The sequence below is a fragment of the Archangium sp. Cb G35 genome (genome assembly GCF_001896145.1).
GTDB lineage: Bacteria > Myxococcota > Myxococcia > Myxococcales > Myxococcaceae > Archangium > Archangium violaceum.
The window spans coordinates 1-57,671 of sequence record NZ_MPOI01000014.1 but is presented as its reverse complement, the minus strand read 5'-3'; the positions used below and the strand labels follow the sequence as shown (position 1 = coordinate 57,671).

Annotated in this window: 44 protein-coding genes (1 of these 44 running past the window's edge); 21 read left to right on the top strand and 23 right to left on the bottom strand. The window is 69.2% G+C overall.

Annotation, left to right across the window (positions count from 1 at the left end; all coding sequences use genetic code 11):
* On the top strand, positions 1–834 hold the 3' portion of the coding sequence (locus BO221_RS36985) for a hypothetical protein (protein WP_143195902.1). 588 nt of this gene lie to the left of the window's left edge; 834 of the gene's 1,422 nt are visible here — the last part of the coding sequence; the start codon falls outside the window, past its left edge; it ends in the stop codon at positions 832–834.
* Between the two features lie 51 nt (positions 835–885).
* On the opposite strand, the gene BO221_RS36980 is transcribed toward BO221_RS36985, so the two are convergent.
* The gene (locus tag BO221_RS36980; protein WP_073565587.1) at positions 886–1,848 is read right to left on the bottom strand and encodes a serine/threonine-protein kinase; all 963 of its coding nucleotides are present in this window, start codon (positions 1,846–1,848) and stop codon (positions 886–888) included.
* A 233-nt stretch (positions 1,849–2,081) separates the two neighbouring features.
* Between BO221_RS36980 and BO221_RS36975 the strand changes: the two genes are divergently transcribed.
* The gene (locus BO221_RS36975; protein WP_073565586.1) at positions 2,082–3,446 is read left to right on the top strand and encodes a lipopolysaccharide assembly protein LapB; all 1,365 of its coding nucleotides are present in this window, start codon (positions 2,082–2,084) and stop codon (positions 3,444–3,446) included.
* A 127-nt stretch (positions 3,447–3,573) separates the two neighbouring features.
* On the opposite strand, the gene BO221_RS36970 is transcribed toward BO221_RS36975, so the two are convergent.
* Complete coding sequence (locus BO221_RS36970; RefSeq protein ID WP_073565585.1) at positions 3,574–4,227, bottom strand: glutathione S-transferase family protein; 654 nt, start codon at positions 4,225–4,227, stop codon at positions 3,574–3,576.
* Between the two features lie 89 nt (positions 4,228–4,316).
* Between BO221_RS36970 and BO221_RS36965 the strand changes: the two genes are divergently transcribed.
* The gene (locus BO221_RS36965; protein WP_073565584.1) at positions 4,317–5,132 is read left to right on the top strand and encodes a helix-turn-helix transcriptional regulator; all 816 of its coding nucleotides are present in this window, start codon (positions 4,317–4,319) and stop codon (positions 5,130–5,132) included.
* 147 nt (positions 5,133–5,279) lie between these two features.
* Here the strand turns inward: BO221_RS36965 and BO221_RS55605 are convergent, their stop codons facing one another.
* Both BO221_RS55605 and BO221_RS36955 read right to left on the bottom strand, forming a co-directional pair.
* Entirely contained in the window at positions 5,280–7,247 is a 1,968-nt protein-coding gene (locus BO221_RS55605) for a family 16 glycosylhydrolase (protein WP_198956263.1), read from the bottom strand.
* A 164-nt stretch (positions 7,248–7,411) separates the two neighbouring features.
* Positions 7,412–10,435: a serine/threonine-protein kinase gene (locus BO221_RS36955; protein ID WP_073565583.1), complete on the bottom strand. Its 3,024-nt coding sequence runs from the start codon at positions 10,433–10,435 to the stop codon at positions 7,412–7,414.
* Positions 10,436–10,585: 150 nt separating this feature from the next.
* On the opposite strand from BO221_RS36955, the gene BO221_RS36950 reads away from it, so the two are divergent.
* From BO221_RS36950 to BO221_RS54245, 4 genes are all read left to right on the top strand, one after another.
* Entirely contained in the window at positions 10,586–11,902 is a 1,317-nt protein-coding gene (locus BO221_RS36950; protein WP_233166421.1) for a sigma 54-interacting transcriptional regulator, read from the top strand.
* A 420-nt stretch (positions 11,903–12,322) separates the two neighbouring features.
* Positions 12,323–13,609 carry an ELWxxDGT repeat protein gene (locus tag BO221_RS36945; protein ID WP_073565582.1) on the top strand — a complete coding sequence of 429 codons (1,287 nt, stop codon included), beginning with the start codon at positions 12,323–12,325 and terminating at the stop codon, positions 13,607–13,609.
* 299 nt (positions 13,610–13,908) lie between these two features.
* The gene (locus tag BO221_RS36940) at positions 13,909–15,525 is read left to right on the top strand and encodes a DUF4419 domain-containing protein (RefSeq protein ID WP_073565581.1); all 1,617 of its coding nucleotides are present in this window, start codon (positions 13,909–13,911) and stop codon (positions 15,523–15,525) included.
* A 232-nt stretch (positions 15,526–15,757) separates the two neighbouring features.
* A complete protein-coding gene (locus BO221_RS54245) occupies positions 15,758–16,690 on the top strand; it encodes a hypothetical protein (protein WP_143195901.1) in 933 nt (310 codons plus the stop codon).
* Positions 16,691–17,109: 419 nt separating this feature from the next.
* Here the strand turns inward: BO221_RS54245 and BO221_RS36930 are convergent, their stop codons facing one another.
* The 6 genes from BO221_RS36930 to BO221_RS36905 all read right to left on the bottom strand — a co-directional run bounded on the left by BO221_RS36930 (position 17,110) and on the right by BO221_RS36905 (position 24,669).
* The gene (locus BO221_RS36930) at positions 17,110–17,913 is read right to left on the bottom strand and encodes a hypothetical protein (protein ID WP_073565580.1); all 804 of its coding nucleotides are present in this window, start codon (positions 17,911–17,913) and stop codon (positions 17,110–17,112) included.
* 87 nt (positions 17,914–18,000) lie between these two features.
* Positions 18,001–18,744 (bottom strand): hypothetical protein, encoded by a 744-nt coding sequence (locus BO221_RS36925; RefSeq protein ID WP_233166420.1) that lies wholly within the window; start codon positions 18,742–18,744, stop codon positions 18,001–18,003.
* 168 nt (positions 18,745–18,912) lie between these two features.
* Positions 18,913–20,172 carry an FAD-dependent monooxygenase gene (locus BO221_RS36920; RefSeq protein WP_083681966.1) on the bottom strand — a complete coding sequence of 420 codons (1,260 nt, stop codon included), beginning with the start codon at positions 20,170–20,172 and terminating at the stop codon, positions 18,913–18,915.
* Between the two features lie 114 nt (positions 20,173–20,286).
* Positions 20,287–22,215 (bottom strand): M20/M25/M40 family metallo-hydrolase, encoded by a 1,929-nt coding sequence (locus tag BO221_RS56635; RefSeq protein ID WP_073565906.1) that lies wholly within the window; start codon positions 22,213–22,215, stop codon positions 20,287–20,289.
* Between the two features lie 512 nt (positions 22,216–22,727).
* Positions 22,728–23,678, bottom strand: a complete 951-nt coding sequence (locus tag BO221_RS36910; protein WP_073565578.1) for a hypothetical protein — start codon at positions 23,676–23,678, stop codon at positions 22,728–22,730.
* 88 nt (positions 23,679–23,766) lie between these two features.
* On the bottom strand, positions 23,767–24,669 hold the full coding sequence (locus tag BO221_RS36905) for an AraC family transcriptional regulator (RefSeq protein WP_143195900.1): 903 nt from the start codon (positions 24,667–24,669) through the stop codon (positions 23,767–23,769).
* Positions 24,670–24,845: 176 nt separating this feature from the next.
* Here BO221_RS36905 and BO221_RS36900 point away from each other — a divergent pair, with 176 nt between their 5' ends.
* From BO221_RS36900 to BO221_RS36890, 3 genes are read left to right on the top strand one after another with little or no spacing between them, the layout of a single operon-like run.
* Entirely contained in the window at positions 24,846–26,549 is a 1,704-nt protein-coding gene (locus BO221_RS36900; protein ID WP_158079978.1) for a PEP-utilizing enzyme, read from the top strand.
* On the top strand, positions 26,546–27,358 hold the full coding sequence (locus tag BO221_RS36895; RefSeq protein ID WP_073565575.1) for a PEP/pyruvate-binding domain-containing protein: 813 nt from the start codon (positions 26,546–26,548) through the stop codon (positions 27,356–27,358). The genes BO221_RS36900 and BO221_RS36895 overlap by 4 nt, the downstream gene beginning before the upstream one ends.
* Entirely contained in the window at positions 27,348–28,745 is a 1,398-nt protein-coding gene (locus BO221_RS36890) for an MFS transporter (RefSeq protein WP_083681960.1), read from the top strand. The genes BO221_RS36895 and BO221_RS36890 overlap by 11 nt, the downstream gene beginning before the upstream one ends.
* Positions 28,746–28,760: 15 nt before the next feature.
* Here BO221_RS36890 and BO221_RS36885 read toward each other — a convergent pair whose 3' ends face one another.
* The 3 genes from BO221_RS36885 to BO221_RS55085 all read right to left on the bottom strand — a co-directional run bounded on the left by BO221_RS36885 (position 28,761) and on the right by BO221_RS55085 (position 31,103).
* A complete protein-coding gene (locus BO221_RS36885; protein WP_073565574.1) occupies positions 28,761–29,819 on the bottom strand; it encodes a TIGR04500 family putative peptide maturation system protein in 1,059 nt (352 codons plus the stop codon).
* Positions 29,816–30,817 carry an MvdC/MvdD family ATP grasp protein gene (locus BO221_RS36880; RefSeq protein WP_073565573.1) on the bottom strand — a complete coding sequence of 334 codons (1,002 nt, stop codon included), beginning with the start codon at positions 30,815–30,817 and terminating at the stop codon, positions 29,816–29,818. Before BO221_RS36880 ends, BO221_RS36885 begins: the two co-directional genes overlap by 4 nt.
* Positions 30,818–30,929: 112 nt before the next feature.
* Positions 30,930–31,103, bottom strand: coding sequence for a hypothetical protein (locus BO221_RS55085; RefSeq protein WP_158079977.1), 174 nt, complete (start codon positions 31,101–31,103; stop codon positions 30,930–30,932).
* A 411-nt stretch (positions 31,104–31,514) separates the two neighbouring features.
* Between BO221_RS55085 and rtcA the strand changes: the two genes are divergently transcribed.
* Positions 31,515–32,540: an RNA 3'-terminal phosphate cyclase gene (gene rtcA, locus BO221_RS36875; protein ID WP_073565572.1), complete on the top strand. Its 1,026-nt coding sequence runs from the start codon at positions 31,515–31,517 to the stop codon at positions 32,538–32,540.
* A gap of 207 nt (positions 32,541–32,747) precedes the next feature.
* Here rtcA and BO221_RS36870 read toward each other — a convergent pair whose 3' ends face one another.
* The 3 genes from BO221_RS36870 to BO221_RS36860 form a co-directional block, all read right to left on the bottom strand.
* Positions 32,748–33,332, bottom strand: a complete 585-nt coding sequence (locus BO221_RS36870) for a superoxide dismutase (protein ID WP_073565571.1) — start codon at positions 33,330–33,332, stop codon at positions 32,748–32,750.
* A gap of 42 nt (positions 33,333–33,374) precedes the next feature.
* A complete protein-coding gene (locus BO221_RS36865) occupies positions 33,375–33,845 on the bottom strand; it encodes a flavin reductase family protein (RefSeq protein WP_073565570.1) in 471 nt (156 codons plus the stop codon).
* Positions 33,846–33,910: 65 nt separating this feature from the next.
* A complete protein-coding gene (locus BO221_RS36860; protein ID WP_073565569.1) occupies positions 33,911–34,903 on the bottom strand; it encodes an AraC family transcriptional regulator in 993 nt (330 codons plus the stop codon).
* A 34-nt stretch (positions 34,904–34,937) separates the two neighbouring features.
* Here BO221_RS36860 and BO221_RS36855 point away from each other — a divergent pair, with 34 nt between their 5' ends.
* Complete coding sequence (locus BO221_RS36855) at positions 34,938–36,029, top strand: alkene reductase (RefSeq protein WP_073565568.1); 1,092 nt, start codon at positions 34,938–34,940, stop codon at positions 36,027–36,029.
* 48 nt (positions 36,030–36,077) lie between these two features.
* Here BO221_RS36855 and BO221_RS36850 read toward each other — a convergent pair whose 3' ends face one another.
* On the bottom strand, positions 36,078–37,307 hold the full coding sequence (locus tag BO221_RS36850) for a GON domain-containing protein (RefSeq protein WP_073565567.1): 1,230 nt from the start codon (positions 37,305–37,307) through the stop codon (positions 36,078–36,080).
* 180 nt (positions 37,308–37,487) lie between these two features.
* On the opposite strand from BO221_RS36850, the gene BO221_RS36845 reads away from it, so the two are divergent.
* Both BO221_RS36845 and BO221_RS36840 read left to right on the top strand, forming a co-directional pair.
* Positions 37,488–38,057 carry a sigma-70 family RNA polymerase sigma factor gene (locus BO221_RS36845; RefSeq protein ID WP_073565566.1) on the top strand — a complete coding sequence of 190 codons (570 nt, stop codon included), beginning with the start codon at positions 37,488–37,490 and terminating at the stop codon, positions 38,055–38,057.
* Complete coding sequence (locus tag BO221_RS36840; RefSeq protein WP_073565565.1) at positions 38,029–39,657, top strand: serine/threonine-protein kinase; 1,629 nt, start codon at positions 38,029–38,031, stop codon at positions 39,655–39,657. The genes BO221_RS36845 and BO221_RS36840 overlap by 29 nt, the downstream gene beginning before the upstream one ends.
* 247 nt (positions 39,658–39,904) lie before the next feature.
* Here the strand turns inward: BO221_RS36840 and BO221_RS36835 are convergent, their stop codons facing one another.
* The gene (locus BO221_RS36835) at positions 39,905–41,632 is read right to left on the bottom strand and encodes a lamin tail domain-containing protein (protein WP_073565564.1); all 1,728 of its coding nucleotides are present in this window, start codon (positions 41,630–41,632) and stop codon (positions 39,905–39,907) included.
* Positions 41,633–41,786: 154 nt separating this feature from the next.
* Between BO221_RS36835 and dgt the strand changes: the two genes are divergently transcribed.
* The gene (dgt, locus tag BO221_RS36830; protein WP_073565563.1) at positions 41,787–43,202 is read left to right on the top strand and encodes a dGTP triphosphohydrolase; all 1,416 of its coding nucleotides are present in this window, start codon (positions 41,787–41,789) and stop codon (positions 43,200–43,202) included.
* 260 nt (positions 43,203–43,462) lie between these two features.
* Positions 43,463–45,304 (top strand): hypothetical protein, encoded by a 1,842-nt coding sequence (locus tag BO221_RS36825; RefSeq protein WP_073565562.1) that lies wholly within the window; start codon positions 43,463–43,465, stop codon positions 45,302–45,304.
* A 65-nt stretch (positions 45,305–45,369) separates the two neighbouring features.
* Here BO221_RS36825 and BO221_RS36820 read toward each other — a convergent pair whose 3' ends face one another.
* The gene (locus BO221_RS36820) at positions 45,370–46,317 is read right to left on the bottom strand and encodes a hypothetical protein (protein ID WP_073565561.1); all 948 of its coding nucleotides are present in this window, start codon (positions 46,315–46,317) and stop codon (positions 45,370–45,372) included.
* 192 nt (positions 46,318–46,509) lie between these two features.
* Between BO221_RS36820 and BO221_RS36815 the strand changes: the two genes are divergently transcribed.
* A complete protein-coding gene (locus BO221_RS36815; RefSeq protein ID WP_143195899.1) occupies positions 46,510–47,850 on the top strand; it encodes a hypothetical protein in 1,341 nt (446 codons plus the stop codon).
* A gap of 114 nt (positions 47,851–47,964) precedes the next feature.
* Here BO221_RS36815 and BO221_RS36810 read toward each other — a convergent pair whose 3' ends face one another.
* Positions 47,965–48,870 carry a hypothetical protein gene (locus tag BO221_RS36810; RefSeq protein WP_073565560.1) on the bottom strand — a complete coding sequence of 302 codons (906 nt, stop codon included), beginning with the start codon at positions 48,868–48,870 and terminating at the stop codon, positions 47,965–47,967.
* 189 nt (positions 48,871–49,059) lie between these two features.
* Here BO221_RS36810 and BO221_RS36805 point away from each other — a divergent pair, with 189 nt between their 5' ends.
* The 3 genes from BO221_RS36805 to BO221_RS36795 all read left to right on the top strand — a co-directional run bounded on the left by BO221_RS36805 (position 49,060) and on the right by BO221_RS36795 (position 50,904).
* Positions 49,060–49,680, top strand: coding sequence for an RNA polymerase sigma factor (locus BO221_RS36805; RefSeq protein ID WP_073565903.1), 621 nt, complete (start codon positions 49,060–49,062; stop codon positions 49,678–49,680).
* Entirely contained in the window at positions 49,677–50,180 is a 504-nt protein-coding gene (locus BO221_RS36800) for an anti-sigma factor (RefSeq protein WP_073565559.1), read from the top strand. Before BO221_RS36805 ends, BO221_RS36800 begins: the two co-directional genes overlap by 4 nt.
* A 91-nt stretch (positions 50,181–50,271) precedes the next feature.
* Positions 50,272–50,904 carry a thioredoxin domain-containing protein gene (locus tag BO221_RS36795; RefSeq protein ID WP_143195898.1) on the top strand — a complete coding sequence of 211 codons (633 nt, stop codon included), beginning with the start codon at positions 50,272–50,274 and terminating at the stop codon, positions 50,902–50,904.
* A 75-nt stretch (positions 50,905–50,979) separates the two neighbouring features.
* Here the strand turns inward: BO221_RS36795 and BO221_RS57450 are convergent, their stop codons facing one another.
* Positions 50,980–52,818 (bottom strand): S8 family serine peptidase, encoded by a 1,839-nt coding sequence (locus BO221_RS57450; protein WP_073565558.1) that lies wholly within the window; start codon positions 52,816–52,818, stop codon positions 50,980–50,982.
* 184 nt (positions 52,819–53,002) lie between these two features.
* Entirely contained in the window at positions 53,003–54,727 is a 1,725-nt protein-coding gene (glpD, locus tag BO221_RS36785; protein WP_073565901.1) for a glycerol-3-phosphate dehydrogenase, read from the bottom strand.
* Between the two features lie 332 nt (positions 54,728–55,059).
* On the opposite strand from glpD, the gene BO221_RS36780 reads away from it, so the two are divergent.
* The gene (locus BO221_RS36780; protein ID WP_073565557.1) at positions 55,060–55,485 is read left to right on the top strand and encodes a hypothetical protein; all 426 of its coding nucleotides are present in this window, start codon (positions 55,060–55,062) and stop codon (positions 55,483–55,485) included.
* A gap of 29 nt (positions 55,486–55,514) precedes the next feature.
* On the opposite strand, the gene BO221_RS36775 is transcribed toward BO221_RS36780, so the two are convergent.
* Positions 55,515–57,485, bottom strand: a complete 1,971-nt coding sequence (locus BO221_RS36775; RefSeq protein WP_073565556.1) for an ATP-binding protein — start codon at positions 57,483–57,485, stop codon at positions 55,515–55,517.
* Positions 57,486–57,671: the final 186 nt, after the last annotated feature.

Genomic DNA, 57,671 nt, shown 5'->3' with positions numbered 1-57,671 from the left:
GCCACTCCCCACGGCGTGCTCCTCCTGCTCGTCTCCAACCACCGGGAGACGGCGCTCGTCCACTTCTCGCTCGACGGCACCCTGCTCGGCGCCATCGACGGGAGCGAAGAGGATGAGGATGAACCGCTCTGGGGCGGCACCGGGGTGTGCGTCCTCGACGCGGCCCGGGCGCTCCTCTTCTTGCAGGACAAGACCCTCCTGGTGTCCCTGCCCGGGCTCCAGGTGCTCGAGACGCTCGTAGGGGAGTGGAACACCTCCGTGTCCGTGACGCCCGCGGGGCCTGACCGGTGGTGGGTGGGCCCCGAGGACAGTGACGCGCTCTTCCTGCTCACCGCCAGGCCCGGACACCCCTTGCGCCTCCACGCCGAGAAGCGTCCGGTGAGCCCGGGCGCGCCGCTCATGCACATGGGCTACAAGACGCCCGCAATCCACTGGACCGAGCACACCTCGGCGCCGGTGACCGTGTCCGCGCCCGTGGCCGAGACGTGGCGGGCGGTGGTGCGCAATGACGGGACCGCGTGTGATGCCGTGCGGGTGCGGGTATCCGGGCCGCTCGTCGGCGCTCGCGTGGTGGACGTGAGCGTGCGGTATCGCGGCCAGCCGCTCCCGATGGTGAGTGAAAACCGCGTGAACGTCGTGGGGGATACCGCCGGACTGGAGGCCGGGGCCACCGCGGAGCTGGAGGTCACCTTCAAGCCCCGGAGCGAGGGCTCGGGACAGCTGGACATCACCGTCGAGCCGCGCTCCTGGCGGTACCTGGGCGACGGGGAGCCTCGCTTCCTCGCCGTGGAGGGCCATCCGGCATCCGCCCAGTTCCTGCTCACGGTGGAGTAGCGCGAACCGCGCCCCCTCCCCGTCCTCCATGGCCCTTCTCGGGCGGAGCGCTCATCTTCCAGAGTTGGGCGCCGCCGGGGCGATGACGGCCGGGTCATCGCTCGCGGTGACTTGCTGGATGAGCCAGGCCACCTGCCGCGGGGTCACCGGCTCACCCTCCGAGAGGATGAACGCCTCCAGATCGGCCTGGAACGCGTGGCAGTCCGGGTAGCGCTGTTCCCGCTCCTTGGCGAGCGCCCGGACGAGGATGGCGCGCAGGGCGCCGGGCAGGTCCGGCCGGTGCCGCTCGGCGGGCACCATGGGCTCGGAGAGGATGGCCTGCGCCACGCCAGAGTCGGACGTGGACTCGAAGGGCTTGCGCGCGGTGAGCAGCTCGTAGAGCACCACCCCGAGCGCGTATACGTCCACCCGCCGGTCCACCTTCCAGCCCCTCAGCTCCTCCAGCGGCATGTACGCGAACTGGCCCTCGATGGGGAGATGGTAGCGGGGGCTCCACTGGGACCGGAGCTTGTCGATGCCGAAGTCCACCACCTTGGCTGTCCCCTGGCGCGACAGGAGGATGTTGTACGGCCTGATGCAGCGGTGGATGAGCTCCAGCGGCTGGTTCGTCTTGGGATGGGTCAGGCCGTGGGCGAAGGCGAGCCCCTCGCAGGCCTGCGAGATGATGCGCGCGCACAGTGTCACTGGCAGGAGCATCCGCTGGGCCGCCGCGCGCTTGATCAACCTGCTCAGGCTGGGCCCATCGATGTACTCCCTGGCGAGGAAGTACGTGCCGTCCGCCTCACCGAAGTCGAAGACCTGTGCGATGTGCGGGTGCGTGAGCCGGGCGGCGCTCCTCACCTCGTCGAGGAACATCTCCACGAACGCCACGTCCTCGGCCATGTCCGGCCGGAGGCACTCGAGCACCAGCGTCTTCTCGAAGCCCCGCGGGCCGGCGGCCTTGGCCAGATAGTCCTCGACGATGCCTCCGGCGAGCTGGCGGATGAGCTGGTATTTGCCGACGTGGGATGTCACGAGACGTATGAATAGCAGGCACCGACAGCATTGTCGTTTTGCACCCGGCCGATCGCACGGGTGGACCGCACCTCCTTCCTCGTCGAGTAGCGCTCTGGAGCCATCTCAGGAGCCCCCCTGTACGCACTGTGAGTCCCATCCGGGTCGTGCTCCGGGTTGGCGTGGCGTGCTGGCCAACAGGTCTTTTCTCCAGCGGAACGCTGTTCCCCTTAAACTGTTGGAGAGGGGGAATCATGGGTCTCGATCTGAAGATGGACATCACGGAGTCCGGCGGAAAGACCGGACCCGACGGCGCGCAGCCGGTCCCTGAACGGACCTACGGGCTGCAGGTGCGGTTGCGGCGTGACTGGGTTGGTTTTCGTGAAGCAACGGGGTCCGAGACCGTCCTGGATTTCGCGCGTCGCCGCCGTCTCACCATCGACGAGGGCGCGCGGACCTACGTGGACGAGTCACTGTACTCGGAGGCGTGCTTCCGTCACTTCGAGTTGCCCAACCGCGAATACATCCGGTCCGTGGTCGCGGCGGGAGGCGGCGACACCTCGCAGTTCGAGCCCATCCTGGTGGAGCACCAGCTCGCGGTGCTCGACAAGGCGCGGGGAAGGACCATCGCCGAGCCGAAGGCCTCTCGGAGCAACAAGCTCAGCGGATTCCTGCGGTCCGTCTTCGCGTCGAAGCCCAGCGATATCTCCGTCGAATCCGAGCAGGGACACACCGTGTACGCCACCGCCTCCGGGCGCCGCCTGTTCTCGCACGCGGACGATGGACCTGAATCAGCGCCCGAGATGAGCCGGCGGTTCACGCAGTTCTTGCGGTACCTCTACATGGGCCACCCGCTCATCCTCGAGCGGCTCGCCTCGGCCTGCCTCATCCCGCGCGAGCTCCGATACCAGGTTCGGGAGCCGTTCGGACTCCCCCGGAGCGATGTCACGCTGCGGCTCGGGGCTGTCGCCGACGTGCCCGATAACGGGATTGCACTCGATGGCTATCGCCGAGTGGTGGACTCCGGTGAGACCCTGCCGAGCGGTTTCATCGAACGCGTGATGTCTGGAGCCGTGCCTGACAGCCAGGAGGTGATGGCTCGGCGGATAAAGGAGGCGGGGCACTCCGTGGACGACGGCCGCATCCTCGAGAGCGTGCTCACGCTCCTGGAGCTGCATTTGGAAGCCGGAGTGTCGCTCCCAGGGATGGGCGAGAGCCTGCAGCGCGAAACCGATCCGCACGTGCGCCAGCTGCGGGACGCGTTGGGGCGCCGGCCCGGCAGCAAGGAGGAGGCCCGTATCGTGCTCGCCTCGCTCCTGGGGTTGCGGAAGGCAGCGGGACAGCGGGCTCATGTCCTCATGACTTTCGAGGCGGCGCACCATCGCGCGCTCGGCGAGCCAGAGCAGGCGCGCGAGCTGCTGCTCCAGGCGCTCGAGGTCAACCCGTTCCTCACCGGAGCCTACAAGGACCTGGGGGACCTCTACGTGCGTGACTACAAGCCGCGGGAGGCGTGGCTGTGTTGGGAGGCGGCGCGGAGGATTGCTCCAGCCCACAAGCTGCTGGAGGACGTCCGCGCCATGGAAGAAATGCTGGCTGCCGAGCACCCGGAGTACTTCTGACGGCGAGACGCTGCTGGTGGAGGACAACGGGCCGGGCTTCCCGGTTGTGCGTGAGTCATTGTTCCTCCTCGCCCTGATGCGGAGCGGCGAGACAGGATGGCCTGCTGACGGCCTGATGCGCTCCGTGTCATGCCGGAACGGCCCCCAGGACCGGCGTCAAATCCGGCTCGGCCTTCTGCATCGCCCGGCGGTACGCCGGCCGCGCGCCGATGCGTTGCAGATAGGCCAGGATGTTCGGCCAGGGCGAGAGGTCGTACGGATTGAACAGCCGCATCGTGGTCAACGAGAACACGGTCATGATGTCCGCCGCCGTCAACTCCTGGCCGGCCAGGTAGGGCACCTCCCCCAGCCGCTGGTCCAAGGTCGAGAAGACCATGTTGAACCGGCCCCTGGCCATCCGCAGCGGCGCGTTCTGGTCCGAAGGATCGACACGCTCCAGGCTCCACACCTGCAGGACGGCCGGTTGCAGCGTCCCGTTGGCGAAGTGGAACCAGTAGAGGTAGTCGGCGAAGCCGGGTTCGCCGCGCTTCACGGCGAGCCGGCCACCGCCATGGGTCTGGATGAGATACTCGCAGATCGCCGCGGATTCCCCGAGGACGAGGTCGCCGTCGGTGAGGATCGGCGCCGTGCCCATCGGATGAAGCGCCTTGTACTCCGGCGAGGCCATCCGGTTGTCGGCCCGGCGCGAATAGCGCTTCAGCTCATAGTCGAGCCCGAGCTCCTCGAAGAGCCAGACGATCCGCTCCGATTGCGAGCGTCCGAGATGATGTAGCGTCAGCATGTGAACTCCCTTGCCCGAAGCAGCGCCCGGGCCAGGCGCGAACCGTAAGCCGCGCGAGTCAGCGAGAAAAGGCGTGCCCGCATACCGGTATGGCGACTACCACCCTCCCTGAATTCCTCCGCGCTCGCCGCGAGCGGCTTCACCCCGAATCGACCGAGCGGCGTCGCACTCCCGGACTGCGTCGCGAGGAGGTCGCGGCACGCGCCGGCGTGAGCGTCACCTGGTACACGTGGCTCGAACAAGGCCGCGGCGGCGTGCCGTCAGACGACGTGCTCGAACGCCTCGCTCGCGCACTCGAGCTCGACGACACGAACCGCGAGATGCTGTTCCTGCTCGCTCACGCGCGTCCGCCCCCGCGCCGCCACACGCCGCCCGCCGAGGTCACCCCGGCGCTGCAACGCGTGCTCGACAATCTGCACGTGCCCGCGTTCGTGAAGACGCCGACGTTTCAGATCGTCGCGTGGAATCGCGCCGCCGTGGCGGTGATCGGCGATTACGCCGCGCTTCCCGAGCGCGACCGCAACATGCTGCGCCGGGTCTTCCATCCCGACGCCGCCGCGTTCCTGCCGCATGGCGAGGACATGCGCCGCACGTGCCTCGCCGCGTTCCGTGTCGACGTCGCGCGTGCGGGAGCCTCGGAAGAAGCCGCCGCGCTCGTCGACGAGTTGATGGAGACGAGTGAGGACTTTCGCCGGCTGTGGGCCGAGAACGAGCTGCACACGCATGGTGTGAGGTACAGGCGGCTCGTCCGGCCGAATGTCGGCGAGCTCGTGTTCGAGACGTCGGTGTTTTCCGTCGACGGCAGCGACGGTCTCAGCATGTTTGTCTTTTCACCGGCGGACGACGCTTCCGCGCGTGGGGTCGAACAGCTGCTCCGCGATACAGCCACCCCGACCGGCGTATAGGCAGCTCGCTCTCACCCCTCACGCGCGGCTTCACGTACTCCAGCACCCCTCGCCTGCCTCCACGGCCGCGCTGGACATGCGGCTCCGCAGCATCCGAGGTGCCGGACCGGCCGGGGCAGTCGATGGCCGCGCCCCCCTCGAGTCCTGTTACCTGAACTGCCAGGCGCGGACGTAGTTGACCTCGAAGGAGTTGCCCTCACCGGTGGGAGTGGTGCTGTCCGGCGTGCCGCTCGCGCTGCCGAACCACAGGTCCAGCATGATGTACATCGGGTCACCCATGCTCACGTTCACCGTCCAGAACGGCTGGCCGTCGAAGTAGAACGTCTGCCTCCCCGGCTCCCACTTCACCGCGTACGTGTGGAAGCCCGCCGACAGGTCCACCGTCTGCAGCGTCTTGTGCCCGGCGTTGGGATTGCTCGCTCCGTTGGGCCACACCGTCGCGGCGAAGGCGACCGGGTGCAGGTTGGCGTCACCCCAGCCGGAGTTGGGGCCCCCACCCGGGTAGGCTTCCATGATGTCGATTTCGGGGCGGCGGTCTCCCGGGTGATTGAACAGCCAGAACGCCGGCCACACTCCACGGCCGATGGGCAGCTTCGCTTCCATCTCGAAGTAGCCATACGTCTGGTAGTACTTCCCGTCCGTGTCGATGGTGCGGTTGAAGAAGCTCCCGCTCGCGTCGCGCTGCGGCCAGATCTTCAGCACGCCGTTCCTCACCGCGTAGTTGATGGTGGGGTTCGGGGTCTCGTACCAGATGTGGTCGTTCCACTTGCCGGTGTCGAAGCCGCTGTTGAACTCCTCGGAGAACGTCAGCACGTACTGGCTCGCGTCCTGGCCCACCGGACCGCCCGAGCTCGTCGTGCCGCCGGTGACGTCGAGCGTGCCGGCGATGTAGCGCGTCTCGCTGTCCGCGGTGACGCCCGGCCCCGCCGCCAGCGTGACGCGGTTGTTGGGGGCGGACAGGGGGTAGAGACCCACGCGAATCGTGTACTTCCCCGCCGGGAAGTTCGTGGGCACCGTCACCGTGCGGTTGTAGGAGATGGCCCCGCTCCAGACGGAGGTGTCCACCGGCGGCAGGTGGTCACCACTGAGGGGCATCTGCACGCCGCTCGCGTTCACGAAGTGGACGAAGGCGGAGTAGTTCTGGGACATGGGCACCGCGTTCCACCTCATGCCCAGCGTCACCGTCTGGCCCGCCTGCGCGGACAGGGCCGGGTTGGACAGCTGCAGGACCTGGGTGGTGGTGGGCTGCGTCTGGCCCACGGTGAGCGTGCCGGCGGTGTAGCGCGTCTCACCGTCCACCGTGACACCGGGCCCGGCCCGCAGGGCGATGCGGGTGTCCGGCGCGGCCATGGAGTAGAGCCCCACGCGGATGGTGTACTGGCCGGCGGGGAAGCTGGACGGCACCATCACCGTGCGGTTGTAGGAGACGGCCCCATTCCACGTCGCCGTGCTCACCGGCGGCAGGTGGTCCCCACTGAGCGGCATCTGCGTGCCGCTGGCATTCACGAAGTGGACGAAGACGTAATAGTCCTGGCCCTGCGGCACGGCGTTCCACCGCATCCCCAGCGTCACGCTCTGCCCGGGCTGCGCGGAGAGGCTCGGGGTGGCGAGCTGGAGGATTTCGGAGGTGGCCGCCCCCACGGTGAGCGTGCCGACGGTGTAGCGGAACTGGTCGTCGACGGTGACGCCCGTGCCCATGCCCAGCGAGACGCGGCCCCAGGGCGAGCGCTGCTGGTAGAGGCCGACGCGGATGGAGTAGGTGCCGCGCGGCAGCGTGGACGGCAGCGCCACCGTGTGGTTGTAGGCGACGGTGCCGCTCCACCGGGAAGTGGCGACGGGCGGCGAGTGGTCCGCGCCAGCCGGGGCGTGGTTGACACCGCTGGCGTCGACGAAGTGCACGAAGACGCCGTAGTCCTCGGCCATGGGCACGGCGTTGAAGCGCATGGCCAGCGTCACGGACTGGCCCGGCGCGGCCGTCAGACCCGGTGTGCCCAGCCGTTGCACCGTGGTGCCCTGGGCCCACGCCTCCGGGCTCAGCGCGAGGAGCAGGATCGCGAGCAGGACGCCGTACGAGAACTCAGACAGTTTCTGGAGCGATTTCAGGATTTCTTTCACGGGCAATCCGTTGCAGGGGGAAAGGGGGACTTCGCCCCACGCACTGGCAACCGCCGTGCCAGCGGCCCCTACATTCCAGGAAAGCCCGAAGGCATGGAATTCCGCCTACTTGCGGGGATGGAGCATTCCCGACGGCTGACACGTGACGACACGCCTGTGTCAGCTCACCGCCGATCGTGCCGGGCCAGCCACGCGCGCACCTGGGCGAGCGAGTGCTGGCCAGACTCGCCCACGGACTCGAGCTCCGCGCGGGCCTGGTGGGCTCCGGCGAGCGCCTCCGCGCGGCGGCCCGTGGCATACCTCCCCCGGGCCAGGGCGAAGCGAGCCTCGGCGATGTCCTGGGCCGTGGCGGGAATGGACTCCAGCAGCTTCAGGGCCTCCTCGAAGAGGGCCACGGCCTCGGCGCCGTGCCCGCGCGCCAGGTGCACCTCGGCCATGCCTCGCAGGGGCGCGGCCATGGTGGAGACCTTCTCCCGCCCCAGTGCCCGGTAGATGCGCAGGGCGCGCGCATAGTCGTCCCACGCCTCCGGGAGCCGGCCCAGCGCGCGGTACACCTCCCCCCGCTCCGCGAGCGAGTACGCGACGTCGTCGTGCCGCTCGCCAAAGGCCTTCAGGCGCGAGTCCAGCGCACGCTGGTGCCAGGCCAGGGCCTCCTGTTCGCGGCCGAGGCGGTGCAGCACGATGGCGATGTTGCAGACGGCCAGGGCGACGCTCAGGTGCTCCTTGCCCAGCGACTTCTCCTTGATGGCCAGGGAGCGCTGGAAGTAGCGGAGCGCCTCCTGGTTGTCGTGCTGGAGAAAGGCGAGCACGCCCAGGCCGTTGAGCGCGGTGCCCGTCTCCGGGTGCTCCGGCCCCTGGACGCGCTCGCGGATGGAGACGGTACGCAAGAGCAGCGGACGGGACTCCTCCAGGCGGCCCAGCTCCGTGAGGATGATGGCGGCGTTGTTGGCGGAGGCGGCGACCTCCGGGTGGTCCGGCCCCAGGGCCCGCTCGCGCAGGCCGAGGGCCCGCTGGGTGAGGTCGAGCGCCGTGGGCAGCTCGTCCATCTGCCGGACGGTGGCGCCCAGCACGTGCAGCGAGGCCCCCACGTCCGGGTGCTCCGGGCCGAGCAGCCGCTCGCGCAGCGCCAGGGCGCGCTCGGACGTCTTGCGCGCCTCGGCCAGCCGCGTCTGTCCGAGTTGGACAACGGCCATCGTGTTCATCGTGAGGGCCAGGTCCACATGCTCGGAGCCGAGCTCCTTCTCCTGCAGGGCCAGCGTGTGCTCCAGGAACCGCAGCGCCTCCACGGGCTTTCCCGCGCGCCAGGAGAGCTGGCCCAGGAACATGGACAGCGCCATCTCCAGCCGGGCCGGCCTTCCGAGCGACTCGAGCACCGCGTCCGCGTGGCGCGCGTAGCGCTGTCCGTCCTCGACGCGCCCCTGCTGCACGCCCACCGCGTTGATGAGGTGGATCCACGCCCACGCCTCGAGCTCCCGCTGCCGCGAGCGCGCGGCCGCGAGCAGGGCCTCGTCGAGGCTCTTCTCCGCCGCCCGGGCATCGCCTCCCGCGCTCCACAGCACGCCGAGCCACAGCAGGGCCTCCGCCTGGAGCGGGGAGCCCGGCGCGGCCCGCTCCGCGGCGTCCTTCGCCAGGGCGATGCCCTGGGTGTAGCGGCCCGCGGCGCGCAGCACCCGCGCCCGCGCCACCTGGGCCCACAACGTGTGAGCGGACTCCCCGGGCTCCTGCACCGCTGCGGGGGCCCCCGCAGCGCCGGGGCCGCACTGCGTGACGGGGCTCAGCGACTGCACGGCCTGCATCACCTTGCCCGCCACCTCATCGTCCGCCTGGGCGAGCAGCTCCCCCAGCGCGCGCAACTCGTCACGCCGCCGCTGCAGGCAGGTGTCGCGCAGGTGGTAGTCCTCCTCCGGCTGCGTGGCGCGCACGCGCGTGGCCTCGCAGTTGTCCCGGGTCTGCGCGGCCCAGTCCCGGGCATAGGTGTCCAGCAGGGGCCCGGCGCGCTTCCAGGCCTCCAGCGCGAAGGGGCGCCCGAGGGCCGTGAAGGCCCGGGCCGCCGCGTCCCTGCGCGCGTCGTCCCACAGGCCCGCGAGGCTCGCGGACTCGGCGCACAGGCGCTCCTCGCGCCAGCGCTTGTAGGAGAAGAGGCCCACGCCGGTGAGCACCGCCAGCGCGAGGGCCCCGAGGCCCAGCCGGCGCGCGTGCGTGGCGCTCGCGTCCCGCGTCAACTCCTGCAGCAGCGCGTCCAGGGAGGGGTAGCGCTCGCGCGGCTCCAGGGACAGGCCGCGCCGCAGCACCCGCCGCACGCGGGCGGGGATGCGGCGCGCGCTGGAGGGGGCGGGCGGCGGTGCGTCGAAGCCGTCATCGAAGGGCCTGCGCCCGTGGAGCGCCTCGTACAGCGCGACGCAGAAGGAGAACTGGTCGGCGCGAGCGTCCGCGGGGCGGCCCGCCAGCACCTCCGGCGCCTGGTAGCCACGCGTGCCCACCACGGGTGTGCCGCCCGCGCCTTCGCGCTCCACCTCGGAGGGGAGGAGCGCGAGCCCGAAGTCGGTGACGCGCGCGCGGCCGTCCCCGCCGAGCAGGACGTTGTCGGGCTTGAAGTCGCGGTGGACGATCCCCGCGGCGTGCGCGGCCGCCAGCCCCCTCCCCGCCTGGAGGAAGACCTGCACCGTGTCGCGCCAGGCGCGGGGGCCGTCCCTCAGCCAGTCGCGCAGCGTGCCGCCGTCGACGAACTCCATGGCCAGGAACACCTGGTCCCGGAGGTAGCTGCCGGCGTCGTGCACGGAGACGACATTCGGGTGGGAGAGTCGCGCGAGCGCCTGCGCCTCCTGGAGCAGCCGCTGCTGCCGGGCCGCCCCGGGCACGTCCGCGTCCATGCGCACGAGCTTGAGAGCCACCTTGCGGTCGAGCTTCGGGTCATACGCCGCGTACACCACGCCCATACCGCCGGAGCCCACCGGCTCCAGCACGACGTAGCGCCCCAGGCTCGTGCCCCGCATCAGCGGGCGCGACACGGGCCGGAGTCCCTCCCCCGTGGCCACCGAGACGTCATCCGCCGTCGCGGCGCCCGGGCCCGGGCCGAGGTGCCGGCACCGCGCGCAGCCCTCGCGATGCGACGCGAGCTCGCGCAGCGTCCGGGCCGGCAGCGTGCCAAGGCTCCAGGCCCGCCATGTCTCCAGGTCCGGGCAGTCCATGCGTCCCCTCCTCAGGGAGTTCCCTCCCCTGGAGGCTGACACGGAAGTCTCGTCCCGCGACAGCCCGCCCGGCACCCGCTCCGGGAGTGTGGCCGGTCGGGTGGCCTCCATGTGACTGGCGGGGCCCGAGCCGCCTGTGCCAGCCTCCACATGATGCGAACGGGTCTGGAGACGCAGGAGGACAGCCAGCGGGAGCCGGCCGCGCCGGAGCCTCCCCGGCCCGGGCTCGTCTTCGTCTTCTCCGGCGGCGCGCCACTGTTCCGCCCCGTCCCCCTCACCCGCGGCCGCCTGGTGCTGGGGCGCGAGGGCGCGGGCGAGCTGCCGCTGCCGGACGAGCGCCTGTCCCGCCAGCACGCGGAGGTGAGCCGCGAGGGCGCGCACTGGCACGTCGAGGACCTGGGCAGCCGCAACGGGACGTTCGTGGACGGCGAGCAGGTGACGGGCCGCCGCACCTTCACCCATCCCCGCGTGCTGCGGCTGGGCAACACGCTGGCCCTCTTCCGGGACGACGTGCGCCCCCTGGCCGGCGCGGACGTCTTCCGCGGTCCGGACGTGGTGCGGGGCCCCACGTTCCACGCGGTGCTGGAGCAGGTGGCCCCGGCCGCCCTGGCCGGAGAGACACTGCTCATCACCGGAGAGAGCGGCACGGGCAAGGAGCTGGCCGCGCGCGCCTACCACCAGTCCGGCCCCAACGCGCGGGGGCGCTTCGTCGCCATCAACTGCGCCGCCGTCCCCGCCAGCGTCGCCGAGCGGCTGCTCTTCGGCTCGCGGCGCGGCGCGTACTCGGGCGCGGAGGCGGACGCGGAGGGCTACGTGCAGGCCGCGGACCGGGGCGTCCTCTTCCTCGACGAGGTGGCGGAGCTGTCAGCCGAGGTCCAGGCCAAGCTGCTGCGCGTGCTGGAGACGCGCGAGGTGCTGGCGCTGGGGGCTTCGCGGGCGCAGCCGGTGGACGTTCGGGTGTGCTCGGCCACGCACCGGGACTTGCGCGCTGCCGTGGCCGCCGGCCAGTTCCGCGCGGACCTCTACCACCGGCTGGCCCAGGCCCGCGTGCGCCTGCCGCCCCTGCGCGAGCGGCTGGAGGAGGTGCCGTGGCTGCTCGCGCATGCGCTCCGGGACGTCTCCGCACCCGCCCTCCACGCCACCTTCGTCGAGGCCTGCCTGTTCCGCCCCTGGCCCGGCAACGTGCGCGAGCTGCTCGGCGAGGCCCGGCGCGCGGCACGCGAGGCCACCGCCTCCGGCACCCGCTCCCTGCGCGCGGAGCACCTGGACGCGGAGGCGGGCCTGCCGCTGGAAGGCCCCACCGAGGCTGGGGCCGCCTCCCCTACCGCGGCGGCTCCGGACCGCGCCACGCTGGAGGCCACGCTGGCCGCGCACGGCGGCAACGTCAGCGCGGCGGCGCGCGCGCTGGGGCTGCACCGGACGCAAGTGTACCGGCTGATGCAGCGCTGGGGCCTGGTCACTCCGTAGACAGCGAGCCCCGGAGCCGAGTGCATCACCAGCACTTCGCCGGGTGACACCTGTCGCATCTCCCCAGGTTCAGGATTGGCAGCCGAGCCTCCGCCAGTCAGGTCGGTGGCATGGACGGGAGGGGTCTTGTCGCACCGTCCACACCCGCCCTCCTCCAGACTGACTTCGAGGGCCGCCCAGTGTGCTTCCCGCGCCGTACTGTTCGCGCCCCGGCAGAGGATGCCGTAGCGGTCCGGCACTCCCCTACTTGGAGACGCCGTGGGCCATGCGCCCCGGCGCATCAGGAGGGGGAAAATCATGGTGTCAGTCTGGTCTCGAAGACTCGTACCACTCGTGTTGGCACTGGGCCTCACGCACTGCGGAGGCACGGATCCGGATTCGCAACCACCCGCGCCCGAGACAGCATCCAGCGAAGCCGGGATGCGAAGCTCCTGCCCACGCGCGAGGCTCGTCGAGGACATCAACGAGGGACTGGAGCCCTCGAGCATCGCGAACCTCACGGACGTGAACGGGAAACTCTTCTTCACGGCCGACGATGGCGAGCACGGCGTGGAGCTGTGGAAGAGTGACGGCACGCGAGGAGGGACGCGGCTGGTCAAGGACATCACGCCCGGCGCCGCGAGCTCGGCCATCCGCGAGCTCACCGAGGTGAATGGCAAGGTCCTCTTCGCCGTGGGCTCCGAGCTGTGGAAGAGCGACGGCACGGAGCGTGGCACGGTGCGCCTGGCCACCTTCGCGGACGAGTTCGCTGACTTCTTCCCGCGGAACCTGTTCGAGTACCGGGGCAAGCTCGTCTTCGAGGGATTCGATGAAGAGCACGGCACTGAGCTGTGGGTCAGCGATGGGACGTCTCGTGGGACCCGGCTCCTGCTCGACTTCAACCCCGGCCCCGAGGGCAGCGGTCCCAGCGACTTCGCCGAGCTGGATGGAGACCTCGTCTTCGAGGTGTTCGACGAAGCCGCTCTGACGGTCAAGCTGGTGAAGCTCGAGGACTGGAGGCGCGTGGTCGAGCTGGCGGACCTGGGAGACGAATCCAGCATCCGGAGGACGCTCGTGGTCGGGCACCGGCTGTTCATCTACTACTCGGACGAGGGAGATCCGGCCATTGCCGTGACCACGGGAAGGCCGGGGACGTTCCGGGAGCTCTTCAGCACCCGCCGCTTCGGCGTCACCGGTGTCCGCGATCTGGTGGCCCTCGAGGGCAAGGTGTACTTCCAGGTGGGCTCGGCGCTCTGGGTGACCGATGGCACCGAAGCGGGCACGCGGCTCGTCAAGGACGTCCTGCCCGGCTCCGGGGTGGACAAGGTACTGCTGTTCCTCACGGTGTTGAGCAACCGGCTCTACTTCAGCGCGGATGATGGCGTGGCCGGACGCGAGCTGTGGATCAGCAACGGCACCGAGAGCGGCACGCGGCTGTTCGCGGACCTCAACCCGGGTCCCGCCAGCTCCTCGCCAACAGACCTGCGCAACGTGCACAACAGCAAGCTGTTCTTCGCCGCGGATGACGGAGTGCATGGCCGGGAGCCCTGGAAGATGCACCGCGGCGGGACTCCGGAGCTCCTGATGGACATCGCGCCTGGAATGGCGTCGTCCTCGCCTCGTGGCTTCATCCGCTCCGACGAGGACGTCTTCTTCGCCGCCGATGACGGCCGCGGGGGCGAGGAGCTGTGGGCCACGCCCAAGGAGCACAACGACTGCCACCGGTAGGCTGTTGAACCTCTGGGGCCGGCGTCAGGCGTCCGCTGCGCCAGCCTCCAGACTCTCGGGATGGTGGGTGAAGACCCCCCCAACATGGGCCGCGACTCGTGCGCGATCTCATTCGCGTGCATCTGCCTCAACCCGGGCACCGATCTCAGCGGGCCGGTGCCAATGATGAACGGCAACGTCGGCATCGCCGTGGCGGCGCCCAGCAGCCCGCTGCGAGGTGCTCGACACTCTCCGCATACGCGGTACTCGACGCGCTCTGGTGGAAGTACATTCCCCGGCTCCGTGGGGGGAATACGCCAATGGTGACCTTCGAGGTGGATGAGGTCGAGGAAGCCCGTGAGCCGCCGCCGATGAAGCTCTTGGGTGAGCTGGTGCCGGATTCGTCATGGATGGCTCCGGACGCGGGGACTCGCGTGCTGGACCCCGAAGGGGCCCATCCCTTGCTCGCGGCGGTGCACCGCGCATTCGCCGAGCACCGCCCGTTGGTGCTCTCGCCGGACATCATCTGGCTCACCCTGATGCAAGGGGTCGCGCAGCACGTCCGGTTGAACGCGGAAGCACTCCGCTCCCGGCTTGTCCGGCACGAAGGACAGCGCCGGCTGAGCGTCCGGATGGACGACGGGATGAGCATCCAGGACGTCCTCTCCGCCTTTCGGGAGCAACTGCGCGAGGAGGTCGGCCCTGGTCTCCCCCGGCTGCTCTCATGCGACTTCTCCACCAGCACCGACATCGAGCGCATGGCCGGAGACGTGGTGCTGATGGACACGTTCTCCCCCTACTTCGACTACTTCGTGTCCTGCATCTGCGGCATTCCACGCGTCACGCTGCTCGGGTCGCCCGAGGACTGGCGCTCCATCCGCCGCCGGATCGATGTCATCGCGGAGCTTGACCTTTCGTGGTGGACGGCGTCGCTCGTCCCCATCGCCGATGAGCTGGTCCGGGCCTCGGAGGGACGGCCGGACGTCGGCTTCTGGCGGGAGATCTACAAGCCCCAGCAGGCCTATGGGTGGGATCGGTTCCTGGGGTGGATCGCCCGGCTCTTTCCCTATGTCGGGAGCGAGGGCCGCTTCGAGCGGCGCAACCCCATGCTCGCCGTACCCCACGCCGAGCTCCTGGCGGCCGAGGCGAAGCGGGAGGGCTACGCACGCTTCCATCATAGCTCCGGCTTGAAGCTGAAAGACGTGCCCGCGCTGCTCTCGCGGGTCCCCCTCGAGGCCGTCATGGAACGAGAGGGAACGCGCGAGCTCTGGTCCCTCGAAGCCGGAGTGATGGCGGTGGAAGTCGATGGTGGCGGTGCGCTCGTGCCACGGGCGGGAGTCCTCGTGCGGTGTGGCGGCGTCTCGGTGGAGCAGCTCGTCGAGCGCATCCTCGCGGAGCACGAGGCCACTCGCGCGACCAGCAGAGGGGATGCGCAGGGGTTCGCGGAGCTGCTCGCCCTCCAGGATAGGCTCCACCAGGCCACCCTGTTCCCGAAGACGCGTCCGTGGCGCCTCCTGCCACTCCAGCAGCAAGAGGAGATCGAAATCCTCCTGACGTGGAGCACCACCGACGTGCGTCGGCTGGTGGATCTGCCCGATGGGACGGTGCTCGCGCTGCGCACGAGTTCGGGACGCAACCCACAGGTGATCGTGAGATTGCACGCCGACCAACTGGAGCCGCGGCCGCCGCTCACGGACAAGGAGCTCGAGGACTACGGCGGGCCCGACGCCTTCCTGCCCTCCCTCCCTCCACTCCGTTCCCGCGAGCGGGTGGAAGAGATTCCCGTGGTGGGCTACTCCCTCGTGGCGTTGCTCGCCCGGGCCCTCGATACGCAAGGATCCACGGAGCTTCCGGTGCTCGGGATGCTCGCGCAAGAGATGGCACCCTGGGAGGACATGCCTCCCCCTTCGCGTCCCGAGCCCCGGAAGAAGAAGTAACAGCCATTCCCAGAAAGGGTGTCCAGAAAGGGTGTCAGAGAATTCGAGTGGCCCCCCTGGTAGCCGTGTCCCTGGCCTACAAGGTGCCGCTACGTGAGTTGTTCCCCGAGGAAGAGAAGGAGTCCTGACCCAGTCTCAGCGAGCGGGAAAGCGCAGTGACCCTCATACCGAAACCGGCTCTTAACAGGGCCCATCCATCCCACAAGTCTTCGAAATGAGCGTTTGGCATCCCTTGACAGACACGCGAGCGGGCTATTTGTTTAACCTGAGTGACTCGCTTCATATCGTGGAAGAAAAATATGGGAACTTGCTGGTCCCTGTCACAGACGGGGCCATGATCGTCGCCAGTGATTACTCCGGCCAACATAAAGAGGCGAGCCACGAAGCCTATTCGTTTCTGGTCACGACCGATCAGGCCTTGGATGCGTGGCTGCCCTCGCTGCGAGCCTTCCGCCAACGCTGGCTCCCCGATAGCCGCCGCATTTCATTTAAAAAGCTCAACGAACCCGTCCGCTGGCGGGCATTGCCAGCCTTTCTCGAAACGGTAGGCAACCTAAGCGGAAATCTCATCACCATCCTAATTGACCGGCGGGTGGGAAGTTTTATGGCCGGTGGCCCGGACGCAACGGTCGACGCCTTTCCGGATTGCTTCTCCGCTCATGCTAATCGTGGCACGGTGGAGAAGATGTTTCGGCTCGCAAGCTTCGTTGCTCTGATCTTGTCCGGATTGCGCCGAGAGGATCAGGTGTCGAACTGGATAAGTGATCACGACGAAGCACTGGACACCCACGACAAGCGGGAGCAGTTCGCGCGCTTGGCGACGTATCTTACATTTGGCCTGACAGGTTGGAGAAAGCCTGCCGACCATTGGTTTGGTACGACGGAATCACCGATGGCACCTTACTGGTCAGAGGATGTCGCAGCAGTGCCAGACCTCGTCGCAGGCGCCTATTGCCAGATGAGCGGATTCCTTCCTGCCTTTTTGGGCATGAAGACTTGGCAGGTGAGGATGGCTCCAAGCAGTGTCGAGGACCGGCGCGCCCACGCGATTGGTGATTGGCTGGCCAACGGGCGAGCTACCCTAAGGCACGTGCTGCTTCGGTTGGAGCAGGACGGCAATGGCGAAGTTCGGTCCTCCGCTCAAGCCTTTATGGGCTCCACTTGACATGCAAGTGCTTGAAGTGCGGATAGGCGCGACGGCGGATGCACCGGCACTGCCGCATGCGCCAACAACTCGGGCCGGGTGAGCAGCACCAGCGGAGCGGCAGCCACGGCGCGAGTCAAGGGTCCTGGAGGGCTCCAGGAACGCAGCGGCGGCACTCCTCTCCACCAGGCCCTCCTTCACTCCATGGGCCAGCACGTAGCGCAACCACCCCACCAGCGCCGTGTCGTCCAGCTCCGGCTCCGCTGAGTAGCGTCGCTCCCAGAAGCCCCTCTCCAGTCCACCAGCCGTCCCACCTTCTTGGAGAGGTTGGCCCGCAGGTATTCCATCTCGAGAGGCTGGTGCTCCATACCCGGGGGACGAGGTGGATGTCCCCCTCATGGGCCTTGAGCGGCGCCGCTCCGAGCCGCGCCCTCTCCTGTCTAATGCCGCCCCAACTCCCTGTCCCAGTCCGACAACTGCGTAGACACCGCATATTTGTAGGCGCTGGAGATCTCCTCGAACTTCTTCAGGGGAAGCACGGAGAGGCGCTCACGCAAGAAGCCCGGGTCGCCGAGCACCTCGCGGTGTTTGAGATCGGTGTCCACCTCGACCATTCCAGGAATCACCCGGAGCACGGCCTCCAGGCAATCCTCCCGGGTGGCGCGAGACATGCGCTCCACCGTCAGGGCCAGGTGCTCGCGCACAGGGGCAGGGCCTCCGGGGCACCAGGCCTCCAGGGTCCTGCGGTAGATGTCATCCATGAGCTCTTCCAGCGTGTACTTCTGATCGAACGACCAGAACGCGTAGCGAAGGCCCTGGAGAACCTCCCAGAAGCGGAGCAAGGCGGCGAGCCGGTTCGCCATGCGTTCAGCGCTCTGCGGCGAGGGCGGAGACACTGCATGATCGAGAGCCCCCCAAGGGGTGCTCAGGCAGAAGGACTCAAAGGCGTCACTCATGCGCGGGCGCTCCTCCTTCGGGACGCACTCATCCAAGCCCATGAAGACCTCGATGAACATGTGCATCCGCCAGCGGGGGTCGCCCGTGTCGAAGTCGGCCACCGAGTGCATCACCAGTACTTCGCCGGGTGACACCTGGCGCATCTGCCGGGGCTGGGGAAAGGCGCCGGTCTCGAGATACTCCCGAGCCCACCAGTGGCCCTCTGCCCTCACCTTGCGGAGGATGGCGGCTTTGGTGCCGTAGAGCCACGCCGGAAACTCAAGCACCTGGGAGTGTTCAGTGTTCATGGCCTTGCGGCCCTACCACAGCGGTCAGATGCGCCACAAGCGACAGGCACTTCGCGCGCGCCAGGAGCGCAGAGGCCTCCCGCCCGCTCAGTGGCAGTCCACGGGCAGGTAGACCTGGCCCTGGAAGCCCTTGGGGCGTTCGCCTCCTTCATAGGCAGCCCGGAGTGCCTGCTCGGCCAATTCACCGCGCTGCTCTGCCTCTTCCCTGGGCAACTCCTCTTCCCTCTGCGCCGCCCGCTCCTTCCAGGAGGCACCGGGCTTCTTGCGCCGGTAGCTCCAGCGGTACAGCGTCACGCCCGGCTCTGGCGTGCGCCAGGACAACTTCCAGAGTGCTCCCCCGTTCTCGAATTCGAGGAAGAGTGTCCCCTCGAAGCCGGTGCCTCCCACGAGTTGCTTGCCAGGGTCGACAGCCTCATTCAGGGCCGCCAGGTAGCGCCCCACCTGCTCTCTCCCTTCGCTGCGCGACTCCTCATCGTCCGGCTTGAGCTCGAACAGCACGAGGAGACGGGTATCGGTGATGTCCGGACGCAAGAGCCTCACGAACTCCGAAAGGCGCTCCGGGTCCCCCAATTTGCCCCTCTTCACAATGCTGTAGAGGTTGACGTTGTCGAGGAAGACGACGCTGGAGGGGTGCTGCACGCTGTATTCCCTGCCAATGGCGTAATGTGCGGCCTTGCCAAGGAAAGCGTCCCAGGGTTCCTTGGAGTCCGGCTTACGGCCAGGGAGCTTGGAGGAGGGCGGCTGCGCCTGGGCACCAAGGGCCGCCACGAGCACCAGGAGAAAACCCGCCAGCCCCCAGGTGCTCCTCGTCCTGCTTCCGCTGCTTTTCATTGCCGACATGCTCCTCCCAGTGCGGAGTGAGGCCAGGGAGGCAACCATGAGGGGCTGACACATCGATGAGGGCCGTGGACCTCTCCTGGTGGCGCACAAGAGGTCCATCGCCGCCTCGATCCAATTCACCCATCAGGCCTGTCCCCTGCGGCTCCAGCCGCGCGCGCGTCACGACTGCGCGACGATATCGACCATCTTCGCTTTGAGGTCCCTGTCGCGCATCACCTTCTTCACGATAGGGCCTGTCAGGCGATTGCCCATGAGGCGGATGGTCGCCCCACGAATGATTCGCTGCGCCTCGTTGGCCGGAGTGAAGAGCGCTCTCGCTTTCAGCGAGTCGCGCTGCGTGTCCTCGATGAAGGGGCGCAGCTTCTCCTCCCACCGGGTCAGCGCACGTTCCATGTCGTCTGGATACGTCTCCAGCATGTTGCCCAGGAGCTCACCTCCGGCCAGACCGGTCGACGCCCCCATCCCTGAATACAGGGTCAAGCACCACGCGGAATCGCCCACCAGCACCACCCGCCCCTTGTGCCAGCTCGGCATGCGGACATGGTTGGTCGAGTCGAACAGGTATTCGTCCGCGGTCTCGAACTCATCGAGCAGATGGCTCAGCACCGGCCCCGCCTCTTCCGGTCCGTACGCCTCGCGCAGTGATTCGATGGGACGGCCGCGGAACTGCGCGGCCACGTCCTCGACGCGGTAGGAGAGGAGCAAGGTGGGGTTGTGATTCGCGAAGGGAAAGACCCACGCCGACCTTCCCGCCTCGGCCAGGACCAGGCCTTCGTGCGTGGCGTAGCCCGGCACGGGGTCGCGCAGGACGCAGGCGGCAATCATGTAGTTCAGCGGGTGCAGGAAGTCCTCGTGCGGACCAAAGACGAGCCGGCGGACCGTCGAGCGCATGCCATCCGCGCCCACCACGAGGTCGAAGCGTTCGGTCGTGGCCATGCCGCTCTTCGTGTGGGTCATCGTGACGTCGACCCCACGCTCGTCCTGCTCTATCCGGGTGGGGACCGTCGCGAAGCGGACCTCCACATCCCGCGGCAACGCGGAGAACAAGCAATGCTCCATGTCGCCGCGCAGCATCGGGCGAGGCGCGCCGGGAGCGTCCACGAAGTTCATGCCCTTGTGCCGGCGGCCGGCCCGGTCGATTTCGTAGGTCTCCATCCTCGGGGAACTTCGATCGACCAGGGTCTCCATCACGCCGAACCGCTCGGCGGAGGCCTTGCCGGTACCGAACAGCGCGATGAAGTAACCGCCCTTGCGGCGCTCGGGTGCCCGTTCGATGAGCACGGGCTCCCAGCCGAGCTTGTGAAGCCGGATGGCCGTGGCGATACCGCTGATGCCGAGTCCCACCACCAGAACGCGGCGACGAAGTGCCGTTGAGTTCGTCATGATGCCCAGACGGTAAAGAGCGGTGGTGTCTGTCACCAGAGCGCGGTCTGGGGCGGAAATCGGCTTGGATTGGGGTTGGCGGCGGCAAACCGGCGGCGGCCTCGAGCGCTCGGCTCGAGACCGCCCCTGACAGAACCTACCCGGGGTGGCTCAGTAGGTGCCCTTCATCGTCACGTTGGTGTACGCGCTGTAGCCGTACGAGCACGCGTACCACGTCCCAGCGCTCGGGTTGCTGAGGGTGCAGCTCTCGGTGCTGCCGCCGAGGTACGGACGGCAGTTGTAGGAGCTGGTCGTCGGAGCGGAGCCGAACTTCACGTACAGGTCCGCGTCGCCCGTGGTGCCGCTCTTGCCCGTCTGGTTGAAAACGAGGCTCGTCCTCCCCGCCGGCACGGACAGCGTATTGCAGGTCCACGCGCCCTTGGCGCCCGAGTACGGTGCCGACTCCACCCCGTTGCTCAGCGTGCCACCACCGCCGCCGCCACCACCGGTGCTGTACGCGCCCTTGAGCGACATGCCCGAGGCCGCCGAGTAGCCGTTGAGCTTCACGTAGTACGTGCCGGCGCTCGGGGTGGCGAAGGTGCAGGTCTCCACATTGCCGGACTTGTACGGACGGCAGTCATAGAGGGAGCTGGTCGGCTCGGAGCCGAACTTCACGAACATGTCGGCGTCACCCGTGCCGCCGCTCAGGTCGAACGTCAGGTTGCTGGCGCCCGAGGGCACCACCAGGGTGAAGGCGCAGCTCCACGTGCCCGCGGCCACGGAGATGTTGGACACCGTCACGCCGTTGGCGAGCGTCACCGGCGTGCAGGGCGGGGGCGGCGGGGGACCGCTATCGTCCACCGGCGGCGGGGTGTTGCCGGTGGTGGCGCCCTTGGCCCGCTCGGCCATGAAGGACACCGCCAGCTTGGAGAACTTCACCGAGTTGCTCGCCGTGCCGCCCATGGCGGTCAGCGTGTCGCCCGTGGAGTGGATCTGCGGGTTGGACGTGTTCATCGTTGCCTCGAAGGGCATCGAGGCCGGGAAGCCCGCGCTGGTCCACGAGGCGTGGTCCGAGCAGCCATAGCCGCACGTGATGTTGGTGTACGTCATCCCCGGCTGGTACGTGGAGATGAGGTTGGTGACGAAGGTGTTCTGCGCCGCGTTGGTGTTGTCCGTCACCATCGCGAAGTCGTAGCTGGAGCCCTTGTAGTTCGTCATGTCCAGCTGCAGCACGCCCACCACGTTCACCTGGTTGTTCTTGTGCCAGTTGGCGATGTCCCCCGAGCCCTTCAGGCCCACCTCCTCGGCGGCATAGGCCATGAACTTCACCGTGCGCGCCGGCTGGTAGCCCGTGGCCATGGCCACCCGGAAGGCCTCGGTGATGGAGGCCACGCCCGAGGCATCGTCATCCGCGCCCGGCGCCGCGAGGGAGGAGCCACCCGTGTTGATGGAGTCCAGGTGGCCGCCGAGCACCACCACCTCGTTGGGGTGCGTGGTGCCAGTGATGGTGGCGACGACGGACGGCTGCGGCGAGACGGTGCTGGAGTGCGTGAAGAACGCCACCGAGACGTCGGTGCGCCCATTGGCGAGGGTGGTCCACTCGTTCTTCAGCCACGTGGCCGCGTCGGTGCCCGACTGCAAGTTGTAGCGGCGCGACGTCCAGTTGGTGGACAGCGTATTGATGGTGTTGCGGATGTTGAGCTCCTGCACCCCGCCCAGCATCGCGTTCACCGACGGGGCGTTGTTGAGCGTGTAGGCCGTCAGCGACGCCAGGGACTGCGGGGCGCTGCTGGCCTCCACGGCCGCGCGCGCCTGCGCCTCCGTGTCATGGGCGAGGAAGCCCGCGCACCGGTTGAGTTTGGCGTGCATCGCCTCGGACAGCTTCACCAGGTGCGACTCGGGCACGCGCAGCACCGCCACGCCGCCCTTCTCGAGCGCCGGAGCAGGCAGCGCCAGGCCCTTCTCCTTGAACGAGGCCCGCGCGGGCCCCAGCGCGTCCGTTCCAATGGTAATCCACACCTCCTTCTCCTTCGGGGGGGCCTCGGCGAACGCGGGCGCGGCCAACGCGAGCCATACCGCAACCGAACCAGATGTCCTCATTCCCATACGCTTCTCCTCGACGCGGGTACTTCCTCGTGAAAGCTCGACTCGAACGAAGACGCCCGGGGCCATGCATGCGGCTCCCGGGCGTCCGGACTTCACGGCTGATTCAGCGCGCGGTGGGGTGACCGCAGCCGGTCCTGCATTCAGCAGGAAGCGTGCCATTCCAGCAGGGCTCGTCACTCCACCCAGGCCCTATCTCCTGGGCGTGCGGAGTGGAGCGTGGTTCTCCCACGGGCCCGGTGCGTTCTGTATCGAGTCATGACAGCACCGTGACCAAGAGCGCGAAATGACGGGAGATTCAGTGCTGGCGCCCCCTGTCCGCGTTTCAGTCACTTCCGGAGGGGCAGGGGTCGTCTTCAACCCATCCGCCCCGGGTCCTAAGCCCCCGGACATGGTTTCTGTCCACGTCGGAGTTGGCGCTGGCGGTAGCGCGCTAATGCCCCTCGTCCACCCGCAGCGGTCCCATGCTGGGGGTGGACAGTATCTATGTCCGGGGGCTTAGAAACGGCTCAAGGCCTGGCAGGAGCTGCCTGGATGGACTCCAGCAGCTCCTGGGGCGGAGGCGTCAGGACCGGCTGCCACTTCTCCGCCGCGCCTTGCGGAGCGAAGAAGACCTGCCCGTCGATGCGCTTTCCGTCCTCGCATTGCAAACGGAGGACCTCGAGATAACCCCGGAGCATGCACTCGGCCTCGCTCTCCACCCAGGTGCCGAACCCGGTGCCATTGGAGAACCGGCCGTTGCAGCGGATCTTGAGCTTCTGGGGGCGGTTGGGGATGAGGTCCGCGCAGGCCACGTGGCTTCCCGCCCGGCAGGCCGCGGCGGTCTGGGCGGGATTCGCCGGGTCGTAGTCCGGTCCCTCCAGACGCTCGAGCGACGTCGACTCGCCTTCGATCGGCTCCGAGGAGAAGAGCTGCTCGCAAGACCGGTAGTTCTTCGAGTAGGCGAAGCTGCACGGCTCGAAGTCACCGCAGCCTCCTTCCTGTTCGCATTCCTTCTTTATCTTCGCGACCTTCGCGCGCAGCGCCTTGGACATGGAGCAGTCGGGTGATTTGCCGCTCCCGGGTTCGAGCACCACCTCGGTGGGCGCGAGCGCGCAGAGCGACGGATCCCGGAGGGAGATGCCGGGAGCGAAGCGCGCGTTGTCGAGGACGAGCGTGCGCGGCTTGCCGTCCTTGCACGCGGGAGGAAATTGGAAGGTGTAGCGGCCGTCGCGGATCTCGAGCCGGGTGAATGCGGGCATCGTCAGCCGCACCTGCTTGCCCGAGCGGACCTCGCGGCCGGAGAGCAGGTTCTCGTAGTAGACGACGAGCGCATCGGTCTTGAACGTCTTGTTCCCCTTGCGCGCGGTCACCTTGTACAGCTCAGGTTGGGGGCTGTCGGCCAGGGAGGGCAGCGAGAGCAGCGCGCCGGCCACGGCGAGCCCGCGCGAGACACAGGTGAGAGCGCGACGGATGGGCATGTGAATCAGCTTACGCGGCGGGTTGTGAGCGGGTCCACCGGAGTGCGGGCAGAGCGTGGTCTGGGTTGGAAACCGGCTTGGATTGGGGTTAGCGGCGGTGCTGCTCGCGCCAGGCCCGGGGCGTCACTCCGTGGGCGCGCCGGAAGGTGCGGATGAAATGGGTGACGTCGGTGTAACCCACCTGGCTGGCGATGCTCTCGATACTGGCTCCCGTTTCCCGCAGGCGCCGCCGGGACTCGGCCATGCGATGCTCGCGCAGCCAGTCCCCCACCGTCAGCCCCGTCTCCTCGCGGATGACGTTGGCCAGGTGCGAGGGCGTGCACCCCACCGCCACCGCGACGTCCTGGAGCGAAAGGGGCCGCAAGCAGTGCGCCTCGATGAAGGCGAGCGAATCGTGCACGAGCCTGCCACTCATGGCCGGCGCGAGAGGCGCGTGCTCCTGCAACTCGCGCAGGAGCTCCGTGACCAGCAGGACGAACCACGCATACGTCGCGTTCTCCGCGCCCCACCGGGCTTCTCGCAACTCCGTCTCCAGCTCGGCCAACCGGTGCACGATTCGCTGCCACCGTGCCTGCCCGGGCCGCAACCGGAGCAGTCCCCGGACGAAGAGGCTTCGCACGGGAGTGGGCTTCGCCGCTCCACGGCTTCGAGGCGGCTCCGGCAACCACTCCGGTCCGAGCGAGCGGAGCAGCAACGGATCGAACCCCACGATCCACCCCTCGAGGTTGCCCATATCGAGGGGCTGGTGCTCCATGCCCGGGGGGACGAGGTGGATGTCCCCCCCACGGACCTCGAGCGGCTCCATGAGACGGGCCCGCCCCCTTCCCGCCGTCATCACGAAGATCATGAAGAAGGTCGAGACGAGTGGCCCGGGCGGAATCACGGGCACCTGCCCTCCTGGAATGCGAATGACACGCAAGGGCAGGCCCCCAGCGCCCATCGCATCCAGGGTGACGACATGGGGAGGCGAGCGCTGCGGCGTGCGAGTCATGGACGGTGAGTATGGCCCGCCATCCCGGAGGCCTCGACCCCAATCCAGGCCGATTTCCGCCCCAATCCACGCTCTTTCAGCAAAATCCGTGAAACATTATTGTCACGAAATGATGAAGAGCCCCCGCGGCACCCGGCCGCCCGCCGCGCGGCGGCTCCATGCCAGAGGAATCACGAATGCAAAGCCATACATCTTCAGACGTGAAGTTCGAGGCCCCCGGCCCGGGAAGCTGGGAGCTGGAGACAACGCATACCCACCGCCCCAGCTCCCGGTATTCCGCTGAGCTGTTCATCTCCGGGCTCAGCGCGGGATTCTCCGAGGGAGCCGCCCGGTATGGCCTGATGATCGAAACCCTGCGCGGGGTGAGCATCCACGGGTTCATGTATTCCCAGATCGTCCCCTTCGGGGCCCCCGCGGGCGCCTCGGGCTCACCGCCTCCCCTGTTCTTGATGAAGCTGATGATGCGCCTGCACCCGGGCATCCGCCGCCGGCTGAACGTCTCGAAGCAGGCCTTGGAGAGCAAGCGCTGGCGCGAGGACCTGCGGTACTGGGACACGGTGGAGAAACCGGCCGCCATCCGCGCGCACCTCGCCCTGCAGGCCGTGGAGCCCTCCACGCTTCCCACCGCGGAGTTGGAGAAGCACCTGGTGGCGTGCCGAGACCACCTGGTCGCCATGGCCCGCCTGCACCACCTCTACAACGTCACGCACATCCTCCCCGTGGGGGATTTCCTCGTCCACGCGCAACGGTGGACGGGCAAGAGCGCCGGTGAGCTCGCGCGGCTCTTCAAGGGCGATTCGCCCCTGTCCGCGCAACTCGCCACCGAGGAGACTCCCGCCCTCATCCAGGCCCTGCGCGCGGATGCGGCGGCACGCGAGCTGCTGTTCTCCAACACCCCCGCGAAGCAGCTCCTCGAGCAGTTGGTGGCCCTGCCCGGCGCCGTGGGCGAGCAGATGCGGACGTACCTGGAGTGGGTCGGCTACCGCAGCCTGGGCTACGACCTCTCGGATCAATATGCCCTGGAGGTTCCCGAAGCGCTGGTGAATGGCATCCGGGGCGCGGTGACGGGACGCACGCGGACGGAAGACGCCTCGGACCCGCGGCTGCTGGAGCGGGTGCGCGAGGCCGTGCCAGAGGCGCACCGGCGGGAGTTCGATGAGCTGTTCGCCGAGGCGAGGCTCGTCTACCGGCTCCGGGACGAGCGCAATACCTACAGCGATGGCTGGGCCCTGGGTCTGGCCCGCCGGGCGGTGCTCGCCGCGGGGGCTCGCCTGAAGGAGCTGGGGCGGCTCACCGACGCGGAGCTGGCCATCGACGCGAGCCATGACGAGCTGCTCGGCCTGCTGCGCGCCGCCCACCACCCGGCGAGCGAGGAGCTCCAGCGGCGCGCGCAGTGGAGGAAGACGAAGACCCACGCGGATGCACCCGCCTGGCTGGGCGAGCCTCCCTCGCCCCCTCCTCCCATGGACTTCCTTCCCCCGGCGGCGCGGCGCGTGAACGACGCGCTCATGTTCTACATGCAGGGCGTCTTCGAGTCGCCCCCGGCCCAGACGACGGAGACGTCGGTTCGCGGCCTGCCGGTGAGTCCGGGCATCTACGAAGGCATCGCGCGAATCGTGAAGGAGCAGACCGACCTCGGCCGCATCGAGAAGGGCGACGTGCTGGTGGCGAGCACCACGTCGCCCTACTTCAACGTCGTGCTGCCCCTGCTCGGGGCCATCGTGACAGACCGGGGCGGGCAGTTGTGCCACGCCGCCATCGTGACGCGCGAGTATGGGATTCCGGGCATCGTCGGGACCCGGGAGGCCACGAAGGTGGTGCGCGACGGCGCGCGCGTGCGCGTCAATGGAACGACCGGAGAGCTCCAGGTGCTGTCATGAGTCTGGTCCCCTTGAATGAAGCGCTGTCCGAGGAGGAGTTCGGCGGCAAGGCGGTCCATCTCGGAGCCGCGCTGCGCGCCCAGCTGCCCGTTCCCCCCGGGTTCGCGCTCTCGGTCGGGCTGGTGGACCGGGTCGCCGCCGGAGAGCCCGGCGCCGTGGCCCAGCTCCACGGCCTGCTCGACCGGGTAGGCCCCTCCGTGGCGGTGCGCTCGTCCGCCGTGGGCGAGGACTCGGCCAATGCGAGCTTCGCGGGCCAGCACCTCACCGTGCTCGGCGTGCGCACCCAGGAAGGATTGCTCGAGGCCGTGAAGCAGGTATGGGCCTCGGGCCGCTCCGAGGCGGCGCTCGCGTACCGCCGCAAGCTCGGAAAGGAGGGCACGCCGCGCGTGGCCGTGGTCGTCCAGCATCTCGTCGCGTCCGAGTGCGCCGGCGTGTTGTTCACGTGCGATCCCCTCTCCGGGGCCGACGAGCGGGTCATCGAGGCGAGCTGGGGCCTGGGCGAGGCCGTCGTGGCGGGACTCGTCACGCCGGATCGCTACCGCATCAGCCGGGAGGGACGCATCCTCGAGCGGGCCGCGGGAGAGAAGGACCTGGAGCTCCAACCGCTCCCGGGCGGGGGCACGCACGAGGTGGCGGTAGCGCCCGAGCGGGTGAATACCCTGTGCCTCGACGAGAATCGTCTGCGGGAGCTGCATGCGCTCGCCACCCGGTGTGAGAACCACTTCGGAAGAAGGCAGGACCTGGAGTGGGCCTTCGCCGGCCCGCGACTCTTCCTCCTTCAGCAACGGGCGGTGACCCGTGGCGGCTGAGCTCACCGAGGTGGCCGCCCACACCGAGCCGCAGGCGCTGTCCTCCCGGACGCTGGTGTCGCTCGCACTGACGATGGCGCTGGTGCCCCTCAACTCGACGATGATCGCCGTGGCGCTCCCGACGATCGGCCGCGACCTGGGCGCGGGGCCCGACACGCTGAGCCAATGGTTGGTGACCAGCTATCTGCTGGTGGGGATCGTCCTGCAGAGCCCCGGCGGAAAGCTGGGAGATCTCTGGGGTCATCACCGCGTGCTGCGCGTGGGGCAGGCGCTGTTCGCCCTGGGGGCGGTGACGGGCTTCCTCGCCCGGCAGGTGGCCCTGCTCGCGCTGGCGCGGGTGCTCATGGCGACAGCGGGTGCGGTCATCGGGCCCAGCGCCATGGCCCTGCTGCGCAACGGGCTGCCGGCCCACCGCCGGGCTCGGGCCTTCGGGCTCTTCGGGGCGATCATGTCCCTGGCCGCGGCGGCGGGCCCGATGCTCGGCGGAGAGCTGGTGGCCCGCATGGGCTGGTCCTTCATCTTCATGGTGAACGTCCCCGTCATCTGCCTCGCGCTCCTCATGGGGCATGGGGAGGCGCCCGCCGAGCCCGTTCCCACCCAGCGCCCCGCGTTCGATGTCCTCGGCAGCGTGTTGCTCGGCATGGGGCTGGCGTTGCTCGTCGTGGGAGGCAAGAGCCAGGGGGCGTGGATGGCGGGATTGCTCGCCGCGGGAGCCGGAGTGCTCGTGCTGATGTACCGCTGGGAGCGGCGCCAGCGCCACCCGGTCATCGACTTCCAGCTCTTCGGCTCGCGTGCCTTCACCGCGGGCAGCAGCATCCTCGCGCTCCAGAACCTGGCCATGTATGGGCTGCTCTTCCAGCTCCCCTACCTCTTCGCGCAGCGGTTTGGAGAGGACACGGGACGCACGGGCCGCACGATGCTCGCGATGATGTCCATGATGGTGATTGGTACGCCCCTGGGCGGGAGGATCTCCGAGAAGCTCGGAGCGCGGGTGACATCGGTGACGGGTGCGCTCCTGGCGCTCGCAGGAGTGGGGCTGCTGGGAATGCGCACGCTGGACGCGCCGGATGAAGCCATCCTGCCGCTCATGCTGCTGGGTTTCGGCCTGGCCCTGGCGACCGCGCCCTCCCAGGCCGCGGCGATGGGGGCCGTGGACAAAGCGCGGAGCGGAATGGCCGCCGGGGCGATGTCCACCCTCCGCTACCTCGGAGGCGTGGCGGGCATCGCGGTGCTCGGAGGGGTGCTGGCCAAGGGAGGCGCGGCGGCGACGCTCGAGCAGCATCGCGCCGCGATGGCCGTCTTCGGGGGAGCGCTGGCGGTCTCGGCCTTCGCGGCCCTCGCGCTTCCACACCGGGACGCGGTGGGCGGGAAGCCCGCCACGCGGTGAATCGGCTCCGGAGCGCTACAGGGACATGGCGGGAATGGGAGCGGCCTCGTCGGCGCCCCAGAACCACTCCACCCGAGCGCTCCGGCGCTTCTCCTCGAGCCAGGCGTCGAACAGCAGGCTGGAGATCCGCTGGCGCGTCGTCTCGTCGAACTGCCCTGGCAGCACTTGCATGACCCACAGCAGCTCGTAGCCCTCTCCGCTGGGAACGGGCCCGGTCAGCTCGCCCGGCTGCGTGCCGAAGACCAGAGCCGCCTGCTCCGCGTCCAGCTCGCTCCGCTCCAACGTGGTGAAGAGGGCGTCCTCCTCTCCCGTCTCCACGAAGCGCGCCTGGGCCACGGCCAGCAGCTGGCTCGGATTTCCCCGGAGCTTGCCGTACAGCCGCAGGGCTTCGTCCCGCTCGGGCACATACAGCCGGGCGGCCCGGACCCGATCGAAGCCGGAGCGATGGTCCTTGAAGTACGCCTCCTCCTGTCCGGCGATCACCTGCGCCTTCAACTTCTCGCGGCCCTGCTCATCTCGCAGGTGCCTCTCGAGCTCCGCCTGCGTGGTGCCATGCTCGGCCATCCAGCGCTCCACCTGCGCGGGCGTGAACAGCCGCCGCTTTCCCCTGAAACGGACCAGCGCCTCGGCGAGCTCTTCATCCGAGGTCTCAATGCCCCGGGCGCGGATCTCCTGATCGATCAGGCTCATGTGGAGCAGGTGCCGGCCGATGTGCAGGGTGTGCCACGCATAGTCCAGGCTGGTGATGGCTTCACTGATGCGTATCGGAGCGTCGTTGACGCGCACCACCACGGACTCGTTGAAGCGCTGGATTCCCCGCACCGGCCAGGGCAGCTCCTCGTCCGCGCAGTAGCTCAGCGAGAACGTGCCCGCCTCGCCGCCCACCAGGATGTCGTAATGAAACGTCTCCTGGTAGCTCTCCTGCTCCCAGACGATGTTCATCCACGGCTCCGGGTGGCGGGCCCTCAGGGCCTGGAACCGCGCCTGAGCCTCCTCGGGCCCGGTGCGCTCCTCGCGCAGCTCGAGCAGCAACGCCATCGCGTCGCGCGCGGCGGCAAGAATGGACTCGTTCATGAGCAGGCCTCCAGGGAAGCGTGACTGCGGCTGGGATTCATGAGCTCCGTGCAGATCGCATCGCGAATCGGCAGTCCGGTCTTCTGTTCTATCCACAGCCACTGGCCGTTGGGGTTGATCTCCAGGAAGACGTAGCGGTCATCCGGAGTGACGATGATGTCGATGGCGCCGAACCGCAGTCCCAGCCGGGCCACCAGCTCCACGCAGGCCCGGCGGATTTCGTCCGGCAGGCGGTGCACCCGGTGCGGTGTATGGCCCAGGTCATAGCGGCGCCAGTCGAGCTGGGTACGCCGGGTGACCTGCGAGTGGATCTCCGCGGCGAACACCTCCTGGCCCACCACGGTGATGCGCAGCTCGAACCGTTTGGGCACCTGCGCCTGGAACAGCACGGGGCTGTGGCGCAGGCGTCGCGCGTAGCCCACGTCCCGCGTGGTGAGGTGCTGCGTGTAGCGCATCAGCTCGCGCTCCTTTCGTTGGCTCGCGGGGAAGACGATGCTCGGCAGCTTGTCGATGAGCCGCCCCTTGTGCTGGCGGTAGAACTCCAGGAACTCGTCCGGGTCATTCGTCATCAGAGTGGGCGGAATCTCCAGCCCGAGCGCCGTCGCCAACTGGAGTTGGAGTTGCTTGTTGTCGGCGCGGCGGATGGTCTGAATGGGCCCCGGCAGCCAGGGGATCTCCAGTGCGTTCCACGTGTCCTGGATGACCTGGTAGCACTCGTCTCCGGCGTAGGTCTGGAGCAGGGGATCCGGGATCTGGGGAGACACCTTTGGCCTGCTCGGGCGGCGCAGCCATGCGGACGTGCAGGCCGTGAGCTCCAGCGCCTGGCGCCCGCGCTTCAGTTGGACGCGCTTGTGGCCATCGCGATAGGCGATGGAGAGCGCCGCTTCTCGGGGGAACTCGGCCCAGTCGAAACGGCACACGCTGGCGCCTCGACGGCGCAGTTCGGCCTCCACGACATCCGAGTGGATGTCTTCGGCCTCGGTCAAGATGAGGATCAAGGTCTGCTCCGCGAAGGGTGAAGAAGACCGCGGAGGGCCTTGCTCGAAGCGTAGCAGGCACGGCCCGCTGGCTCTGGGCAAGGCGCTCCGCGGAGAGGGAGGCAGGGGGCGCCTACTGATCCGTGTCGCCGGTGTCGGAGGTGCAACCGCCCTGGGACTCGGCCATGCGGCCGCCCGAGATGAGCTTGAGCTCCACCTCGCTCAACTCGCGCGCACCCAGCCGGCTCGGGACCTCCGTGAGGGTGTCCATCGACAGGTGCGTGCGCGCCTTCGTCTGCTTCTTCATGGGGTGGCTCCTGGGTTGAGCGAGCCCCGTCTTCGAGGCCTCGCTTTCTCCCGGAGGGAGACCCCTGAGCCCTCGTGTGACGAGAGCCTCCAGAACGCGGCTCCGCACCCCACGGGGCGTTCGCCTGCTGGCTCAGTGCAACAAGGGACCGAGCGTCCTCGCGGGCCATGCTCCCAGGCAATCGATCGCGCCCCCTCCCGAGACTGCCGCAGCAGCTCGACGAGAGTCCGCTCAGTGTGCCCCATCAGCGCCTGGATCGCCTTGAACGGTACGCCACTCGACGTCATCGACGAGACGCCGGGGGCCTACAGGGCCTCGTCGACATCGTCCACACGCCGCGCCCAGTAGGATGGGGGAGCGGGCGTCACTACGGGCGGGCAGGGAGGCCGTTGAGGCCGGGAGGAAGCACAGATGATTCGCATTGACGGTTCGAGCGGTGAGGGCGGGGGACAGGTGCTGCGCACGGCGCTGGCGCTGGCGCTGGTGACGGGGACGCCCTTCCAGATGGTGAAGATCCGCGCGGGGCGCTCCAAGCCGGGGCTTTTGCGCCAGCACCTCACCGCGGTGAAGGCGGCGGCGGCGGTGAGCGGCGCCGAGCTGGAAGGCTCGCACCTGAACTCCCAGGAGCTGACGTTCCGGCCCGGGAGGGTGACGCCCGGGGACTACCACTTCGCGGTGGGCACGGCGGGCAGCGCCACGCTGGTGTTGCAGACGGTGCTCCCGGCGCTACTGGACGCGAGCGCTCCGTCCACCCTGAAGCTCGAGGGCGGGACGCACAACCCGGCGGCGCCCCCGTTCGACTTCCTCGTGAAGTCCTACCTGCCGCTGGTGCGGCGCATGGGCCCGGGGGTGGAGGCCACCCTGGAGCGGCCCGGCTTCTTTCCCGCCGGGGGCGGCCGGTTCCGCGTGAACGTGCGGCCGGCGCCGCTTCAGCCCCTGCACCTGATGGAGCGCGGCGCGGTGGTGCGGCGTCAGGCCACGGCGATGATCTCCCAGGTGCCTTTCAACGTGGCGAAACGGGAACTGGAGATGGTGGGACGCGTGCTCGACTGGGGCGAGGAGGAGCGGCGGGTGGAGGAGTTCAAGCACTCGTCCGGGCCGGGCAATGTGCTGAGCCTGGAGGTGGAGAGCGAACACGTCACCGAGGTGTTCACCGGCTTTGGGGAGCGGGGCGTGCCCGCGGAGAGCATCGCCGTGGAGGTGGCGAAGGAGGTCCAGGTCTACCTGCACGCCGGGGTGCCCGTGGGCCCGCACCTGTGTGATCAGCTCCTGCTCCTGCTGGCCCTGGCACGCGAGGGCTCGTTCCGGACGGTGCCCTTCGAGGGCCATGCCCACACCCAGCTCAAGACGTTCGCGCACTTCCTCGACGTGCGCTTCGACGTGAAGGAGGTGTCATCCCTGGTGACCGAGGTCCGTGTGGGCCGGGTGTCCACCTGACGTCTGGGCCTCGTGTCCGGTGCCCTGGCGGTGAAGCCCTCACCGTGGGGCACTGGAACGCAATGCGCGCAGGCACAAGTAAGTCCCGCCAAATCGGCCGCTGATTCCTCGAGGCCGTCCGCGGGCCTCCCGCGCGGGCCTCGGAGCACCGGTGGCTCAGGCCGCGGGACATGGCGGGCAGAGCCGCCCGCCATGCGTTGAATCGGCTCAGCCGCCCTTGAGGTTCTGGAGCGCGAAGTCCCAGTTCACGAGACTCTCGAGGAACGTGCTGATGTACTTGGGACGCAGGTTGCGGTAGTCGATGTAGTACGCGTGCTCCCACACGTCGATGGTGAGCAGGGCCTTCTGGCCGTGCTTCATCGGCAGGTCCGCGTTGCCCGTCTTGGTCACCTTGAGCTTGCCACCCTCGAGCACGAGCCACGCCCAGCCGGAGCCGAACTGCGTCGCGGCGGCGTTGGAGAACTCCTCGGAGAAGCGCTCGAACGAGCCGAAGTCGCGGGTGATGGCATCCGCGAGGTCCCCCGTCGGCTTCCCGCCGCCGTTCGGCTTCATGCAGTTCCAGTAGAACGTGTGGTTCCACACCTGGGCGGCGTTGTTGAAGACGCCTCCGTCACTGTTGAGGATGACCTGCTCGAGCGACTGGTTCAGCTCGGGCTTGCCGTCCAGCAGCTTGTTCAGGTTGTTCACGTACGCGGCGTGGTGCTTGTCGTGGTGGTACTCCAGCGTCTCCGCGCTGAGGTGGGGAGCGAGGGCGTCCTTCTTGTAGGGCAGCTCGGGCAGCGAGAACGGCATGGGGTCGTCCTTTCGGGTTGAGGGGTGCTGATGATGATGTGCCTACGTAATGGTTCGATACGCGCGGTTCCAGTACAGAAGAGGTTCCCCCTCCTCTCCGCGTCGGATTCCCACCACCCGCCCGATCAGCAGGAAGTGGTCTCCATAACGGGGCGTGTCGAGGAGTGTGCAGGAGAGGCCCGCCAGACAGTCTCGAACGAAGGCGTCCTCGTCGAACGCGGCGTCCTCGGCCTCGCCCTTCGCGCACCGCACCGAGATGTCTCGCTGGGCGGAGGAGAGAATACTCACGGTGAAGCGTCCGGCGTCCTGGACCCGCTTCAGGGTCCTCGAACTCTCCGAGAGGGCCACTAACACGAGCGGCGGCTCCAGGGAAAGCGAGCTGAAGGCGCTCACCGTCGTCGCCGCGAGCCCCTGCGCGTCACGGACCGAGACGACCGACACACCGCTCGCCCATCGGCACAACACCTCCCGGAAGCCGGGAGCGCTCACGCCCTCTGGAGTACCCTGCGCCATGTCTCCGCTCTACCGGCTTCCCGCTCATATGTCAGCGGCCCTGCCAATATATTGGCGGATTGTCATTACGTTGGCGGAGCCCGGCGGTGCTCCCGCCGGTACGCGCCGGGAGCCACTCCGCCCCAGCGCTTGAAGGCCCGGTTGAAGGAGGCCTCGCTCTGGTAGCCGATGGACTCCGCCACCTCGAGCAGCGGCAACTCGCTCTCGCGCAGGAACTGGGCGGCCTTCGTCATCCTCCACCGCGCGAGGTACTCCAACGGCGGCTCTCCCACCATCTCGCTGAAGCGCGCGGCGAAACTGGAGCGCGAGAGCGCCACGGCCGTCGCGAGGCTCTCCACCGTCCACGGCTCCGCGTGCCGCTCGTGGATGAGCGAGAGCGCCTTGCGAATCTGTGGATCCGCGAGCGCGCACAACCCCCGCTCCTGGCACTGCCCCGCCGCGATGTGCGTCCGCAGGGCCTGCACCAGCAGGATGTCCGCGAGCCGGCTCATGACGACCGTGGCCCCCGGGCTGGACGAGGCGCTCTCCGTGATGAGCAGTTGCACCAGCGCCGGCAGCGAGGGGGACGCCTCGGAGTGGTCCGCGGTGATGTGGATGACGCGTGGAAGCCCCTCGAACAGCGGGATGCGGGACGCGGCGCCGAGCCGGAAGGAACCCACCACCAGCACCGTCCGCGCCCCCTCGCCGCCCAGCCGGTGCGTCCCGGGTCCCCCATGCCCCCGCATACAGGACTCCTTCCCGAGAACGTGCAGCGGGCTTCCTTCCGCATCCCGGAGCGCATGCCCGCCCCCGTGCGGAAGCAACGCCAGGTCCCCCGCCGACAGGGCGATGGCTCCCTCGACTCCCTCGACCTCCAGGCGGGCGCTTCCCCGCGCCACGACGATGATGTGCGCGCCCGGCAGCTCCGGGAACTGGATTCCCCAGGGCGCGAACAGCTCCAGGCGGCCGTAGACGAGCGTCGTCAACCGCATCGAGTCCAAGACCTCCGCGAGGACGTCGATTCCCCGCCCGTCTCCCGGGTCTGGACGATCGGTCAATTCTTTCGGACTGGAGGTCATGGCACGTCCATAGCGGCCCGGGCATTTTCTGGCCATGGCAAACCACTCCCATCTCTTCTCCTCCTTCCGTCTGGGCCGCCTCGACCTGAAGAACCGCATGGTGATGGCGCCCATGACCCGCAGCCGGGCCCTGGTCGACGGCAACGTGCCCAACCCGCTGGCGGTGACCTATTACGTGCAGCGCGCCTCCGCGGGGCTCCTCATCACCGAGGCCACCCAGGTCAGCACCCAGGGCGTGGGGTACATCCGCACGCCCGGCATCCACTCGTCCTCCCAGGTGGCGGGCTGGAAGAAGGTGACGGACGCCGTCCACGCGGCGGGCGGCGTCATCTACGCCCAGCTGTGGCACGTGGGGCGCGTGTCGCACCCGGACTTCCATGATGGCCAGTTGCCCGTGGCGCCCTCGGCCATTCCCGTGGAGGGCGGCCAGGTCTTCACCTTCAAGGGCCGGACGCCCATGGTGACGCCCCGGGCCCTGGAGACCCACGAGCTGCCCGGCATCGTCGAGCAGTTCCGCCTCGCGGCCGTGAACGCGAAGGAGGCGGGCTTCGACGGCGTGGAGATCCACGGCAGCAACGGCTACCTGCTGGACCAGTTCCTGCGGGATGGCTCCAACCAGCGCACGGACGCGTACGGCGGCAGCATCGAGAACCGGGCGCGCTTCCCGCTGGAGGTGGCCCGCGCCGTGGTGGGCGTCTGGGGCGCCGAGCGGGTGGGCTACCGGCTCGCGCCGCAGCCGTTCCCCTACGCGGGCATGACGGACTCCACCCCGGCCGAGACGTTCACCTATATGGCCCGCGAGCTGGGCCGGTTGGGGCTCGGCTACCTGCACGTGACCGAGGCCGTGTCGGGCAACAACGTCCCGAGCCCGGAGCAGCGCATCTCCCCGCTGCTGCGCAAGGCCTTCCCGGGCGCGTTCATGGTCAACGGCGGCTACGACGCACAGACGGGAGAGGCGGCGCTCTCCCGGGGCGAGGCGGATCTCGTCTCCTACGGCGTGCCCTTCCTCGCCAATCCGGACCTGGTGGAGCGCTACCGGAATGGGGCCGCGCTCAACACCCCGGACGCCGCCACCTTCTTCACCGGCGAGGAGAAGGGCTTCATCGACTACCCCGCACTGCGTTGACGGTGGGAGCCAGCTCCCACCGCCCGTCCTACCCGGAGCGCTGCCTCGTTACGGGTAGCGCACCGACATCATGTCGCCGACGACAGCGGTGACACCGCAGGAGCCGCCGCCCGTCACATTGACGACCTGGTCATTGGAGGAGAGCGTGTACCCACCCTTCGCCGCGTAGCCGGTCGTCGCCCACGTCGCCGTCACGGCGAACGGAGTCCCGCGCAGGTCCACGTTGGCCCGGCCCGTCGAGGAATTCGGCCCGACGCAGTCTCCCGCCTCGCCAAAGGACGCGTAGTACTTGTTCCACGCCGGGATGGCTCCGACGGACGTGGCGAAGCGGACGTCGTAGATGTCCAGCTTCTCGGCCACCGTATCCAAGCGGACCTTGCTCCACGTGGTGGTGACCGAGGCCCCCTCCACCTTCAGGTACTGCGAGAAGTTGCTGCCGGCCGCGTTCGACAAGGTCAGGTAGGTGTTGCCGTTGCCGTGGCAGTACGCGGTGAAGGGCTTCGCCGGGTTCAGGCCGAAGTACAGCGTGTAGTCCTGGTTCGGCGTACCGCCCCCCCTGATCACATCCAAGCAGGCGGAGTAGCCCGTGTAGCGCACCGTCAGGGCGCCGCTGACAGCGGTGACGCCACAGCGACCGCCGCCCGTCGCATTGACGACCTGGCCATTGGCGGAAATCGTGGACCCACCGGTCGCCTGGTAGCCGGTCGTCGCCCACGTCGCCGTCACGGCGAACGGCGTCCCGCTCAGGTCCACGTTGGACTTGCCCATCGAGGAGCTCAACGTGTCGCAGTCTCCCGCCTCGCCATAGGCCGCGTAGTACTTGTTCCAGCTCGGGATGCCCCCGGTGTTCGTGGCGAACTGGATGTCATTCATGTCCAGCGTCATGGCCACCGGATCCAGCCGGACCCTGCTCCACGTGGTGGTGACCGATGTCCCCTCCACGCTCAGGTACTGCGAGAAGTTGCGGCCAGGCCCGGTCTGCAGGTTCAGCCAGGTGTCACCGTCGGTGTCGCACCAGGCAGCGAAGGGCTTGCGGAGGTCCCCGCCCACGTACAGCGTGTAGTAGCGGCCCATCGGCTGCCCCGCCGCCATCAGGTTCGCGCAGGAGTTGGCCGTCATCGCCATCGCCTGGATGCCCACCTCGTCCACCACCTCGTAATCCTGCTGCTGCGTCTGGGCCACGGAAGCAGGTCCGCAGGCGCCGAGCAGCAGGCCTCCCGCCAGCAGGCTCATGGACAGGTAACGGCGCTTGGAATGGTCAGGATTGAAAGTCGTCATCGGGTCCCCCTCATGTGGGTACGGAGCGGGTTCGTCCCGCTTCCTGTCCCTTCATCCGAAAGCGGCGAAAAAGACCCGACACGGCCCCGTTCATTTTTTTCGCCCGGGCTCCCCACCCAGGGTCCGGGGCCCGGGTCAAGACCTACCCGCCGTTTCGGACTTCTGCGAAATTCCCCGCTCATGGCACGTGACGTGACGCAACTCCTGGAGGACGCCAGCCGAGGTGAGGCCCGGGCCGCCGAGGAGCTGCTCCCCATCGTCTATGACGAGCTGCGCCGGGTGGCCGCGGCACAGATGGCCCACCTGCGGCCCGGACAGACACTCCAGCCCACCGCGCTCGTGCACGACGCCTGGATGAAGCTGGTGCGCAACAACGACCCGGGCTGGAGCGGCCGCGCCCACTTCTTCGGTGCCGCGGCCCAGGCCATGCGCGAGCTCATCATCGACCACGTGCGCCGCAAGGCCGCGCACAAGCGGGGCGGCGGGCAGCCGGGCGAGGCGCTGGAGGCGGCCTTCGAGATCGCCGCGGACGGGCTCCCCACCGAGGACGTGCTCGCCGTGGATGCGGCCCTGAAGCAGCTCGAGGCCGAGCACCCGCGCAAGGCCCGGGTCGTGCTCATGCGCTACTTCGGCGGCCTGTCCGAGGAGGAGATCGCCCAGGCGCTCGGTGTCACCACCCGCACCATCGAGCGCGAGTGGCGCTTCGCCCGCGCCTGGTTGCATGAACGGCTCTCGGCTCCGGCGGGGTGAGGACGTGGCGCTGGATGCACGAAGGGTCGAGGAGCTGTTCGACGCGCTGGCCGATCTGCCGCCGGAGGACGCGGCACGGCGGCTCGACGCGGACTGCGCGGACGATGCGGCGTTGCGGGAAGCGGTGGCGAAGCTGCTCGCCCACGACCGCGCGGCGGGAACGGACTTCCTCGCGAGTCCCCCCACCCTGGTGGCCGAGGCGATGCGTGCGCGGGAGCCCTCCGCGAGCCCCCCGTCCGGGCTGCCCGGCCGGCTGGGGCGCTTCGCCGTCATGCGCAAGCTGGGCGAGGGCGGCATGGGTGCCGTCTACATGGGCCACGACGCACTGCTGGACCGGCGCGTGGCGCTCAAGCTGCTCCACCGGGACACGGACGCGCGGGAGTGGCTCCTGCGCGAGGCCCAGGCCCTGGCGCGGCTCTCGCACCCCAACGTCGTCGCCGTCCACGAGGTGTCCGAGCACGAGGGCCGCGTCTTCGTCGCCATGGAGCTCGTGGAGGGCCAGTCCCTGCGCGAGTGGCTCGCCGCCGGCACGCACACCGTCCCGCAGGTGCTGGCCATCCTGGTGCAGGCCGGCAAGGGGCTCGCCGCCGCGCATGAGGCTGGGCTCGTGCACCGCGACTTCAAGCCCGACAACGTGCTCGTCGGGAGGGATGGACGCGCGCGGGTCGTCGACTTCGGCATCGCCGCGCTCGCCCCGCGCCCCGAGGAGCCTCCGCCCGGCACGGTTCCGAGTGCGTTCGCCCGCCAGTTGACCCACCGGAGCGCGTTGATGGGCACGCCCACGTACATGGCGCCGGAGCAGTTCCTGGGCGAGCGCGCCACCCCGGCGAGCGATCAATTCGCGTTCTGCGTCACGCTGTACACCGCGGTGTATGGGGAGCCGCCCTTCGCCGGGGAGGACCTCGCCGCGCTGTCCCGGAACGTGCTCGCCGGCCAGCTCCGGACTCCCCCCGTGCGCCCTGGCACGCCCGAGTGGCTCGCGCCCCTCCTCCGCCGTGGCCTCTCGCGGGAGCCGTCCGAGCGCTTCCCTTCCATGGCCGCGCTCATCACCGCGCTCGAGGAGCACCTCGCACGGCTTCCCTCGATGGATCCGGAAACGGCGCGGAGGGACCGGCTGCGCATTACAGGGGTCGGCATCCTGGTCATCCTGGGCGTCGGCACCGCCGTCATCGCCCGCGTCGACAGACGCTTCCATCCGAGCCACGCGGATCTCCTCGTCCTCCCCGTGGTGATGATCGCCGTCTCGAACATCGTCCGCGTGGTGCTCCGCGAGCAGATCACCCGGCTCGTGAATGGCAGACAGTTCGCCCAGCTCTTCCTGGTCATCGGCCCCACGCTGCTCGCGCACCGGTTGCTCGGATTGCGGTTCGGCATCCCGCCCCTCCACATCCTCGCGGTGGACCAACTGCTGCTCGCGGCCATCTTCGGCGTCACGGCGCTCGTGCTGGATCGGACGATGGTGGCCTTCTCCGCCATCGCGATCGCGGGGGCTTGCGTGGACGCCTATGAGCCTCGCTGGGCCGGAGCCGTGTTCGCCGCTACCTGCCTGCTCGCCCTGCCCGTGGCCATCCTGCGCTGGGCGTACCGGGAGCCGGGCTGAGTATCTCCGTCAACGAGGCCCCTCGGGAGACCCCTGGGAGGCCCCTGGGAGGCCCCTGGGAACAAGCGCGGCCATTTCCCCTCGCCCTCCGGGAGAGGGACGGGGTGAGGGTGCCTCGAATCCTGGGTTGAACCCCGTGTCTCCACTTGGGGTCCATGGGTTGGAGAACAGGGACAGGCACCCTCACCCCGACCCTCTCCCGAGGGGAGAGGGGATGGTGCTAGGGGATGGTGCTAGCGGATGGTGCTCAGAACGCGGAGCCGTTGGCGCGCGTTCCCGGTGACGAGCCCACCGTCGACACCGAGGTGTGCAGCACGAAGCTCCCCGTCGCGCTGGCATCCGGACTCCGATTGGCCGACACCCCGTCAGTACCCGCCAGCGTGCTCGGCACCGCGAACGAGTCCACGTTGGTGCTGCCCGCGTTCTTCACCGTGACGGTGTCCCCGCTATTGCCCAGGCCCAGCGTGCCGGTGGAGGCCCCCACGGCGTTGGGCGTCCCCGCCGGAATGCCGCTCGTGGACCCGAACACCACGATCGCCTTGCCCGCCCCGAGCACCGTCCCCGTGGCGAACGTGTGCCGCTTCGCCGTGGAGTCCCAGATGCTCCAGCCTCCGATATCAATAGAGGTGCCACCCACGTTCACCAGCTCGACGAACTCCTTGGTGACATCCGAGCCGGGCTCGTTGACGAGCATCTCATTGAGGATGACCCGGGCGGCGCTGGTGGCCGCCGGAGTGGTGGCCGAGGCGGTATTGCTCACGGCGGACTCGTTGTTGGCCGCGTCGTCGGCCGTCACGCGGTAGTAGTAGGTGGTGCTCGCGGTGCGGCCGGTGTCCGAGTGGCTGGTGCCAGCAACACTCGCCACGGCCGAGAAGCTGGCGTTGTCGGTGCTGCGGTAGACGTTGTAGCTGGCCACGCCCACGTTGTCGGTGGAGCCCGTCCAGCTCAGGTTCACCTGGCTGGAGGAGACCGCCGAGGCGCTCAGGCCGCTCGGAGCGGTGGGCGGAGTGGTATCCGAGGTTCCGCCGCCGCCCCCCGCGCCCGCCAGCCACGCCACGGCATTCAAGTGGATGAGCGCGTTGTCGTACAGCGACTCGTTCCAACCGTTGTGGGTGGTGTGGCCGCAGCCGTTGGTAGCGTCCTCGGAGGGCGAGGAGTCACCGATGGCCGCGATGCGCCCCGTTCCATCCGTGGAGGTGGCGAACGTCACCCGCGAATTGGAGCCCGCGGTCCCGGTGGTCATCCACACGTGCCCCTTCGCATTGGGGTTGGCCGAGGGGTTGAGGGTGATGGACGTGGAGCCGAAGAGGCCCAGGCCCTTGCCCACCGTGGCCCTGCCATAGGCTCCCGCGTGGACGATGGGCGAGGTGGTGTCCGTGGTGTACTTCGAGTCCGGGTTGTCGTTGAACCAGTTGTCCGACTCACCCATCACCTGGAAGTGCAGGCCCCAGGAAACGCCCGTCATCAGCTCGTTGAGGATCTCCGGCGAGTCCCAGCCGTCGTTGTTGCGGTCCGAGTTCCCGTGGTCCGCGATGAGGAACACGCCGCCCCCGTTCTTCACGAAGGCCTGGATGGCCGTGCGCTCCGCGGTGGTGTAGCGGAGGTTGGGCTCGGGCAGGATGAGGACCTTGTAGTTCTTGAGGTCCTGCGCGTTGGAGGTGTCGCCGTAGGTGATGCGGCCGCCGGTGGGCAGGCTCTCCACGGAGAAGCCCTTCTTCACCAGGGCCACGCCGAAGGACGAGTAGGCGCCGCCCCAGTACGTCTCGGGGGTGGTGGCGGTGATGCCGCTCTGCGCCGGCGTGGGGTAGCGCTGGGCCGTGCCGCACGAGTCCTCGTCCAGCACCCAGTCCGCGTTGCCCGCTGTCTGCGCGTGCATCGCCTCGAACAGCACCTTCGTCTGGGCCCACGCGCTGGCGGGCTCCATCAGCCCGATGACGGGCAGGGCGAAACACAGTGACCGGAGCAGCTTCCTCATACGACGCCTCCTCGGCTGGGGGGGAGGCGGCAGGCAAGCACCTATTTTCTCAAAACTCAATAAACCCACCCGCCCCCCCAGGGGGGTGACGTGGGACCCATGGGGCATGCTGGCCTCTCGAAGGACCCCACCCACCGCCCAGCACGAGGCACCCGTGAGCAATCAACGAACCGAACGGTGGCAGCAGCTCCTCTCCCCGCACCGCGTGGGGGACAAGAGGGACCGGCCCCTGTCGCAGGACCCGCGGGACGAGCGGACGGCGTACGACGTCGACTACGACCGCATCGTCTTCTCCAGCGCCTTCCGGAGCCTGCACGACAAGACGCAGGTGTTCCCGCTGTCCTCGAGCGACTACACGCGCACGCGGCTGACGCACAGCATCGAGGCCTCGAGCGTGGGGCGCTCGCTGGGGCAGTTGGCGGGGCGGGCCCTGAAGCAGCGGGACGTGAAGGTGGAGCCGTCGCACCTGGGCACCATCGTGGCCGCGGCGTGCCTGGCGCACGACCTCGGCAACCCGCCCTTCGGGCACTCGGGAGAGGCGGCCATCCAGCATTGGGTGGAGAAGCGCTACCGGCCCGGCAAGCCCGAGGAGCGCCCGGAGCCGGTCTGGCCCTTCGCCACCTGGAGCGAGGAGCAGGACGTGATGCGCTTCGAGGGCAACGCGCAGGGCTTCCGCATCCTCACGCGGCTGCAGGCGCGCAACCGGGACGGCGGGCTGCGCTACACCGTGGCGACGCTGGGCGCCATGAGCAAGTACCCGAGGCCCTCGGTGCTGCCGGGACGGCGCCCGCGGGACAAGGCCCGCGTCTCGGAGAAGAAGTTCGGATTCTTCCAGGAGGACGCGCAGCTGGCGCGCGAGGTGTTCCGCACGCTGGGGCTGACCGAGCGCGAGCCGGACGTGTTCAGCCGCCACCCGCTGGCCTTCCTCGTCGAGGCGGCGGATGACATCTGCTACGTGCTCATCGACCTGGAGGACTCGGCGAAGCTGGGCCTCATCTCCATGGAGGAGGCGAGCTCGCTGCTGGAGAGCGTGGCGGAGCTCGGCGGCCACTTCCGGGCCCTCAAGGACAAGGTGGACTGGGAGTCGCGCATGGGCGTGGCGCGAGCGGGCGCCATCTCCGCGCTCATCCAGGAGTGCGTGGCGGCCTTCGAGGAGCACGTGGAGGCCATGGAGGTAGGGCGCTTCGAGCAGCCCCTGGTGGCCGCCCGGCCCGAGGTGAAGGCCCGCCTCGAGGCCATCACCGCCATCACCCGGAAGAAGGGCTACGAGAGCGAGCGGGTGCTGCAAATCGAGGCGGCGGGCTTCAAGACGCTGGGTGGCCTGCTGGAGATGTTCGTGCCCGCGGTGCTGGCGGACTCGCCGGACCTCCAGGAGAAGAAGCTGCGGCAGCTGCTCCCCATCGAGTTCTTCCAGCGCCCGGGGCCCTACCTGGAGAACCGGGACGAGGCCATCGAGCGGCTCACGCCCTACCAGCGGCTGCTGTGCGTGACGGACTACGTGTCCGCCATGACGGATGGCTTCGCCGTGGAGCTCTACCGGCGGCTCTCCGGCATCAAGCTGCCCGGGTAACCCCTCTTCCCTTCTCAATCCCAGACATCCGGCTGTTGCCCGAGAAGCAACGTGACTGGTGTTGCACTCCGGGCAACGCCTCTCACTCCCTCTCTGTAGCCGTCAAGGCAACAATCCAGGACCAACCCGTAAGACTTGCAATCCAAAGTCAGACGTGAGAGGTTTCCCCTACGTCAGCCGGACGCGGTGTTTCGCGCGGTCCGCTCCGTTCACCCGGGAAGCCGTAGACCGGCGGGCGTCCATTCAAAGAGGGGAAAACCATGACCTGGAAGAATCTCGCCCTGCGCCTCGGCGCGGGCTTGGTGCTCGTCACCGGAGGCGCCGCGTCCGCGCAGCAGGTTCCGGAGGACAAGTACTACGCGGAGAAGGTGCTCGCCGAGGGCGAGGGCTGGCAGCTCAAGAACATCAGCGGCTATGCCGTGGATGACGACGGCCGCTACTACTCGCAGGACATCTACAACATCAAGAGCACGGCCCGCGAGGCCTTCTACCAGCTGCCGCTGCACCCCTACCTCCAGGAGGAGCTGTCCGCGTCGGCCGCCGAGTCCCAGGACGAGACGATCTTCGTGCTCGACAAGAAGATCGTCGATGAGATCGCCCTGTCCTACGAGAAGGGAGAGCTCACCGAGGCGCTCAAGGCCATCGCCGAGCCGGCCGACGAGACGTCCCCCACGGGCGTGCACAAGATGGGGCCGTTCGGCTCGTGCTCGGACCAGACGTTCAGCCGGAGCAAGAGCTTCAACCTCAACACGCCCATCTCCACGAGCCATAACTTTGGCTCGGGCTTCTCCGGCACCCTGAGCGCGACGGGCAACATCAACGGCAGCGCCACGGGTGAAGTGGTGCTGAAGGTCAAGCGCCACAAGATCTTCTGGGTGTGCGTGCCCTACGGCGTCAACTTCCAGCACGCGCGGGCCTGGGGCAACGTGAGCGTGGGCAATGGCTCACAGGTGAACGGCACGCTCAGCTACAACTGGAGCTGGAGTGGGCAGATCGCCAAGCCGTCGCTGGGCTCGCTGAACTTCTTCATCGGCCCGGTGCCGGTGCACATCGGCTTCAACCTGCCCATCAACCTGGGCCTCGAGGTGGCGGCGAGCGTCACCGGCACGGTGAATTACAATGGCAACCAGACGGCCACGGGCGCCTTCGACTACACCTGCACGCTGAGCTCGTGCGGTGGCTGGGCCAACTACAACCTGGGCACCAACTCGCTCCAGCCGCTGACGGGCAGCGTGTCGGGCCGCATCCAGCCCACCGTCTGGGTGCAGGTCGCCGTGCGCGCCTACCTGTACTCCGAGTGGCTCGCCTATGCGCAGGTGGGCGTGCGTCCCTACCTGTACGGCGACCTGTGGGGCTACTACGGCAACGCCTGTGGTGACGCGGATGGCAATGGCATCAACGAGACGGTGAGCGCGCTCACGTTCAACCTCGACTGGCGCCTCTTCGTCACCGCGCAGGCCTCGGCCTTCGGCGGCAACCCCCGGCAGTGGAACAACTTGTGGAGCACTCCGCGCCGCCACATCAGGTTCTGGGACCTCATCAACGGCGGCTCGAGCGCCATCCGCCCCATCCTCGGCGGCCCCGCGAGCACCAACGTGAACACCTCCACGGGCTACACCGCGAAGATGCGCCCCTGCTGGCCGTACGGCGACAACGTGAACTACCGCTTCAACTGGGGTGACAGCACCCTCTCCAACGTCAGCGGCGCGCCGCAGACCGCCACGGCCGCGGGCAAGGCCTGGTCCTCCTCCGGCGCGAAGACGGTGCAGCTCACCGCGATGAGCGACTCGTGGGGCCGGCAGCTCAACGCCACCACCTCGCGCTCCGTCCAGGTCAATGGCTCCACCGGCACGTGGACGGGCTGGTTCAACCGTGACCTCCCTGGTGGCAACGGCGACTACGAGACGCTGAGCGACCTCATCGCCGGCGGCTATCAGGTGTGCTCCAACCCCATCGGCGTGGAGTGCCAGACGGCCAGCGGCGCCCCCTACACCAGCACGGGCGAGGTCTACAGCTGCACGCTCGCCGGTGGCACCTGCACCAACTCGCAGCAGCCCGATGGCATCTGCCAGGACTACCGGGTGCGCTTCCTCTGCCCGTAGGACCCGGGCCCTTCGTCAGTGAATGAAGGACGCCGCCCCCTCTCGCTCACCGGGAGGGGGCGTTGTCATTTCGAGGTGGCCTTCTTGGGCGCGGACAGGACCTCGATGCTCGTCACCGGGTTGCCCCGGGCGTAGAGGTCCGCGGAGGTGCGCACCAGGGTCCCCTCGCCGAGGTTCTTCAGGGACACCTGCTGGCGGCCCTGGATGACGCGCACGTCCTTGGCGAGCGACAGCGTGGTGGTACCTCCGTCCTCCTCATCGAGCACGAGCTGCTGCTGGGTGACCGAGCGCACACGGCCCCTGTGGATGACGTTGGCCACGGCGTAGCCCTCGTTGCTGGGGTTCGTCGCCGTGCCCGTAGAAGTGCCGGTAGTGGGAGTGCCAGTAGTGGGAGTGCCGGTAGTGCCGCCACCGCCCACGCCCTCGGCCGTGGAGGAACCGACTCCGGTGGCGCCCGTGGGGGCCTCCGCGTTCGGATCGCCAACGGCCGGGCTCCCGGTCGCGCTGCCGCCCGTGCTCGTCTCCTGGCCGCTACCACCTGTGCCCGCGCCCTGACCCCCCGTGCCCTGGCCGGCCTGGACGCGCGCGAGGTTGACCCGCATCTGCGCGAGTTGCTTCTCGAGCCCAACCACCTGCGCGCGCAACCGGGCGATCTCCACCCGCTGCTGGGTCTCCAGTGCCGACAGTTGTTGCGTCCCCGTCCCCGTGTCCTGCCCCGTGTAGCCCATCCCCGAGCCGCCCGTGCCGCCCTGCCCCGCGTCCACTCCGGAGCCGCCCGTGCCCGTCTGGGCCGTCGTAGTACTGGCCGGCAGCCCCTGGTCCGAGCCCATCCCGTCCGATGTCCCCGTGATGCGTGTGTCCTGGGTGACCTCACCCACCGAGCCCTCGGGGTCGGGACCCTCGGGGGACTGAGCCCCGGGATATTGAGCAAGGGACACACCCTGCGTGGCGCTGCACACGAGCACCAGGCCGAGCACCGCGATTCCCAAATCCCACCAGGTCGGCTTCCGCATCTACGCAGCGCTCCCTTCTTCCGGTAAAACGTTGGGCGGAGGAAGCCCGCGAGCAACCGGCTTGGGGCTGGCGGCACGGGACGAATCGAGCGGAGCATCGGCCGCTCTCCGAGCCTCCGAGGAGGCTCCCGACACACGGATGCCACCTCTGGGTGTCGGGCCGGTCTCGCGTGGCACATGGGGGTGCAGCGCTTGTCGAATCAGGATCCATCGTCCAGCAACCCGGGTGGTACCGCTCCGGCCGGCACCGGCACGTCCGGTCCCCTGCCCTCGCCTGCTCCCGAGCCCACGGTCCGCATCGAGGCCGCCCGTCCTCGCAACGTCCTCCGCGCGCCCGCTCCCTGGCTGGTGGCCGACTCGTCCCGTGCACTGGACATCAACCACCGCATCACCCAGGGCTACATCCAGCTCGCCCATGAACTCCAGACGTTGATCGACCCGGAGTACCGGCCCGGCGGAAGCCCCCGCGTCCTCAACAACTGGTTCGCCTTCGCCCCCCACGCCTCCCTGGAGGCGGGCAAGGGCATGCTCGGTGCGTACCTCGCCCGCGCCATCATCGACACCGCCCAGGGCGAGCCCGCTCCCTCCATCAAGCAGGCGCTCGATCGGGGAGGCCTCGCCGGTCCGGACCGGCTCGTGGCGGAGAAGGTGGCGGGCACGTTGCGGTTCTTCGGCCTGTCGCACGACGTGGCCGCCTCCCTGGGCACGCTGCTGAGCGCGGCCAACCTGGACGTGCTCGCGGACCCGCGCACCTTGTGGATCACCACCTGGCGTGTCGCGCGCGTGCTGTACGACGCCCCGGGAGCCACGCCGCTCGACAAGGCCGAGGCAGTGGCTCGCACGCTGGAGCAACTGCTGCTCGATGGGAACGTGGCCATCTACGGGGACATCGCGACCTCGGCACGCGCGTACCTCGATTGGCGCGGGGAATCGGGCGGGAACGAGGTGAAGCCGCTCCAGGTCGTGGAGACCTTCGCGCTGGACGGAGCCTCCGCCAGCGAGGCGCGGCGGGCCCGCGAGTACGCGCTCGAGCACGTGAAGGACTCACCCCAGCCCATACACTTCGGAACCGTGCTGCCCGAGGTGCGCGGGCGGAGCTTCCTGGTAGCCGCCTTCGCCCTCTTCGAGGAGGCGCGGCGGACGGCGGATGCCTCGGGACGGAATGCACTCGTCGGCTTCGCCAACAACTACCTGGCATGGCACGAGCAGCACAACGCCGTGCAGCCGGCCTTCACCCCGTCCTCCCCGCGCGCGGGCGAGGTGCCCCGCGACGCACTCATGCACGCGATGACGCCGACACTGCGCCTGCCCCTGGGCCCCATCGCCTGGGAATTCAGCGACTACAGCGAGCGGCAGCCGGACCGGGACCACAACTTCCTCACCTCGAAGCCGACCGAGTACAACTGGGCCGCCTTCGCGGATCGCTGGCCCGCCATCCTGGATGCCTTTGCTCTCGGCTACCAGCACCAGGGGGGGCTGTGGCAGATGCCGCCGCCCCTCATCCCATCGCTGAACTTGCTGGAGGTCGACTGAGCCAGCGGCACCTTCCGGCCGCGCGGCGCGCCAACTTGTCCAACAGTTGGACAAGTTGCTCACCATCGCGGCCGGACCCTCCCCCCTGACAGGCCCGCCCCCTCCTGGCCTGTCCTACTGCTCCGGGGTCCGCTGCGGCGGAGCCTCCCTCCGCTGCTCGGGCCCCTTCTGCTGCTGCCGTTGCAGCGCCCGCTGGGGGTTCGTGACGATGTTGCGCGCATGCTCGACGCCGGAGATGAGCGCGAACGAGGTGCGCACCGGCGTCCCCTCGGAAATCTGGCCCACGGGGATGCGCCGGAGGTCCGGCCCCACGAAGGCCTTCGTCTGGTCATCGACGGTGAGGCGATAGAAGGTGCCATCCGAGGTGTCGACGATGTCGATGTGCTTGCGCGCGACGTCGACCACGCGGCCGTCGAACACCGCGGTGGCCACGGCGACGGGCCCCTGAATCTTCATGTCCTCCGGGTCCGGACCCGGGGTACCGGTGTCGACTCCCGGGGTAGCGCCGCCGGTGCCCCCACCCCCCGTGCCACGCAGGGCATCCACCTCGGCCTCCAGGCTGGCCACGCGCTGGCGCAAGAAGGCCAGCTCCCGCTGCATCGACTCGGAGCCCATGGGCGCCTGCTGCATCGCGGACTGACCGCTGACGCCTCCACTCCCAGACCCATCCGCCGGGGGCGACGCGGACGAATTCTCCTCGGTGCCGCGATACGTGGGAGCCGCCGAGCCACCGGTGCCCATGTCCGCGCCCCCTGCCCCGCCCACTCCACCGGTCTGCCCGGGAGTGCCCTGCGTCCCGGCGGTGCCTCCGGTGGCGGGCTGGCCCTGGGTCCCGATGGTCCCGGCCGGCTGCTGCCCTGGCGCCCCGGGGGCCTGGGTGGCTGCCGTGTCCTGGCCCTGCTCGATGTTCGCCGCACCCGAGGGACTCGCCGCCGGGGCGTTTCCCGTGTTCTGCTGCGCCAGGGCCACCAGAGGGGCAGTCCCCATGAAGGCCAGCGCCATCCAGATGGCTCTCCGCATGCCGTTCTCCTCGTTGACCCCTCCCCGTGGCGAAAGGTGGGAATTGTTCTCGAAGGGACACACCCGGCCCGGCGCCGCGCCCCGCCTCCCTGGCGGCTCTCGGAGCGGGCGTGTCCGGTTTGACCCACGGGCCCGGCATGAAAGAGAACGAGCGGTGAAACTCCCGGCGGCTTCATGTCACCACGGCGCGTGAGCCACCTTTTCGCGGTCCGATTGCCCCTGGTGGGCGGTGCGCCCTCGGCCGGGGACGCCGAGCGCCGGTTGCTCACGCGCGCGCGTGGGGGGGACCCGGCCGCCTTCCGCACGCTCTTCGAGCAGCACTCGCCCGCCGTGTGGCGCTTCCTGAGAGATCTCTTCCGGGACGATGCCTCCGCGGACGAGGCCACCCAGGAAACCTTCGTCCGGGCGCACGGGAAGCTCGGGGCGCTGCGGGACGATGCGCGCCTGGCCTCGTGGCTGCTGGGGATTGCCCGCCACATCTACCTCGAGTCGCGGCGGACGCGGGGCACGCACCTGGACATCGCCTCCGAGGAGAACGAGCCGCTGCTGGAGGCCACCCTGCCCTCGCCCACGCCGGAGGATCTGCTGCTGAACCGGGAGATGGAGGGGTTGTTGGCGGAGGCACTCGGGGAGTTGCGCGAGGAGCGGCGCTCGGCGCTGCTGCTGCGCATCGATCATGGGCTGGCGTACGAGGACATCGCCCAGGTGATGGGCTGGTCGCTGCCCAAGGTGAAGAACGAAATCCACCGTGCACGGCTGCAATTGCGCGAGCGGCTCGCCGGGCACGTGGGAAATGGAGGCCATTCATGAGCACCCCCTGCCGCGAGTCGGAGTTGGACGCGCTGCTCGCCGGAGAGCTCTCCGCGGAGGACGCCGAGCGGGTGAGCGCGCATGCGGCCACGTGTGCCACGTGCACGCGGGCGTTGGCGTGGCTGCGCACGGAGCGAGGGTGGATGGCGCAGCGGGCCCGGCGGATGCCGTCGCGGCCGGCGCTGCGCTTCGAGGCGCTGGAGGCGAAGCTGCGTCCGGCGCCCGCGCCGCGTCAGCTCCGCCGGGAGCACCGGGGGTGGGTGGCGATGATGGGAGCGGCGGCGGCGGTGGCCTTCATGGCACTGAGCATGGCGCCGCGCTCGCCTTCCACGCCGCACGGCTCATTCGCTTCGTTCTCCTCGGAGGACGCGTGGAGCCAGGGAATGGTGTCCATCGCGCGGGTGCCGGCGTGCATGGACCCGAGCGTGGAGGCCGTGGCGCTGGTCGAGGCGAGCTTCGGGGCGTGCCTGCTGGCGTCGCCCGCGCGGCCGCTGCCCTGAGAAATGCGGCGGAAAATGGCGCGCTGAAACCCGCGCGCCGCGAGTGTCACTTCTGAGGGCAGGGCAATCCCAACCACTCCAGAGGTCACTCATGAAGCGCATGCTCACCGCCGCGCTCGTCGGCGCGTTCGTGTCTGGTTTCGTCCCCGTGTCGTCGGCCGAGGCCTGTGATGGCAACAACTGCAAGACTCCGCACACCGCGGCACCGCGGGCGGCCACGCCCCGCCGCGAGGCACCGAGCCAGGGCCCGGCGGACGCGAAGGTGACGGTGGAGGTGTGGTCGGACTTCCAGTGTCCCTTCTGTGCGAAGGGCAGCAACACGCTGAAGCAGTTGCGCGAGAAGTACGGGAACAAGATCCGCATCGTCTTCCGGCACTCGCCGCTGCCCTTCCACGAGCACGCGCGGCTGGCGGCGGCGGCGAGCATGGCGGCGGCGGAGCAGGGCCGCTTCTGGGAGTACCACGACGCGCTCTTCCAGCAGCAGAAGGAGCTGGACCGGGCGTCTCTGGAGAAGCTGGCGAAGAAGCTGAAGCTGGACGTGGAGCGCTTCAACCGAGCGCTGGACAGCGGGGCCTACAACAACTACCTGGACGCGGAGGTGACGGAGGCGCGCCAGCGGGGCGTGTCGGGGACGCCCACCTTCTTCATCAACGACACGGCGGTGGTGGGCGCGCGCTCGATGGAGCAGTTCACCGAGGCCATCGACGCGGAGCTCGAGGGCTGAGGCCTCGAAGCTCCGTGCCGGACGTGGGCGCTCCCGCGGGACACGGGAGCGCCGGGGGACACGAGCGTCCCGGAGCTACGGCAGTTCCCTGTAGGCCTGCTCCACCGCGGCCTTGGCCTGCACGAGGCCGTGGCCGAAGACGGGGTCCTTGCCCACGGTGGAGTCCGGCGAGCCGACGGGATCATGGAGATCCTTGGCGGTGCTCTCGAGGATGCGGCGCACGTCGGCGTTCTTGAGGTTGCTGTTGGCGCTCCACACCAGCGCGGCCACGCCGGCGACGTGGGGCGTGGCCATGGAGGTGCCGGTGCTGTAGGCGTAGTCACCGCCGCGGATGCCCACGCGCACGGTCTGGCCAATCTGGGCGCGGATGGCGGGCACGCTGGTGGTGGGGATGGCCGTCACGGGCGGCCATTGGGCGGGGCCGCCCAGGGTGAAGCCCAGGTTGGCGTCATCGGAGGGGTCGTTGTTGCCGACGATGACGGCGCGCGCGCCCTGCGAGCGCACGTTCTTCACCTTGTCGTTGAAGCGGATGTCGCCGCGGTCCACGTAGGCGACGAAGCCCTCGCAGGTGACGCCGGCGCCCAGGCACGAGCGCATGCTGGCGCCCAGGCCGCAGTCCACGAGCGTGCCCTCGTACTCCTCGTAGGGGACGTAGTCGAAGGAGCTCGACTTGTAGAAGGTGCCACCGGCCTCCAGGCTCGCGAAGGGCGAGTTGCCCCGCGGGTAGGTGGAGTACACGCCGGTGCCGGGGGCCACCAGGCTCAGGTGGTCACCGCCCTGCGAGTATCTGTCGTGCTTCATGTCGGCGTTCACCGCGCCCACGGCGATGACGGTGCTGTAGGCGGCCGGGTACATGGGGTTGTACGGGGTGGCTTCGCCGGAGTTGCCGCTAGCGGCCACGGCGAGGATGCCCGCGTCCCAGAGCTCCTGGAAGGTCTGCTCCTCGACGGGGTCCGGGGTGGACGAGCCGAGCGAGAGCGAGACGATGTTGGCGTGCTGCTCCCCGCACCACTTGAGGGCCTCGATGACGTCGGAGGTGCGCCCATCACCGCGCTCATCGAGCACGCGGGCCACGAGGAGCCGGGCGCCGGGGGCCACGCCCACCATGCCGTTGGGGCTGAGGCTGGCGTCGTTGCGGTCCACCTGCCCGCCGGAGCCGAGCTGGGCGAAGATGGTGCCGGCCACGTGGGTGCCATGGCCGCCGCCCCACGCGCCCGAGGCGTCCTTGTCCTCGGGGTCATCGTCGTCGTCGATGTAGTCCTTGCCGCCGGCGTACGCGGCCTTGAGCTCGGGGTGGTTGCGATCGATGCCGCTGTCGATGACGCACACGGTGATGCCGGAGCCAGTGGGGGCGTCGGTGTCGAGCACGCCATCACCGCCGACGTCCCACACCTCGTTGGCCTGGGTCATGCGGACGGACCAGGTGTACTCGGAGGGGACGGCGGGGGTTTCGGGCACGGAGGCCAGGGCGGAGACGGGCACGCGGGACGGCAGGCCGAGCGCGTGCACGGTGCGGTCCGGGGTGATGGAGAGGACGTCCGGGTCCTGGGCGAGCCGGGCCTGGGCCTCGGGGGTGAGGGAGAGGGCGGCGGCGTCGAGCGAGGGCCAGTGGTACTTGAGGCGGCCACCGGCCTTCTGGAGCTTGTCCTCGCGCTGGCGGAGCGCGGCGGCCGAGCGCATGCCGGCCTGCGAGCGGAAGCGCACCAGCACGGGCTGGGCGGTGGTGGACGAGGAGCTCAGCGCGGAGGACGCGGTGCCCACGGAGAGGCTCTGGCTGGGCGAGCGGCTCAGGTCCGAGATGACCAGGTCGGGACAGAGCGGCTTCTCGAGCTTCTCGGCGTCCGGATCGATGGGGTCGACGACGCAGCCATTCACACCCAGCCCCAGCAGGCCCAACAGCACCAATCGCCTCATATGTACGTCTCCCTACCCCCCCTCTGGGGGATGGCACCGCCAGGCGGAACCGGGCGGAGGACAAAGGCCCGTAGAACGCCTGGAGGACGGGCCCATTCCGTATTGAAGCACGGTAGGTCGTCTGCTTGCAGGCCGGTAGGGAGGACGGGGGGTAGTCCCCCTGGCGGCTGAGCGCTGGTGGACGTCAGGCGTCGGCGGGATCGATGCCGAAGAGCCGCTCCACGTCGCGGGAGTAGTCGGCCAGTTGGCGTTCGACGTCCTGGGGGCTCCACCCGAGCAGGGGGGCCATGTCGGAGGCGGCGATGCGGGCGGCGGCGCGGCCGAGGTCCCGTGTCTCGAAGGAGACTTTGAGGCGGCGCACGAGCAGGTCGGACAGGGTGTGGACGAGCTCGTGGGTGACGCCGTGGACGGCCTCGGCGCGGATGTAGGGGAGGCCGGGGGCGAGGGGCTCGGAGAGGAAGGGCTGCTCGCGGGTGAGGGCCCAGACCTGGCGCCAGCGGCTGCCGTAGGCGCGGACGAGGTGGGTGGCGATGTCCTCGTGGCCCACGGTGGAGCGGGCGGAGGCGAGCTCGGCGTCGAGGGAGGGGATGTCGCCGCCGGGGAGCGGGAGGGAGTGGGTGGGGGCCTTGCGGTGGGGGAGGCCGAGGGCGTGCTCGACGGCGTCGACCATGTCGCGGGCCATGACGCGGTAGGTGGTGAGCTTGCCGCCGGAGATGGCGAGGACACCGGTGGGGCTGGTGTGGATGGCGTGCTCGCGGCTGGCGCTGCCGGCGTCACCGGCGCCGGAGTAGGCGCTGGCGACGAGGGGGCGGATGCCGGCCCAGGCGCTGACGACGTCCTCGCGGGCGAGGTGGGCGTTGGGGAAGAAGCCGTTGGCGGAGGTGAGGAGGTAGTCGACGTCGGAGACGCTGGCGCGGACCTCGGAGGGGTGGGCGCGGGTGGCGGTCTCGGTGGTGCCGATGATGGTGTGGGAGTGGGCGGGGAGGATGAACATGACGCGCCCGTCGACGGGGGACAGGAGGGTGAGGGCGCAGTCGGTGGGGAGCCGCTCGCGGGGGACGGAGATGTGGACGCCCTTGGAGCCGCGGACGGTGGGGCCGTTGCCGTTGTTGGCGGCATCGAGCTTGCGGATTTCATCGGACCAGGGCCCGGTGGCGTTGACGATGGCGCGGGCGCGGATGGTGAGCTGCTGGCCGGTGAGGGAGTCGACGACGGTGGCACCGCGGGCGCGGCCGTCCTGGACGACGAGGGAGCGGACGGAGACGTGGTTGAGGACGATGGCGCCGGCCTCGGAGGCGGCGAGGGCGTTGATGAAGGTGAGGCGGGCGTCGTCGGTGGCGGCGTCGTAGTAGCGGGAGCCGCCGCGGAGGCCGTCGGTGCGCAGGCCGGGGACGGCCTCGGAGAGCTGGGAGGCGTTGAGGCTGCGGGAGCCCTTCACATTCCGGAAGAGGGCGAGGGCGTCATAGAGCTTGAGGCCGGCGGCGAGCTTCCAGCGGGGGATGCGGGCGCCCTGGTAGACGGGCCAGACGAAGGCGAGGGGCCGGACGAGGTGGGGGGCGAGACGGAGGAGGCGGTAGCGCTCGATGGAGGACTCGAAGACGAGGCCGAGGTGGCCGTGCTCGAGGTAGCGGACGCCGCCGTGGATGAGGCGGGAGGAGCGGCTGGAGGTCCCGGAGGCGAAGTCCTCGCGTTCGACGAGGGCGACGCGGAGGCCGCGGAGGGAGGCATCGCGGGCGATGCCGGAGCCGGTGACGCCGCCGCCGATGACGAGGAGGTCGAACTCGGTGGAGGAGAGGGCGAGCAGGCGCTCGGAGCGGGGGCGAGGGGCTGGTGGGAGCGAAGGGGAAGCGACGGCGAGCGAGTCGCTGGAAGAGACGGGGTGGGAAAGGGCGGCGGATTCAGGACGCACGGCGGGAGTGTAATGGCGTGGGGAGGGGGCAGACAGCAGGAAGCGAACGCGGTGCGTCAGAGTCAACGCCCTCTCCCACTGGGAGAGGGTTGGGGTGAGGGAAGACGAACACTCGGTGCTCCAAGGAAGGAACACTCGAAAGGAAGAAACACTCAAGAGGGAGCGACCTCCCCTCTCCCCCCGGGAGAGGGACGGGGTGAGGGTGCCGGGCCCCCCCGGGTTCCCCAGCTGTACCCCCACTGTGCCCCGCGAGGGAGCAAGCGAGCCACGCGCGGGAGGAGTGACTACCTCCACAAGGCGGAGCCCGTAGGCCGAACCGGGGGAGGTGGAGCGTGAAGACGGTGACGTACGAGCGCAACGGGAGGACGAACACGGGGGCGCAGGCGGTGCGGGTGGAGAGGCTGAGGCACCTGAGGGTGCTGGAGCAGGGCGAGACGGTGGTGGAGCGGGAGCTGACGGAGGACGAAATCGAGCGCCTGGGGCCGCTGGTGGAGGAAGCGGAGAGACAACCGGCGCCGGCGGTGGTGGAGCCGGTGGCGGGGGGCCCGAGGGGGATGGCGGTGAGCCTGGCGTTCGAGGACGAGGAGACGCCGAGGGTGAGGCTGGAGGCGCACGCGGGGCAGCGGGCGAGGGGTGACGGAACGCCGTACGACGAGCTCCTGGAGGAGTTGGACGAGCTCCTGACGGAGGAGTTGCACCTGAGGGCACCGAGGCACGCGCACGCGGTCTTGCCGCACGAGCTGCGCCAGGAGGAGTAATCCCCTTCCCCCACTCCGCCACGAGAAGCTCAGTTGGCGACGTGGGAGACGGGAGCGGAGACGGAGTCGGAGCGTCCGCTGGGGGGAGGCGCGAGGGGGAGGGCCACGGTGAAGGTGGCGCCCCGTCCGGGCTGACTCTCGACGCGGATGTCACCGCCGAGCGACTCGACGATCTGCTTGACGATCCACAACCCGAGCCCGAAACCGCCGTAGTGGCGTTCGGAGACAGCGCGTTCGAATCGCTGGAAGATGCGGGCCTGGTGCTCGGGGGCGATGCCGATGCCGTGATCTCTCACGGTGAGGAGGGCGAGGTCGCCGTCCTGGACGACGGTCATCTCGACGGGGTGGTTGGCGCCGTACTTGATGGCATTGGAGAGCAGGTTGGTGACGACCTGCTCGAGGCGGAGGCGGTCCCAGCGGCCGATGACGGGAGACTCGGCCCGGAGGAGCAGCGTGCACCCGGCGCCGGCGGCATCGGCCTCGGCGCGGGTGACGACGTCCTGGAGCAGCGAGGAGAAGTCGACGGTCTCGTGTTCGAGGGCGAGGCGGCCGGCGCGGATGCGGGAGACGTCGAGCAGGTTGTTGACGAGCAGGTGGAGCCGCTCGGCGGGGCGGCGGGTGGCCTCGATGCGCTTGCGAGCGGGGTGGGTCTGCCCATCGGGACCGGACTCCGGAAGCGCGCGCCAGAGCAGCTGGAGCTGGAGCTGGAGCGAGGTCAGGGGCGTCTTGAGCTCATGGGAGGCGACGGAGAGGAAGTCGTCGCGAATCTGGAGGGCCTTCTGCAGATCGGAGGCGAGGGCTTCCACCTCACGGCGGGCGAGCACCTGTTCGGTGACCTCGGCGCACAGGCCCATGGTGCCGAGAATCTCCCCGTCATGACCGCGCCAGGGCTGCCAGGTGAGGTCGAAGTACTTCACCTCGGGGTGGCCGGTGCCGGAGAAGTCGGCGCGGAGGGGGACCTCGTGGCCGGTGAAGGGGGTGCCCTTGCGGTACACCTCATCGAGGAGCTGAAGGAGGTGGGGATCGAGCCCGGAGATGGACTCGCGGACGGAGCGGCCGGGGGTGAGGAGCTCGCCGACGAGGGTTTGCCCGAGCGGGTTGACGAGCTCGACGACGTGGTCATCGCCGCGGGTGAGGCAGATGGCGACGGGGGCCTGCATGAAGAGGGTCTCGAGACGTTCGCGCTGGGACTCGGCCTCGAGGTGGGCGTCCTGCTCGCGGGCGAGGAGCTGGGCGTGCTCATGCTCCTCGCGGAAGCGGGCGGAGATGTCGCGGAAGACGATGACGGTACCGAGGGCGTGGCCCTGGGGGCCGGAGATGGGGGCGGCGGTGTGCTCGATGGGGAGTTCGGCGCCGTTCTTGGAGAGGAGGAGTGCGGGGAGACCGAGCTGGACGGGCCGGTCCTCGAGGGGTGCGAGGCGGGAGAGTTCGAGGGGCTGGCGGGAGGAGGGGTCGACGAGGCGGAGGACGCGGGAGAGGGGCTGGCCGATGGCCTCGGTTTCGCGCCAGCCGGTGAAATAGGAGGCGACGGGGTTGATGAAGCGGACGAGCCCATCGGGGCCGGTGGTGAGGACGGCGTCGCCGATGCTGCGCAGGGTGGTGGAGAGGGTCTGGCCGTGGGCCTGGGCGGAGGCGCGAGCGGAGTGGGCCTCGTGGAGGAGGAGGCGGACGCGGGAGGCCACCAGGGTCATCAAGGCGGAGACGCCGGTGAAGAGGGCGCAGGAGACGAGGTGGTGGGAGGGGGAGCCGCCGGGGGGCCGGAAGAAGAAGAAGGTGAGGACGAGGGCCAGGAGGGTGGAGAGGGCACCGGGCCCATGACCGCCGAGCCAGGCGGTGAGGAGGATGGAGGAGAGGAAGAAGAAGGAGGGGGAGGGAGGGAGCCAGGGGGCGAGGAGCCACTGGAAGGAGAAGGCGAGGCCGGTGAGCAGCAGGGCCAGACCGTAGCGGGCCCAGGGGGGGGCGCCATGAGGCTGGGAGGGGCTGCTGGAGAGGAGGGCCACGGCGTCACCGAAGGGAAGCGACGGGGAATGAAAGCTGGCAACGGATAGAGGGAGGAACGCCTTCCCGACTGAGCTCTAAACCGAGCAGAAGCTCCCCCCTGACCGGAGCAGTGTACGCGGCTGGCCGAGGAGCGGGCCAGGGAGGGAGCTGAACGCATGAGGTGGGGACGGGTGGAGGGGGTGGGT

Coding starts and splice junctions, on each gene's coding strand:
- BO221_RS36865 (WP_073565570.1), bottom strand. CDS start 33,845: ATGGCGCAGGGTACTCCAGAGGGCGTGAGCGCTCCCGGCTTCCGGGAG.
- BO221_RS57450 (WP_073565558.1), bottom strand. CDS start 52,818: ATGAGGCGATTGGTGCTGTTGGGCCTGCTGGGGCTGGGTGTGAATGGC.
- BO221_RS36945 (WP_073565582.1), top strand. CDS start 12,323: ATGCGAAGCTCCTGCCCACGCGCGAGGCTCGTCGAGGACATCAACGAG.
- BO221_RS36870 (WP_073565571.1), bottom strand. CDS start 33,332: ATGCCGTTCTCGCTGCCCGAGCTGCCCTACAAGAAGGACGCCCTCGCT.
- BO221_RS36940 (WP_073565581.1), top strand. CDS start 13,909: ATGGTGACCTTCGAGGTGGATGAGGTCGAGGAAGCCCGTGAGCCGCCG.
- BO221_RS36845 (WP_073565566.1), top strand. CDS start 37,488: ATGGCACGTGACGTGACGCAACTCCTGGAGGACGCCAGCCGAGGTGAG.
- BO221_RS36965 (WP_073565584.1), top strand. CDS start 4,317: ATGGCGACTACCACCCTCCCTGAATTCCTCCGCGCTCGCCGCGAGCGG.
- BO221_RS36855 (WP_073565568.1), top strand. CDS start 34,938: ATGGCAAACCACTCCCATCTCTTCTCCTCCTTCCGTCTGGGCCGCCTC.
- BO221_RS36860 (WP_073565569.1), bottom strand. CDS start 34,903: ATGACCTCCAGTCCGAAAGAATTGACCGATCGTCCAGACCCGGGAGAC.
- BO221_RS36850 (WP_073565567.1), bottom strand. CDS start 37,307: ATGACGACTTTCAATCCTGACCATTCCAAGCGCCGTTACCTGTCCATG.
- BO221_RS36950 (WP_233166421.1), top strand. CDS start 10,586: ATGATGCGAACGGGTCTGGAGACGCAGGAGGACAGCCAGCGGGAGCCG.
- BO221_RS36795 (WP_143195898.1), top strand. CDS start 50,272: ATGAAGCGCATGCTCACCGCCGCGCTCGTCGGCGCGTTCGTGTCTGGT.
- BO221_RS55085 (WP_158079977.1), bottom strand. CDS start 31,103: ATGAAGAAGCAGACGAAGGCGCGCACGCACCTGTCGATGGACACCCTC.
- BO221_RS36885 (WP_073565574.1), bottom strand. CDS start 29,819: ATGAACGAGTCCATTCTTGCCGCCGCGCGCGACGCGATGGCGTTGCTG.
- BO221_RS36955 (WP_073565583.1), bottom strand. CDS start 10,435: ATGGACTGCCCGGACCTGGAGACATGGCGGGCCTGGAGCCTTGGCACG.
- rtcA (WP_073565572.1), top strand. CDS start 31,515: ATGATTCGCATTGACGGTTCGAGCGGTGAGGGCGGGGGACAGGTGCTG.
- BO221_RS36895 (WP_073565575.1), top strand. CDS start 26,546: ATGAGTCTGGTCCCCTTGAATGAAGCGCTGTCCGAGGAGGAGTTCGGC.
- BO221_RS56635 (WP_073565906.1), bottom strand. CDS start 22,215: ATGAGGACATCTGGTTCGGTTGCGGTATGGCTCGCGTTGGCCGCGCCC.
- BO221_RS36840 (WP_073565565.1), top strand. CDS start 38,029: ATGAACGGCTCTCGGCTCCGGCGGGGTGAGGACGTGGCGCTGGATGCA.
- BO221_RS36800 (WP_073565559.1), top strand. CDS start 49,677: ATGAGCACCCCCTGCCGCGAGTCGGAGTTGGACGCGCTGCTCGCCGGA.
- BO221_RS36905 (WP_143195900.1), bottom strand. CDS start 24,669: ATGACTCGCACGCCGCAGCGCTCGCCTCCCCATGTCGTCACCCTGGAT.
- BO221_RS36930 (WP_073565580.1), bottom strand. CDS start 17,913: ATGAACACTGAACACTCCCAGGTGCTTGAGTTTCCGGCGTGGCTCTAC.
- BO221_RS36820 (WP_073565561.1), bottom strand. CDS start 46,317: ATGCGGAAGCCGACCTGGTGGGATTTGGGAATCGCGGTGCTCGGCCTG.
- BO221_RS36835 (WP_073565564.1), bottom strand. CDS start 41,632: ATGAGGAAGCTGCTCCGGTCACTGTGTTTCGCCCTGCCCGTCATCGGG.
- BO221_RS36970 (WP_073565585.1), bottom strand. CDS start 4,227: ATGCTGACGCTACATCATCTCGGACGCTCGCAATCGGAGCGGATCGTC.
- BO221_RS36925 (WP_233166420.1), bottom strand. CDS start 18,744: ATGAAAAGCAGCGGAAGCAGGACGAGGAGCACCTGGGGGCTGGCGGGT.
- BO221_RS36825 (WP_073565562.1), top strand. CDS start 43,463: ATGACCTGGAAGAATCTCGCCCTGCGCCTCGGCGCGGGCTTGGTGCTC.
- BO221_RS36975 (WP_073565586.1), top strand. CDS start 2,082: ATGGGTCTCGATCTGAAGATGGACATCACGGAGTCCGGCGGAAAGACC.
- BO221_RS36900 (WP_158079978.1), top strand. CDS start 24,846: ATGCAAAGCCATACATCTTCAGACGTGAAGTTCGAGGCCCCCGGCCCG.
- BO221_RS36810 (WP_073565560.1), bottom strand. CDS start 48,870: ATGCGGAGAGCCATCTGGATGGCGCTGGCCTTCATGGGGACTGCCCCT.
- BO221_RS36910 (WP_073565578.1), bottom strand. CDS start 23,678: ATGCCCATCCGTCGCGCTCTCACCTGTGTCTCGCGCGGGCTCGCCGTG.